The organism is Streptomyces sp. H27-H5 (assembly GCF_026627505.1).
GTDB lineage: Bacteria > Actinomycetota > Actinomycetes > Streptomycetales > Streptomycetaceae > Streptomyces.
In genome coordinates this window covers 1-57671 of record NZ_JAPNLK010000046.1, presented here as the reverse complement: position 1 = coordinate 57671, position 57671 = coordinate 1, and the positions used below count along the sequence as shown (strand labels likewise).

The window sequence follows — 57671 nt, the reverse complement described above, 5'->3', positions numbered from 1 at the left end:
GTCGGGTATGCGGACGCGGGGCTGAACGGCGGGGCGGTGTACAGGGTCCCGGCGTCGTCGAGGCTGTCGACGAAGGCCACCGCGTGCGGGTTGCCCATGTTCACGTTCCGCGCGGGCCACGAACGCTCGCCGACGGAGACGGTGACGTCGCCGACGGGCAGTTCGGCGCGGCCCATGGAGACGGTGACGTCGCCGCTCTTGTCGAGGTGGACGCGCTTGACGCCGCCCCGGGTGGCGACGGCGAGGTCGCCGGGCTCGACGTGGCCGGCGTGCAGGAGGTAGCGGGCGAAGACCCGGACGCCGTTGCCGCACATCTCGGCGATGGACCCGTCGCTGTTGCGGTAGTCCATGAACCACTCGGCCTCGTCGGCCAGGTGCGCCGTGTCGGGGTGGGCGGCGGACCGCACGACGTGCAGCACCCCGTCGGCCCCGATGCCGGCCCGCCGATCGCACAGTGCGGCGACGGCGGTCACAGGCAGGTCGATGGCGTTGTCCGGGTCGGGAACGATCACGAAGTCGTTCTCGGTCCCGTGGCCCTTGAGGAAGGAGAGGGTGCGGTGCGTCACCAGGTCATCGTACCTTCGGGGCCCGTTTGGCCTCCGGGCGCTCGCCCGGTGTCCGCGGTGTGCGGGCACGCCGGGGAGGGCGCGCGGGCCCGCTCAGCGCAGGCGCGCGACCCGGTACACGGCCAGGGACACCAGGGCGAGGGCCATCACCGTGTACAGCGCGGCCATGCGCCAGTCGGGGCGGCGGCCGCTGCCGCGGGGCGGCAGTCCGGGCCAGGAGTGGCCGACGCGGCGCGCGGCCATCATGGCCCACCCGCCGGCGCAGCAGCTGATGAGGAAGCCGAGCATGGCGACCACGGCTCCGCCGTCGCCGAACTCGAAGGCGAGCGGGAAGGCGAACATCAGGGATCCGGCGGCGGCGAGCATCACGATGGGAGCGATCTGCCAGATGCGCAGGCGGCGCTGCGGCCGCAGTTCGACCTCGAACTCGGGGCCCGAGACGTCCAGGGCGGTGATGTCCGGGGCGTCGGGGCCGTCGGGCGTCAGCCGCGCCGGGTCGGCGGGCAGGCCGAGGGCGTCCGGGCCGTCCGACCCGACCGGTTCCGCGATCCCGCTGTGAAGCATCGGGTCCGCTTCCCGTCTGGTGTCGTCCCGCCCGGTGTCACGAGGGCCGGCCTCCATAGCCACGCGCCCTCCCCACTCGGACTTCGTACGCCGCTGTTCAGAAGTTTGATGATGGCACGGCCCCGGCCCCGGTACGGGCGCACGGGGCGTCCCGATGCCATCACGTGATCAGGCTGTGACCGCTCGTTCGACCAACGACTGCGCGAGTCCGGCGAGTTCCCCGCGGTCCGCGAGGGCGCCACTCAGCCAGTGCACGCGCGGGTCGCGCCGGAACCACGAGTCCTGTCGGCGGGCGAAGCGCTTGGTGGCCCGGACGGTCTCGGCCCTCGCCTCGTCCTCGGTGCACGCGCCCGCGAGGGCGGACAACACCTGCTGGTAGCCGAGTGCGCGGGAGGCGGTGATCCCGTCGCGCAGGCCCCGGGCCTCCAGGTCGCGGACCTCGTCGACGAGCCCGGCCTCCCACATCCGGTCGACCCGCAGCGCGATCCGTTCGTCGAGTTCCGGCCGGCCCACGTCGACGCCGATCTGGACGGTCTCGTAGACGGACTCGTGGCCGGGGAGGTTCGCGGTGTACGGGCGCCCGGTGATCTCGATGACCTCCAGGGCGCGGACGATCCGGCGGCCGTTGCTGGGGAGGATCGCCTGGGCGGCGATCGGGTCGGCGGCGGCGAGCCGGGCGTGCAGGGCGCCGGGGCCGCGCAGGGTGGCCTCCTCCTCCAGGCGGGCCCGTACCTCGGGGTCGGTGCCGGGGAACTCCATGGCGTCGAGCGCGCCGCGGACGTACAGCCCGGAGCCGCCGACGAGGACGGGCGTGCGGCCCTGCGCGAGGAGTCGGTCGATCTCGGCGCGGGCGAGGCGCTGGTACTCGGCGACGCTCGCGGTCTCGGTGACGTCCCAGACGTCGAGGAGGTGGTGCGGGACTCCGCCGCGCTCCTCCCGCGTCAGTTTCGCGGTGCCGATGTCCATCCCCCGGTACAGCTGCATGGAGTCGGCGTTGACGACCTCGCCGTCGAAATGGCGGGCCAGGGCGACGCCCAAGTCGGACTTTCCGGCCGCGGTGGGACCGACGACGGCGATGACCCGCAGGGCGGGGGCTGGATTCCTCACCGACACAGTCTCGCAAACCCGGCGGCCGGTACCCGATCGAGGGACGTGACGGGATGTGGTCGGAGTCGTTGCCCTGGCGAGGTTCCGGCCCGGCGCGTACCCGGCGGAGGCCGTTTCGGCCACGGCGGAACTTCATTCGCACGAGTAACGTTACGGGAGTAGACATGGGCGTTTTCAGCCGGTTTTTTGGCCGTAAGGAGCAGGGCTCGACCGAAGAGGTCGCGTCCGCCGACCTGACGGCCCCGTCCGAGGAAGCGACGGGCGAGGCGACTGAGGTGGAGGCTCCGGCGGCGACAGCCGCGGAGATTCCGCAGCAGAAGTCCGCGGAGGCTTCCCTGGACAGCGAGGCCGGCGAGGGCGCCCGTACGTAGCCATCGCCACTGAAGGGTGACCCATGGGCCTGCTGGACAATCTGAAGGCCAAGCTCGCTCCGGCCAAGGACAAGGTCGGCGACCTCGCGCAGCAGCACGAGGGCAAGATTTCCGACGGTCTGGAGAAGGTCGCGAAGGCCGTTGACTCCAAGACCAAGGGCAAGTACAGCGGTCAGATCACGAGCGGGACGGGCAAGGCGAAGGACGCCCTGGGCAAGATCGCGCACAAGGACGCACCCGGCGGGCCGACGCCGCCGGCGACTTCCTGACGTGGTCGCCGGAGAGGGGCGCGCGGGTTCGATGAACCCCGCGCCCCTTTCTCGTGCCCGGACGCGGCGGCCCGGGTGGGTACCGGGCCGGCGTCAGGACCAGGCGGCGACGAAGTAGCCGACCCCGTACGGGGCGTCCTCGTACAGCAGCCGACCGTCGAGGCCCGCGTCTTCGGCGGCGCCCGCGAGGACCTGCCAAGGGGCCCGCCCGGCGGCCTGGAGTTCGTGCGCGAGGTCCGCGTCGAGGGCGGCCAGCGCGGCGGTGTCGGCGGATCCGAGGGCGCGGGCGGCGGCCGCGTCGAAGCCGGCGGCGCGCTCGTCGAGGTAGCCGGGGGCCTTGAGCGTGCGACAGGCGCTGCCGTCGCCCATCACGAGCAGGGCGACGCGGGCGTCGCGGGCGGCGAGGTCCCGACCCGCGCGCAGGCACTGTTCGGCTTCGAGCGGTTCCCCGACCCCGAGGCCTTCCACGGGTGCGGCGCCCCAGCGGGCGCGGCGCAGCAGCCAGGCGCCGACGGCCAGCGAGGTCGGCAGCAGGCGCGGCCCCTCGTCGCCGTCGCCGAGTTGCACGTCGAGCTGCACGCCGTGGCCGCGGAAGGTGCCCCGGGAGCCCTGGGGGTAGGGCCCGCGGTGGTCCTGGTCGGCGGCACCGACGACGACCAGCAGGTCGGGTCGGGAGGCGGCGAGCACGGCGAGCGCGTCGGAGCAGGCGGTGCGGGCGTCGCCCAGTTCGGCGGCGGCTCCCGCGGCGACCTCCGGTACGAGGAGCGGCGGGGCGGGACAGACGGCGGCGGCTACGAGCATGATCCGCAGCCTAGCCGTCGCCGGCCGGGGCCGTGCGGCTCCGCCGGGGTACGGGGTGCACGGTGCGCGGGTCCAACGTGCGCGGGTCCACGGTGCGCGGCCTTCACCGCCGTGCGCGGGTCCACGGTCCGGCCTTTCGGGGCCGGACCGCTGGAGCGTCTCGGTGTCAGGCGGATGCCGGGGCCGCGCAGCCCGAGGTGGCGGCCGGGAGGGGCGCCGGGACGCCGAGGGTGGGGATGCCGAGCATGACGCCCGCCGGCTGCGCCGGGGCCGCGTTGCGCTTCTCCCAGGCGTCGCCCGCGCGGGTCCTGCGCACGGCCTGCGTCGGGCCCTCGGCCAGCAGGTGGTGCGGGGCCGCGTACGTGATGTCCACGGTCACCACGTCACCCGGGCGCACGTCCTCGTCCGGCTTCGTGAAGTGGACGAGACGGTTGTCGGGGGCACGGCCGGAGAGGCGGTGCGTGGCGCCGTCCTTGCGGCCCTCGCCCTCCGCGACCATGACCTCCAGGGTGCGGCCTACCTGCTTCTTGTTCTCCTCCCAGGAGATCTCCTCCTGGAGGGCGACCAGGCGCATGTACCGCTCTTGGACGACTTCCTTGGGGATCTGGCCGTCCATGTCGGCGGCCGGGGTGCCGGGGCGCTTGGAGTACTGGAAGGTGAACGCGTTCGCGAAGCGGGCCTCGCGCACGGCGTGCATCGTCTGCTGGAAGTCCTCCTCGGTCTCGCCGGGGAAGCCCACGATGATGTCGGTGGAGATCGCCGCGTGCGGGATGGCGGCCCGGACCTTCTCGATGATGCCGAGGAAGCGCTCCTGGCGGTACGAGCGGCGCATCGCCTTGAGGATGGTGTCCGACCCGGACTGCATCGGCATGTGCAGCTGCGGCATCACGTTCGGGGTCTCGGCCATGGCCGCGATCACGTCGTCGGTGAAGTCGCGCGGGTGCGGCGAGGTGAAGCGGACCCGCTCCAGGCCCTCGATCTGCCCGCAGGCGCGCAGCAGCTTGCTGAAGGCCTCCCGGTCCCCCAGGTCGGAGCCGTAGGCGTTGACGTTCTGGCCGAGCAGGGTGATCTCGGAGACGCCCTCGGCGACCAGGGCCTCGACCTCGGCGAGGATGTCGCCGGGACGACGGTCCTCCTCCTTGCCGCGCAGGGCCGGGACGATGCAGAAGGTGCAGGTGTTGTTGCAGCCGACGGAGATGGACACCCAGGCGGCGTACGCGGACTCGCGGCGGGTCGGCAGCGTCGAGGGGAAGGCCTCCAGCGACTCGGCGATCTCGACCTGCGCCTCCTCCTGGACGCGGGCGCGCTCCAGGAGGACGGGGAGCTTGCCGATGTTGTGCGTGCCGAAGACGACGTCGACCCAGGGGGCGCGCTTGACGATCGTGTCGCGGTCCTTCTGGGCCAGGCAGCCGCCGACGGCGATCTGCATGCCGGGGCGCTTGGTCTTCATCGGGGCGAGCCGGCCGAGGTTGCCGTACAGCTTGTTGTCGGCGTTCTCGCGGACGGCGCAGGTGTTGAACACGACGACGTCGGCGTCACCGTCGGACCCCTCGGGCGCACGCGTGTAGCCCGCACCCTCCAGCAGACCGGAAAGCCGCTCGGAGTCGTGCACGTTCATCTGGCACCCGTAGGTGCGCACCTCGTAAGTTCCCTTGACGTCCACTGCCGTGCTCCGGTCGCTGCTGCTGGTCATGCGACAAGGGTAGGCGGTACCCGGGAGCCCTCCGCGCCTCCGTGCAGTCGCCCGGCGGGCAGCCGGCGGCCGAACAGCAGGAGCAGCAGTTCCTGCGCGGTGCCGTGGACGGGGCTGCCGGTGCCCCGGGACCAGTCGAGGTCGTCGGCGACGAGTCGGATGCCGGTCAGGTCCACGCCGAAGAACCGCAGGCCGCGCGGGGTGACGGCGTCGAGGAGGAAGCGCAGCCGGTCCTCGGGGACCCGACGGGGGTGGTCGAGGGCGATCGTGATGTCGAGGCCGTGGACCACGTCGTGGGCGAGGGCCCCGGTGGGTCCGGCGGCCGGGGGCTTCCACGGGTGGTGGGCATGGTCACGGAGCAGGGCGGCGAGTTCGGCGGGGGCGAGGGACGCGGCGTCGCGGCGGGCGGCGCGGTCGGTCATCCGGTGCAGGCTGCCGCGCGCCGCGACCAGCTCGACGGCGAACCGGGGCAGCGAGTGGCGGAAGCCCAGCGACATGTGGGCGGCGACCTCGCGGACCCGCCAGCCCGCGCACAGGCTCGGGGCGTCCCACTGGTCGGGGGCGAGGGAGTCGAGTACGTCGGCCATTTCCCGGCGTTCCGCGGCGGTCGCGGCGGCGATGTCGGTCATGGGTCCAGGGTGGGTCGGGGCTCTGCCATAAGTCCAAGCGCGGGTTCTTCTGCTCCCTAGAATGCGCGGTTATGGAACTGGCTCAGCTGCGGTACTTCGTGACGGTCGTGGACGAGGGCGGCTTCACACGGGCGGGCGCCCGGCTGCACGTGTCCCAGCCGGGGGTGAGCGCGCAGGTCCGGCAGTTGGAGCGGGAGCTGGGGGTACGGCTGCTCGACCGTTCCGGACGGCGGGTGACACCCACTGAGGCGGGGACGGCGTTGCTGTCGTACGCGCGGGCCGCGCTGGCGGCGGTGGAGGGGATGCGGCGCACGGCCGACGAGATCTCGGGGCTGCTGCGGGGGCGGGTCGCGGTCGGGTTGATCCCGGGGGCGGCCGGGGCGGTGGTGGCGGGGCTGGACGTGGTGGGGGTGCTCGGTGACTTCCACGAGGCGCACCCCGGGGTGGAGATCGCACTGTCCGAGGACACGTCGGAGCGGATGCTGGCGGCGTTGTCGAGCGGGGAGCTGGATCTGGCGGTGATCGGGCCGGCCGGGGACCCGCCGCGCGGGATCGCGTTCCAGGTGGTGCTCGACCGGCCTCTGGTGGCGGTGGTGCGGGCCGGTGATCCGCTCGTGCGGGACGCCGTGCACGGGCGGATCCCGCTGGCGGCGCTGCGTGCGCGGGCGCTGATCAGTCTGCCGCGCGGGACGGGCCTGCGCGCGGTGTTGGAGCGGGCCTGCGCGGAGGCCGGGTTCGCGGCCCGGGTGGACTTCGAGGCGGCGGCGCCGTCCGTGCTGGCGCGGTTGGCCGCGCGGGGGCTGGGGGCGGCGGTGGTGCCGGCCGGGACGGAGACGGGGGTCGCCGGCGATCTGGTCGCGCTGCGGATCGTCGAACCGGCGCTGAGCGGTCGGGTGGCGCTGGCCTGGCGGACGGGCGTCCCGCCGGGTCCGGCGGCCGCTCACCTCCTGGCCCGGCTGCGGGCAGGCCTGACGGGCCGAGGGGCGTGACGCTCCCGCCCCGGGGCGGAACGGGCCCGGCGGTAGGATCGCGGGCATGCCGCTCCTGCCGTCCCGAGTGCCCCGGATCAGCCGGCGCCGCGCCCTGTGGGGCCTGGCGGCCGTACTGACGGTGTTCGGCGTGCTGGCCTGGTGGCTGAGGCCCTTCGGGGAGCCGGAACTCAAGGGTGACCTCGCGTTCAGCACGGGTGTCCCGACCGGCGTCTACCACCGCTACGGGCAGCTCCTGAAGGAGGACCTCGCCGCGGACATCCCCGGCGTGAAGGTGCGGCTGGACCCCAGTGAGGGTTCGCAGGAGAACCTCCAGCGGGTGGCCGCCGGGCAGGCCGACTTCACGGTGGCGACGGCGGACGCGGTGTCCAAGTACCGGCTCGACGGGAAGTCGGGAGCCGACCGGCTGCGCGGGGTCGCGCGGCTGTACGACGACTACGTTCAGCTGGTGGTGCCCGCCGGGTCCTCGGTGCAGTCGACGCGGGACCTGCGGGGCAAGCGGGTCGCGGTCGGCCAGGACGGCTCCGGCGTCCGACTGATCTCGGAGCGGCTGCTGTCGGCGGCCAAACTGGACCCGCGGAAGGACATCACCCCGGTGTCCATAGGGATCGACACGATGCCGGCCGAACTGGAGGCGGGTCGGCTCGACGCCTTCTTCTGGTCCGGCGGGCTCCCCACGAACGCCGTGCGCGAGCTGTCGGAGCGGTTCGAGATCCGGCTCGTGCCGCTGGGCGACCTGGTGGAGAAGCTCCAGGGCAGCGGCAGCCCCGCCCGCTATTACCGGGCGGCGGTGATGCCGCAGGACGCGTACGCGCGGGCCCGCAACACCGCGGCGGTGGCCACGCTCGCCGTGCCGAACCTGCTCGTGACCCGCGAGGACACGAGCGCGGAGCTGACGGAACAGTTCACCCGGACCGTGATCAACAGCCGCGACCGGATCGGGCACGCGGTGCACGCCGCGCAGCTGGTGGACCTGCGGACGGCGATCTACACGGATCCGTTGGACCTGCACGAAGGCGCCCGGCGGTACTACCGCTCGGTCAAGCCGTAGCGCCCGGAGCCCCCGGTCGAGCCGGGAGGGAGCGCCGGGCCCCGGGCCGGATCTCCGTCGCCGGCTCTCAGGTGGAAGCGCCCTCGGGCAGCAGCATCGCCGCGGCGGCCGCCCCGATGAGACCGGCGTCGGTGCCCAGGCTCGCCGGGACGACCTCGATGTCCCGGACGAACGACAGGGTGGCGTACGAGGCCAGGTGCCGCCGGATCGGTGCGAAGAGGGTGTCGCCCGAGGCGGCGACGCCCCCGCCGATGACCGCGATCCGGGTCTCGACCAGGGTGGCGGTGGCGGCGATGGCGGCGGCCAGGGCGCGGCCCGCCCGGTCGAAGGCGGCCTCGGCGACGGGGTCGCCCGTCTGGGCGGCGGCCGCGACGCCGGCGGCGGTGGCCTCCTGCCCCTCGCCCGGGGTCCAGCCCTGGGCGAGGGCCCAGGCGGCGATGGCGGTGCCGGAGGCGAGGGACTCCACGCAGCCGCGGCCGCCGCAGACGCAGGGTTCCCCGTCGAAGGCCACGCTGATGTGCCCGATGTGGCCCGCGTTGCCGGTGGGACCGGGGTGGAGCCGGTTGTTGAGGACCAGGCCGCCTCCGACACCGGTGGAGACGACCATGCAGAGGGCGTTGGCGTGCCCCTTGGCGGCGCCCAGCCAGTGCTCGGCGGCCGTCATCGCGACCCCGTCGCCCGCCAGGACGGTCGGGATCCGGGCCCCGTGGGCGGCCAGTTCCGCCGCGATCCGGGCCTGTACGGGGAACTCCCGCCAGGCGCCGATGTTCACCGGGCTGACCGTGCCGCGGGAGGTGTCCACCGGACCCGCGCTGCCGACGCCGCAGCGGACCACCGAGGGCCACAGCGGGCTGCGTGCCAGGTCCGCGACGACCTCGGCGACCGCCGCCATCACCGCGTCGGCGCTCGTCGCGCGCGGCGTGGGGCGGCGGGTGCCCGCCGTCATCGTTCCGTCCGGGTGCACCAGAGCGCCGGCGATCTTCGTTCCGCCGATGTCGATCGCCACGGTCGGGCCGGTGCCCGGGGCGGCGGCTCGGGGGGTGGGGAGGGCTGGGGTGGAACTGGTCACGGTGGCGCTCCAGGAAGGGGTCGGAACTCAGTATGCGGTCGGGGGTGGCGCCGTACTCTCGCGGGGCTCCAGTCGCGGCAGCTCGCTCTGCCGGGTGCGGGGCACGCCGCCGGCGAGGACGGCCAGCAGCTCCTCGGCGGCGAGCCGCCCGAACGCGGCCGTGTCACGGACCAGGGCGGTGAGCCGGGGGTGGGTGACCCGGCAGAGCGCGGAGTCGTCCCAGGCGACGATGGAGAGCCGGCCGGGGACCGGGATGCCCAGCTCGGCGGCGACGGCGAGACCGGCCAGCGCCATCACGTCGTTGTCGTAGACCAGGGCGGTGGGTGGCTCCGGCTCGGCGAGGACCCGACGGGTCGCGGCCGCCCCCTCGGCGTCGGAGTAGTCCGTCACCACCGAGCGCGCCCGGTCGGGGCCGAGCCCGCGCCCCTCGGACCAGGTGCGCAGCGAGGCCATCCGGCGGGCGGTGTGGGCGAGGCCGGGGAGACCGGCGACATGGGTGATCCTGCGGTGGCCGAGTCCGTGGAGGTGCTCCAGCACCTGGACCATCGCGCCGGCGTCGTCGGCGCGGATCGTGGACGGCCGACGGGCCTGCGGAACGGCCGGCGCGGCGGCCGGCCGGGATCCTGCGGGATCCGGCCCCGGGTCGCCCGCCCCCGGGGCGTCCGGTCCGCCCACCATGACGGCCGGCAACCCCAACCCGGCGAGGAGTTCCGGTCGCGGGTCGTCGATCCGGGGGTCGACGACGATGACCCCGTCCACCCGCCGCTCGGCCCACCACCGGCGGTAGACGGCACACTCCGCGTCCACGTCCTCCACCACCTGGAAGAGCAGCGCGATCCGCCCCGCCGACAGCACCTCCTGGACACCGGAGACGAGTCGGAGGAAGAACGACTCCACGCCGAGGGTGTGCGCGGGGCGGGCGAGGACCAACCCGACGGCGCCGGAGCGCTCGCCGGACAGCGCGCGGGCGGCGCTGTTGGGCTGCCAGCCCAGTTCTTCGGCGATCCGGCGGACGCGGGCACGGGTGTCCTCGGACACCCCGGGCCGGTCGTTGAGCGCGAAGGAGACGGCGCTCTCGGACACCCCCGACCGGCGGGCGATGTCCTTGATGGTGGGTCTGCGCGCCATGCCTGCCTCATCCTTCGCCGAAGCGGACTCCGATGGCGGGACCGTACGCGATCCGGCCCCCGCAAGGCGGCCATCACGGCCCCCGGGCATCGCCCGAACGTCGGTGCTCGGGGCCCCCCTTGACACTTCCCGGACGCCCTACCGGATTGCGCGCACACCCGTCAACGCCCCCCGTGGTCGACGTTGGCCAAATCCCCCACCCTTTCCCCCTGGTCGTGGCGATCGGGTCGCCACTAAACCGCATTAGCACGGAAGTCTCGATCGTCAACTCCCCTACTGCGGCTTGGACTGAAGCGCATAAGTCGCCAACCGCCCTCCGCACGCGGCATATTCAGGCTCATCGGGTCGAGATCACCCGTGTCGACCCTGTTGACTTTCCCTCGGAACGGGCGGCAGGTTGTGGGCGTCCGGTGAATTCCCCTGAACTCCAGGATCATTCATGCACGACGACACCGCCCCTCCTCCACTCCCCCGCCGGCTGCGGTTCGGCGCCAACTACACGCCGACGCGGGGGTGGTTCCACCACTGGCTCGACTTCGATCTCGACGAGGTCCGCGCCGACCTCGACTCGATCGCCGCGCTCGGGCTGGACCACGTACGGGTCTTCCCGTTGTGGCCGTTGTTCCAGCCGAACCGCACGCTGATCCGCCCGCGCGCCGTCGATCAGCTCATCGCGCTCACCGACGCGGCCGCCGAACGCGGGCTCGACGTCAACGTGGACGGATTGCAGGGGCATCTGTCGAGCTTCGACTTCCTGCCCGCCTGGACCGGGACCTGGCACCGGCGCAACATCTTCACCGACCCCCGTGTGGTGGAGGCGCAGGAGGAGTACCTGCGCACGCTGGCCGCCGCCCTCGCCGACCGGCCGAACTTCCTCGGGATGACCATCGGCAACGAGATCAACCAGTTCTCGGACTCCCCGCACCCCGACCCCGATCGGATCACGCAGGAGCAGGCGCGGCGGTGGCTGGAGCGGATGCTGGCCGCGTGCGAGAAGGGGGCCCCGGGGCGGTTCCACCTGCACGCCGAGTACGACGCGGCCTGGTACCTGGACGGGCACCCCTTCACCGCGGACCAGGCGGCACGGCTGGGCGCGGCCACCGCCGTGCACTCCTGGGTGTTCAACGGGACCGCCCAGCGCCACGGGCGCACCGGGACGGCCACCGAGCACCACGCCGCCTACCTGGTCGAGCTGTCCAAGGCCTGGGCCCTCGATCCGCACCGCCCGGTGTGGCTCCAGGAGGTCGGGGCGCCCGCGCCGCTGGTCCAGCCGGAGCACGCGGCGGAGTTCACCGAGGCGACCGTGGCCAACGTGCTGGACTGCCCGGACGTGTGGGGCGTGACCTGGTGGTGTTCGCACGACGTGTCCCGGGACCTCGCGGACTTCCCCGAGCTGGAGTACGGCCTGGGGTTGTTGACCAACGACCGCCGGCTCAAGCCCCAGGGGGCGGCCATCGCCCGGATCGCCGAGTGGTGGCGGGGCCGGGAGCACCGCCCGCCCGTCCGGTCCACCGCGCTCGTCGTGGACGTCGGCGGGGCGCGCACCGCGCCCGAGCGGTCGGTGTGCGCCCCGGGCGGGACCTTCTTCGAGGCGTGGGCCGCGCTGACGGCCCAGGGGGTGCGCCCCGCGGTGGTCCTGGCGGAACATGCCGATGACCGGGCGCACTTGTCCGCGCGCGGCATCACCGAGGTGCTGCACGTGTCCGAGGTGACCGAGGCCTGAGCAGGTCTGAGCGAGGTGTGAGCGAGGTGTGAGCGAGGTCCGACCGAGCGTCCCTTCACGGAGCCGCCGTCCCTTCCGCAGAGGAGCCCCGCATGTACGAGCCCCAGCCCGAGCCCGATCGCGGTGTCGACCCGCGCACTCCCCCGCCCCCTCGCCGTTCCCCCGCCCGGCCGACCCGGCGGGCGGTGCTCGCCGCCGGGGCCGGGGCCGCCGCCGCGGCGGCGTGGCCCGCGCGGGCGACGGCCGCCGGGGAGGGGACGGTCGGCGGGGAGGGGACGGTCGACGGGGAGGGGACGGTCGACGGGGAGGGGACGGCCGGCGGGCCGACGCCCCCGGCGGACCTCGCCCCGTACGCCTCGTACTGGTTCCCGGACTCGCTCCCGGAGGGGAGCCCCGGCCCCGGGATCACCTGGCGGTCGCTGCGCGAGTGGAGTCCGGCCTCGGATCCCGACCTGGCCCACAACACCTCGACGGTGCCCCTCGCGCGCCGGTTCACGCCCGTGCCGCCGCATCCCGGCGCCCGGGTCGGGCAGGCCCGGATCTCCTCGCTGGTGTCCTTCGGGCCGACCGCGGGGAATCCGTCGCAGGGTTCCGCGACCGCCGACCACTACGCGCTCACGCACTGGGCGTACATCGACGAGCTGGTCTTCTGGGGCGGCTCGTCCGGGGAGGGGATCGTGCTGGCCCCGAACGCCCCCGTGGTCGACGCGGCCCACCGCAACGGGGTCCGGGTGCTGGGCAACGTGTTCCTGCCGCCCGTCGCGTACGGCGGTGACCTGCGATGGACCCGTGACCTGGTGCGGCGGGACGCCTCGGGCCGGTTCCCGATCGCGGAGCAACTCGTCCGGGTGGCGCGGACGTACGGGTTCGACGGCTGGTTCGTCAACGCCGAGACGGACGGCGGCGACAGTGCGCTCGCGAGCCGGACACGGGGTTTCCTGCGCGCCCTGCGGACGGCGGGCGAACGGCACGGGCTGCGTGTCACCTGGTACGACGCGATGAACACCACCGGCCGGGTCGGCTGGCAGGGGGCGCTGAACGCGCTGAACCGGGACTTCTTCGAGGACCGCTTCGGGACGGTCGCGGACACCATGTTCGTGGACTTCCGCTGGACGGCCCGGACCCTGGCGGAATCCGGCGCGCTCGCCGAACGGCTGGGCCGCAGCCGCCACGAGCTGTGGGCCGCGGTGGACACCGAGTCCCGCGGCTGGAACGCGGAGGTCGACTGGGACGCGATCGTCCCGCGCGAGCGGGACCACGTCGTCGGCATCGGGCTCTACCGGCCCGAGTGGACCCGCAACCACCTCACCGACCGGTCCCCGGGCGCCTTCCACCGGGCCGACGACCGGTTCTGGACGGGCGAGTCCCTGGACCCGGCCCGCCCGGCGCCCGAGAGCGGCTGGCGCGCGCCCGCCACGGTCGTCGCCGACCGCTCCACCGTCGCCGCCCTCCCCTTCGGCTGCGCGTTCAACACGGGCCACGGGGAGCGCTGGTACGAGGCCGGCGAGGTCACCTCGCCGGCGCCCTGGAACCAGCTCGGCCTCCAGGACGTGCTGCCCGGGCGGCGCTGGGTGGTCGACACCGACGGCCCGCGCCCCTCGGTCACCCTGGACTTCGACGAGGCGTGGCGCGGCGGCTCCAGCCTCCTGGTCGAGGGCGTCCTCACCTCGCCCGCCGCCGTCGGCCTGCACGCCACCCGGTTGCCCCTGACCCGTACGACGGTCCTGGACCTGGTCCACGCCCGCGCCCCGGGCGGCGTCCCGGTCGCCGTGGAGGTCGGCGTCGCCCTGCGCGAGCCCGCCGCCGCGGGCGAGCCGGTCCCGTACACCTGGTTCGGGGTGGACGACCCCGACTCCGGTACGGGCTGGCGCACCGGCCGGGTCGCTCTCGGGACGCGCGCCGGGAGAACCGCGTACGCGCTGGCCGTACGGATCACGGCCCGCGGGACGGGGCCGGTGCGCTGGCGGCTCGGCGCCCTGTCGGTGCACGACACCGCGGCGCGGCGGAGGCCGGCCGCCCCGGGCGCGCTGAGGGTGAAGGCTTCGGCCCAGCGGGACGGTGTGGCCTCGGTCCGCCTGTCGTGGCGCCGCGCGCCCGGGCCGATCCGCCACCACGAGGTCTACCGCCTGCTGCCGGACGGGGCCCGCCGCTTCCTCGGCGGCACCTGCGGCGCCGCCCTCCACCTGCCGGCCGTCACCCGCGCCGGACGGGAACGCGCGGCGGCCTTCGAGGTACGGGCCGTGGACGAGCTGTACACGCTGTCCGAGCCGGCCCGCACCGCCCTGACCTGGAACGATCCCGACTGAACCGCCGGGAGGGTCCCCCAGTCCGCGTGGGAGTCGGTGTACGGCTAGTCCGCGTGGGGGTCGGTGTGCGGCACGGCCACCGTCACCCGCAGTCCGTGCGGCGGGTTCGTCTCGTACGCGAGGGACCCGCCGCCCGAGGCGAGGAGGGCACGGGAGATGGACAGGCCCAGCCCGGATCCCTTGACGTTCTGGTGGCGTCCGCTGCGCCAGAAGCGGTCGCCGACGCGCAGCAGTTCCTCGGGGGTGAGTCCGGGGCCCCGGTCGGCGACGGTGACGAGCGCGGAGCGCCCCTGGGTGGAGACCTCGACCTCGACGCGTTCCCCGCGGGGGGTGAACTTGAGGGCGTTGTCGATGACGGCGTCGAGGGCGCTGGACAGGGCGATGGGGTCGGCCCAACCGGTGACGGCCTCCGGGCCGGGTTCGGTGAGTTCCACGCCCTTCTCCTCGGCGAAGGGGCGCCAGGCGGTGACCCGCTCGGCGGCCAGCCCGCCGATGTCGATCAGGCAGATCTCGGCGGCGGCGTGCTCGGCCAGGGCCAGGTCGAGGAGGTCGTCGAGGACCTGGGTCAGGCGTTTGCCTTCGGTGCGCACGGAAGCGATCTCCTCGTTTCCCTCGGGCAGTTCGAGGGCAAGGAGTTCGATCCGCAGGAGCAGCGCGGCGAGCGGGTTGCGCAGTTGGTGGGAGGCGTCCGCAACGAACGCCCGCTGCTGCTCCAGCACCTCTTCGACGTTGTCCGCCATCTCGTTGAACGAGTGGGCCAGGCGTCGCAGTTCCGGCGGTCCGCTGTCGGCCGCGACCCGGGAGTTCATCTTGCCGGTGGAGATGCCGTGGGCGGCCGCGTCCAGGGTCTGGACGGGCTTGAGCACCCAGCTGGTGAGTCGCAGCGCGGCTCCGAACGCGACCAGCATGGCGGCGGCGAGGCCGCCCGCGATGAGGAGCCAGCCCTCCAGGATCCGGCCCCGCATCAGGTCGGTGGGCGATTCGGTGGCGACGACGGCGACGACGTCGCCGTCGAGGACGACCGGGGAGACGACGAGGAGCTTGCCGTGGGTCTGCCAGGGCCACACCTGGCCCGGGTCGTGGCTGCGTCGACCGGCGAGGGCCTCTTCGAAGGCGCGGCGCCCTTCGCCGGACTCGGGGAGCTGCCACCAGCCGGGGGCGCGGGCCATCGCGTTGTCGTCGCGGTAGAAGATGCCGACGCGGATGCCGTACAGCTCCTGGTAGCGGGCGAGTTCCAGTTGGAGGGTGTCGCGGCGTTCGTCGGCGCCGGTGGAGCCGGAGCCCTCGGCGTCGATGACGAACTGGGCGAGGGCGGCGAAGCGGGCGCTGTCGTCGATCCGGTCGACCACGACCCGCTGCTGTTGTCCGGCGGCGAGGCTGACGGCGAGCGGGAAGCCGAGCGCGAGCAGGACGCCCGCCATCAGGACGACGAGGAGCGGAAGCAGTCGGGCGCGCACGACGGGACCCCGCTAGGGGGCGGCCGGGGTGACGAGCCGGTAGCCCACCCCGCGGACGGTTTCGATGAGTGCGGGCATGCTCAGCTTGGAGCGCAGCGAGGCGACGTGGACCTCCAGGGTCCGGCCGGTGCCTTCCCAGCTGGTGCGCCACACCTCGCTGATGATCTGTTCGCGACGGAAGACGACGCCGGGTCGCTGCGCGAGCAGGGCCAGCAGGTCGAATTCCTTGCGGGTGAGCGGTACGTCGGCGCCGTCGACGGTGACCCGGCGGGTGGGCAGCTCGATGCTGACCGGGCCGAGTCGGACGATGGCGGGGGCTCCGGTGCCGGTGGCGGCGGCCTCCTCGGAGGCTCCGGTGCGCCGGGCGACGGCGTGGATCCGGGCGAGGAGCTCGCCGGTGTCGTAGGGCTTGACCACGTAGTCGTCGGCGCCCATGTTCAGGCCGTGGATGCGGGAGCGCACGTCACCGCGGGCGGTCACCATGATCACGGGGGTGGCGGTGCGCTTGCGGATCTTGCCGCACACCTCGTAGCCGTCCTGGTCGGGCAGGCCGAGGTCGAGCAGGACCACTCCGAAGGGCGGGGCGTCGGCCGGCAGGAGTGCCTGGAGTGCCTCCTCGCCGTTGCGGGCGTGGGTCACCCGGAAGCCGTGCCGGGCGAGGATCGCGGACAGCGCGGCGGCGACGTGGTCGTCGTCCTCGACGAGCAGCAGTCTCACTGCGTCACCCTTCCCTCGTCCGTCCCGTCCGGTCGGCGGGTGGCGCCGTTGTGGCGGTTTTCTTGCGGCGTCATGTCGGTTTCATGGCCACCATGCATCCACGCTGATGCAGAGTCCCACGTCAAGGGACTTCCGCGCCCGCGAGTCTTCCGTTATGCACCCGGTACGAGTACAGGGGTGCCGTCGCGGGCGTCGCGCACGGAGCGTATCCGGGCGAGGCCGGATCGTTATGCTCAATTCTCCCTCAGATGTGATGACGGTGTGCGCACCTCGTCACTACTGTCCTCCCAACCGACGGAGGACGGAGCAAGAAGCCGATGAGCGGAGTATCAGTGACCAAGGACGTGCAGGACGCGGCCGCTGCCGCGGACAGCCTGGTCGTACTGAGCAACGTCAACAAGCACTTCGGCGCGCTGCACGTGCTTCAGGACATCGATCTGAGCATTGCCCGCGGTGAGGTCGTCGTGGTGATCGGCCCCTCGGGATCGGGCAAGTCCACGCTGTGCCGGACGATCAACAGGCTGGAGACCATCGACTCGGGAACCATCACGGTCGACGGCAAGGAACTGCCCTCCGAGGGCAAGGAATTGGCGCGACTGCGAGCCGATGTCGGCATGGTCTTCCAGTCGTTCAACCTGTTCGCGCACAAGACGGTCCTGCAGAACGTCATGTTGGGCCAGCTGAAGGTCCGCAAGACGAACGCGGCGGAGGCGACGGAGAAGGCGAAGGCGCTGCTCGACCGCGTCGGCGTCGGTTCCCAGGCGGACAAGTACCCGGCGCAGCTCTCCGGTGGTCAGCAGCAGCGCGTGGCGATCGCCCGCGCGCTGGCGATGGACCCGAAGGTGATGCTGTTCGACGAGCCGACGTCGGCTCTCGACCCGGAGATGATCAACGAGGTGCTGGAGGTCATGCAGCAGCTCGCCCGGGAGGGGATGACCATGGTGGTCGTCACGCACGAGATGGGCTTCGCCCGCTCCGCTGCCAACCGGGTCGTCTTCATGGCCGACGGGAAGATCGTCGAAGAGGCGGTGCCCGAGCAGTTCTTCAGCAACCCCCGCAGCGACCGCGCGAAGGACTTCCTGTCGAAGATCCTGCATCACTGACGCTCGCGTCTGGTAGTGATCCGGTGTCAGAACCCTGACACGACCGGGCCCGCCGACGCGGCACGTCTCGCTCGGCGTTCAACCACGTCTCACCCGAGGGAAGTTCACCATGAAGCTTTACAAGGCCGGTGCGGCCGTCGCCGCGGCCGTGGCTCTCGCCCTGACCGCGACCGCCTGTGGCGGCAGCGGGGACAAGGCGACCGGCGACGCCGGTTCGAGCGGTGGCGGCAAGAAGGACAAGGTCGTCATCGGCATCAAGTTCGACCAGCCCGGTGTCGGCCTGAAGACCCCGGACGGCAAGTACACCGGTTTCGACGTCGACGTGGCGACCTACGTGGCCAAGGAACTCGGTTACCAGCCCGACCAGATCGAGTTCAAGCAGGCCATCAGCGCCGAGCGCGAGAACCTGATCTCCAACGGTGACGTGAAGTTCGTCGTCGCGAGCTACTCGATCAACGAGAAGCGCAAGGCGAAGGTCGACTTCGCCGGCCCGTACCTCCTCGCGCACCAGGACCTGCTGGTCCGCGCCGACGACACGTCGATCACCAAGCCCGAGGACCTGAACAAGAAGAAGCTCTGCTCGGTCACCGGCTCCACCTCGGCGCAGAACGTCAAGGAGAAGCTGGCCCCGGAGGCCGACCTCAAGCAGAACGCCGGTTACTCCGAGTGCCTGACCGCCCTGGAGAGCAAGGCTGTCGACGCCCTGACCACGGACAACTCGATCCTGGCCGGCTACGCCGCCCAGGAGAAGAACAAGGGCAAGTTCAAGCTGGTCGGGCTGAGCCTGAGCAACGAGAACTACGGCATCGGTCTGAAGAAGGGCGACAAGGAGCTCCAGACCAAGATCAACGCCGCGCTCAAGAAGATGGTCTCGGACGGCGCCTGGGAGGCGGCCGTGAAGAAGAACTTCGGCCCCGCCGGCTACAAGAACGAGCCTGCCCCGCAGATCACCGAAGGCAGCTGATTCCTCGGTGAGGAGCGTCGCCGCCCGCCTGCCGCGGGCGGCGGCGCCCCCCACCGGCCATCCTGGGGAGAGCGCAGGGCAACGTGTTCGACTTTCTTGATTCCGGGCAGTACGACGTGCTCGGAGCCTTCTGGGTGACGGTTCAGCTCACCCTCTACTCGGCGATCGGGTCCCTCATATGGGGCACCGCCCTGGCGGGGATGCGGGTCAGCCCGGTCCCGCTGATGCGCGGTTTCGGCACCACGTACGTCAACGTGGTGCGCAACACCCCGCTGACCTTGGTGATCATCGGCTGCTCGCTGGGCCTCAGCGAGACCCTCGGCATCACCCTGGGCGGCACCACGTTCAAGGAGACCGGTTTCCGACTGGCGGTCCTCGGACTGACGGCCTACACCGGCACCTTCGTCTGTGAGGCGCTGCGCTCGGGCATCAACACGGTGCCCGTGGGGCAGGCCGAGGCGGCGCGCGCGCTGGGCCTGAGCTTCTTCCAGGTGCTCCGGCTGATCGTGCTCCCCCAGGCCTTCCGGGCGGTCATCGCGCCGCTCACCAACGTACTGATCGCACTCACCAAGAACACCACGGTGGCTGCGGCCATCGGCGTGGCCGAAGCGGCGCTACTGATGAAGGAAATGATCGAGAACGAGGCCGACGCGCTCTTCGCCGTCTTCGGGGTCTTCGCCCTGGGCTTCGTCCTGCTGACCCTGCCCACCGGCCTGCTGCTGGGCTGGGTGGCCAAGCGAGCGGCGGTGAAACGATGACGTCCGTGCTGTACGACGCACCGGGTCCGAAGGCGAAGGCCCGGAACTGGATCTACTCCGGCGTCTTCGTCGTGCTCCTCGGCCTCGCCTTGTGGTGGGCGCTCGGCCTCATGGCCGACAAGAACCAGCTCGACGCCGAGAAGTGGAGCCCCTTCGTCACCGACAGCCAGGTCTGGACGACGTTCCTGATCCCCGGCCTGCTGGAGACCCTCAAGGCCGGCGTGATCGCCATGGTGATCGCCCTGCCGCTGGGCGCCCTGCTGGGCATCGGCCGGCTGTCCGACCACGCCTGGGTCCGGGTCCCCGTCGGCGCGTTCGTCGAGTTCTTCCGCGCCATCCCGGTGCTGATGCTGATGCTGTTCGGCTACGCGCTGTACGTCCAGTACACGGGCGTGTCCTCCGACTTCCGCCCGCTGTACGCGGTGGTCACGGGCCTGGTGCTGTACAACGCCTCGGTCATCGCCGAGATCGTCCGGGCGGGCGTGCTGTCCCTCCCGAACGGGCAGACCGACGCCGCCAAGGCGATCGGCATGCGCAAGGGCCAGACCATGGTCCACGTGCTGATCCCGCAGGCCGTCACCGCGATGCTGCCGGCCCTGGTCAGCCAGCTGGTCGTGATCCTCAAGGACACCGCGCTCGGCGGCACGGTGCTCGGCCTCGGCGAGCTGATGTCGATGTCCCGGCAGATCTCGGCGAACTACAGCAACACGATCGCGACCTTCGTGGTGATCGCGCTGGTCTACGTCGCGGTCAACTTCGCCCTCACCAGCTTCGCGTCCTGGCTGGAGAGCCGGCAGCGCAAGTCGAAGCGGGGCACCGGCGCCGTGGTCCCGGCGCAGGTCGACGACATGGCCACCGGCGCGAACAGTGGTGGCGCCTGACCGACGGGTCGACTGACACCAAGTCAGTCCTGGTGCGTAGCCTGTGTGGTGCGGCGGAGACCTTCCGCCGCACCACACCGCGTTGCCCCGACGAGTGTCACTTGACGCAGGCACTTCCAGTCGGTTGCATACGTTGTGTGATCACATACCGGACATCGGGAGCCGCGTCATGGACCCGGTGATCGTCGTCGGTGCGGGCCCCGTCGGGCTCGCGCTGTCCCTCGCGCTGGCCGGCGCAGGCGTACCCACCGTCGTACTCGACGAGGGCCCGGGCAAGGACGACCCCCGCCCGGCCCGCTCCGTCGTCCTGCACGCCGACACCGCCGCGATGGCACACCGCCTCGGCTGTACGACGCTGCGCGACGAGGGCGCCTACTTCGCCGCGTGGCGCACCATGCGACGCGGCCGGGACTCGGGCCGGATCACCTTCGAGGACCACCCGGCCCCGCTGCACCTGCCCCAGCACGCCCTGACGCGCGGACTGCGCGACGCCGCCGGCGCGCACCCGCTGGTCCGGCTGGTGACCGACTGCCGACTGGACGCGCTGGAACAGGACGAGCGCGGCATCACGGCGCACACCCGGGGCGGCGAGACGACCTGGTGGCGCGGCAGCCACCTCGTGGGCTGCGACGGGGCCCGTTCCACCGTCCGCAAGCTGCTCGGGATCCGCTTCCCCGGCCGGACCGCCGTGGAACGGCACGCGGTGGCCGCGCTGCGTACCGAACTCCACTGGCCCGGCGAGGCGTTGCTGCACCGCGGCGCGGACCACGAGGTCACCGCCCGCCCGCTGCCCGACGGGGTCTGGCGGCTGGACTGGCTGCTCCCCTCGCGCGGCGAACTCGTCACCCCGGACGCCCTGGTGACCCTCATCCGGGACACCCTCGCGGCCTGGTGCGGCGGCACGACTCCCCCGTACGACCTGATCGACACCGGGGTGCACACCCTGCACCACCGGCTCGCCCGGCGCTGGCGCGACGGCCGTGCCTACCTCGCCGGGGACGCGGCGCACCTGCTGGGCGCGCTCGGCACCCAGGGCGTCGAGGAGGGGCTGCGGGACGCCGAGAACCTGGCCTGGAGGCTGGCGGTGGCCTGGCACCAGGGGGCCTCCGAGGCGCTGCTCGACGGGTACGAGGACGAACGGCGCAGGGCGGTCGCCGCCCGGCTGCGGGCCGCCGACCAGGCCATGCCGGCGCTGCGCGGCGGGGGCGGCCTGCGCACCTACCTCCCCGGTGCGGCCCGTTCCGCCGAGGGCCTGCTCACCGACGGCCACCTCGGCCGGGGACCCCTGGGCGCGGAGCCCGCGTACGCCCCCCCGGTGGCGGTACGGGAGGTCCCGACGGCCACGGAACCGGGCGGCCCGGTGGCCGACGTCCCGGTGACCGCCCCCGACGGCACCACCGTGCCGTTGCGCGACCTGCTCGGGCGGGGCCGGCTGCTGGTGCTCCTCGTCGCCCCGGGCACCGGGGTGTGGGACCGCCGGCACTGGCTCGGCGCCGGCCTGATGCCCCGGCTCGCGGCCGCGGTCGGCGCGCTCCCGACCCGCGCGGACCTGCTGGTCGCGGACAGTTATCCGGGGGCTCCGGCACACACCGTGCTGCTGGTACGGCCCGACGGGCACCTGGCGGCGACCTTCGCGGGGGTCCGGCCGGCGGAACTGTACGAGGCGGCGGACGCCGTCCGCGGCGGGGCGCCCGAACCGGCGCGCGCGCCCTCGATCACCCCGGCCGTGACCACACCCACCTCCGTGATCGATTGACCGGTCTCCCGTCCACGTGCTTCACTCGCGGACATGACCGGCAACGACGTACGCCTGTGGCGGAGGGTTCACATGGACCTGCTCCGCTACGCGGGCTGCGTGTGTCGCCCTTCCTGTTGATTCGCCCTTTCCCCCGCGCGCCCCGTGCCCTTTCGGGCCCGCGCGCATCTTCGCGAACCTCCAGGACGGTCATTCCATGTCTTCCCCCACCCTGATCTCGGCCGGTCCGACGACCGCCGAGCTTCTCGACTTCGCGCTGCGCACCGCGGCGGACCCCGAGATCGTGGGCTCGCTCCCGCTCGACCCCGAAGGCCGTACGTGGGTACGGCTGGACGGGCCCGGCGGCAGCGAGGCCTGGCTGATCGGTTGGCCTCCGGGCACCGGCACCGGCTGGCACGACCACGCCGAGTCGCGGGGCGCGTTCGCCACCGCGCGCGGCCAGCTCACCGAGCACTCCCTGGCCGTCCGCCTTCCCTCCGAGGGCTGGAAGTCCCTCGAACTGGCGCCGGACGTGGACCGCAGGCGCGATCTGACGGAGGGCACGGGTCGCGGCTTCGGCCCGCACCACGTGCACGAGGTGCTCAACGAGTCCCCGGCCGAGCACGCCGTCTCCGTCCACGCGTACTACCCGCCGCTCCCGTTGATCCGCCGCTACAGCCGCAGCGGGCAGATCCTGCGGCTGGAGCACGTCGAGCGTCCGGCGGACTGGCAGTGAGCGCCGCACCGGAGGGCATCGACGCCCTCGTCGACCGCCTCAGGACCACCTACGCCCGGGTCTCGCCGGAACGGGCGTACGTCGCCTCCCGCGAGGGCTCGCTCCTCGTGGACATCCGGTACCAGGCGCTACGCGAGCGTGACGGGCTGATCCCGGGCGTGCTGGTCGTCGAGCGCAACGAACTGGAGTGGCGCCTCGACCCCCAGGGGTCGCACCGGCTCCCCGAGGCGACGGGACATGACATCGAGGTCGTCGTCATCTGCAACGAGGGCTACGCCTCCACCCTGGCCGCGGTCTCCCTCCACGCCCTGGGGCTCCACCGGGCGACGGACCTGACGGGCGGCTTCCAGGCCTGGAAGTCGGCCGGCCTCCCCACCACTGCCGTCTGACGCACCCTCGCACGCGCCGGCCCGGGCGTCACGGCCCGCCGATGTAGGCCGCCGGCCCGCTCCCGGAGGCCGTGCCGGCCCGCCGCCCGTCCCCCCGCAGGCCGGGCCGGGGGCCGGTTCAGCTGCCGGGGTACCCCGGGGCGTCGGCGTCGTCGACGTCCTCCGTCTCCAACGCGCGGCGGACCACCCGCAGGGCCATGCCCTCCGGGTACCCCTTGCGGGCCAGCATCCCGGCGAGGCGCCGGATCCGCTTGTCCCGCTCCAGGCCCCGGGTCGAGCGGAGCTTGCGCTCCACGAGCTCCCGGGCCGTCTCCTCCTCCTGCTCGGAGTCCAGTTGTTCCAGCGCCTCCTGCACGAGGGTGGCGTGTACTCCCTTGGTCCGCAGCTCCTGCGCGAGCGCCCGTCGCGCCAGACCGCGGCCCCGGTGGCGGGACTCCACCCAGGCGCCGGCGAAGGCGGCGTCGTCGATCAGGCCCACCTCCTCGTACCGGGAGAGGACCTCCTGCGACACCTCCTCGGGGATGCCCCGCTTCTCCAGGGCGTCCGCGAGCTGCCGCCGGGTTCGCGGCATCCCGGTGAGCAGGCGCAGACAGATCGCCCGCGCCTGCTCCTCGGGGCTCTGGGGCGGCAGCGCGCCGCGGGCTTCACGACCGCCCTCCCGGCGGCCCTCCCGACCGGCTCCGCCGCCCCTTTCCTGCTCCCGCACGGGTCAGCTCTTGGCTACGGCGGCCTTGGCCGTCGTCTTCGCCTTCGATGCCGTCGGCGCGGGCACGGCCGCGGCATCGGCGGGGGCGTCCGCGCCGGCCTCGGCGGGGGCCGCCTCGGCGTCCTTGCGCACGCCCACGCCCAGCTTCTCCTTGATCTTCCGCTCGATCTCGTCGGCGAGAGCCGGGTTGTCCTTCAGGAAGTTGCGGGCGTTCTCCTTGCCCTGGCCGAGCTGGTCACCCTCGTACGTGTACCAGGCGCCGGCCTTGCGCACGAAGCCGTGCTCCACGCCCATGTCGATCAGGCCGCCCTCGCGGCTGATGCCGTGGCCGTAGAGGATGTCGAACTCGGCCTGCTTGAACGGCGGCGCGACCTTGTTCTTGACGACCTTGACGCGGGTGCGGTTGCCGACCGCGTCCGTGCCGTCCTTCAGGGTCTCGATACGGCGGATGTCGAGACGCACCGAGGCGTAGAACTTCAGCGCGCGACCACCGGTGGTGGTCTCCGGCGAGCCGAACATCACGCCGATCTTCTCGCGGAGCTGGTTGATGAAGATCGCGGTGGTCTTGGACTGGTTGAGGGCACCGGTGATCTTCCGGAGCGCCTGGCTCATCAGTCGGGCCTGGAGACCCACGTGGGAGTCACCCATCTCGCCCTCGATCTCCGCGCGCGGCACGAGCGCCGCGACGGAGTCGATGACGATGAGGTCGAGGGCACCGGAGCGGACCAGCATGTCCACGATCTCCAGCGCCTGCTCGCCGGTGTCCGGCTGGGACAGGATGAGGTTGTCGGTGTCGACGCCGAGGGCCTTGGCGTACTCGGGGTCCAGCGCGTGCTCGGCGTCCACGAAGGCGACGGTGCCGCCGGCCTTCTGGGCGTTGGCCACGGCGTGCAGGGTCAGGGTGGTCTTACCGGAGGACTCCGGTCCGTACACCTCGATCACACGGCCGCGGGGGAGCCCGCCGACGCCCAGGGCGATGTCCAGCGCGGTCGATCCGGTGGGGATGACCTCGATGGGGTCGTTCGGCTTGTCGCCGAGGCGCATGACCGCACCCTTGCCGAATTGCCGTTCAATCTGTGCGAGAGCGGCGTCAAGAGCCTTCTCGCGGTCGGTGCCTGCCATGGGTTCCACCCGATTTGCTTGAGTCGATCGCTTCACGCCATTGACGCTAACGCCTGCCACTGACAATGCGCTCCCACGCACTGCTCAGCTGTGGATAACTCATGAGAATGGATGTTCGATTTCCCTGTCAAGCGCACCACGCCCACCCCGTCCCCCTCCCCTCCGACCTGCCGTGACGGCCGGCGCGGACGCGAGGAGGGCACGCCGACCCGCCCCTCGGGTGGGTCGGCGAACAAGGATCCGGAACGATCGACTCCGCCGTTCCCGGCATGCACGGCGGGCCGGGTCGGGAGACGGCCGCTCCGGCGGACGAACCCGAAGCGGCCGGCATCGGGCGGGCGAGCGGCCCGGGGGCCTCCCGGCCGGGTCGGGTCATTAGGCTCGCGGCATGGCCAACGATCTCGGATTCACGTGTTCACGCTGCGGCGAGCACCACGCGGAGCTCCCCCTGAGCTACTCGACACCGGCGCCCGAGGCCTGGAATCCCGCCTTCGAGGCGGATCCGGACAGCACGCTGTCGTCCGAGCAGTGCGTCATCCAGGGGCGGCACTTCTTCATCAGGGGTCTGATCGAGATACCCGTGGTCGACAGCGGCGCCGTCTTCTCGTGGGGCGTCTGGATCTCGCTCAGCCAGGAGAACTTCGGCCGCGCCCTCGACCTGTGGCACACGGAGGGCCGCGAGGCCGAGAAGCCGTACTTCGGTTGGCTCAGCACGGAACTCGCGCTCTACTCCCCCGGCACCGTCAACCTGAGGACGACCTGCCACACGCGCCCGGTGGGGCAGCGCCCCTTCATCGAGCTGGAGCCCACCGCGCACCCCCTCGCGGTCGAGCAGCGCACCGGGATCACCCTCGACCGGGTCCGCGAGATCGCCGCGGCCGTGCTGCACCCGGCCTGACCGGCCCGGCGGCGAGGCGGCGGCGCCCGGGCGGCGGCGTAAACGTACGACCGCCCGCCCCCGCGCGCACCGGCGGACGGCGGACGCGGCGACGGGCGGTCGCGGGAGCGCTACGGCTTGGGCAGCGCGCAGCCCGGCCGGTTCAGGTCGATCACGTTGCCTGCGCCTATGCAGGGGACGATCGTGTACGTCTCCTGGGCGTAGTTGATGCCCCGACGGACCGTCACGTTGCCGTCCTGGTCCACCTCACAGGGGTTGTTGTCGGTGCACCGGCCGCCGTCCTCGTTGCCGGTGTTGTTGACGGCGACGACCTTGCCCGTCGTCGTGTCGATCACCGGCGAGCCCGAGGTGCCGCCGATGGTGTTGCAGGCCGAGGTGTAGCGGACCGAGTCCTTCCAGGTCCACTCGCCCTCCTTGAGGCGGTAGGCGAACCCGTCGACGTTGCAGGTGTAGGTGCGCTTCCAGTACCCCGACACCACCTTGATCGCCGACCCCTGTACCGGGCGGACGTCGTTGAGGGTGAGCGCGCCGATGCCGTACTGGCTCTGTATCTGCGCGTACGTCTTGGTGAGCTGGTAGAGCGAGACGTCCGTGTCGGTCATCGTGGCGTACGCGATCTTGCTCGCCCTGAGGGTCGCCACCTTGGAGCCCGAGGCGTTGAGAAGCGAGAAGGAGCGGCTGGACGCCTGGTCCTTGACGACCTCGCCGGCCGCCGGGAAGCCGGTCTCCAGGCAGTGCCCGTTGGAGAGGACCAGGGCGGGGTCGTTCGGTTGGGAGGCGGGGGCGCGGACGACGGAGCCGGAACAGTTGCTGAGCGCGACCGTTCCCGCGAAGGTGACCGCGACGGCCGGGGCCGCCTTCTCCTCCAGGGGTACGGAGGCCACGGCCGGGGCCGCCGCCGCTCCGATCAGGAGCACGGAGAGCAGGGCGCCGGCGAGAGGCTTGTTCACGTGGGGGGTTCCCCTCTCGAATCGAGGGCTGGGTTCGCCCGTGACAATGCGACCGAAGATCCTTCGGTTGTCATGCGCATTGTTAAGAGGTCACGGCCAACCCACAAGAGGGCGTGGCGAGTCGACGAAAGGCGTTATCACCGAAGGCGTGGCCGGATCCGAACCCCGCATCCCCCGCCCGATCCCCCGCGCCGACGCGACGCGACCGGACGCGAAAGACCGGTCGATCCACCCCTCGGGCGGATCGACCGGTCACCGGGCGGACGTCGCCGCCGCCCGCCCTACCTCCGGGACTTGGGGGCGGTGAGCCTGGCGCCGGCCCAGCGCTTGGTCACACTGACCGGCCGGGCCTGCGAGAGACCGGCCGTCGTCACGGCCTCGGCGATGTCACTGGGCTCGACGTGTCCGTCCAGTCCGACCTTCGGGGTGAGGAGCCAGATCACGCCACCGTCCTCCAGCAGCGCGATGCAGTCGACGAGCCCGTCGGTGAGGTCGCCGTCCTCCTCCCGGAACCACAGGAGGACGACGTCCACGACGTCGCCGTAGTCCTCGCCGACCAGTTCCTGACCGATGACCCGCGCGATGCCCGCGCGCAGTTCCTCGTCGACGTCGTCGCCCAGGCCGATCTCCTGGACGACCTGGCCGGGCTCGAATCCGAGCCGGGCCTCGGGGCCGCCCGTCCGCTCGTCTTCCGATGTCGTCACTGCGGTCTCCTCCACTCCGGGCGCGCCCATCGCGCACGTGCGTAACGTAGCCGATCCGATACGGAACGTGGTGCGCGGAGCGTGGCAGTCGGCCCTGCGGACGCGCCGAACCTCCCCCGATCCGGCCGCGCCGCCCCCGGAGCCGGAGCGGTCGACGAGCATGCAGGTGACAACCCAGGGTTGACAGTCGCTCGACTGTCAACCTACGGTTGCCTACATGACGAACCCTCCCGTGGAACCCGTTCGCATGACCAATCCGGTACGCCTCGACGACCTCATCGAGGCCATCAAGAAGGTCCACTCCGACACCCTGGAGCAGCTCAGCGGCGCCGTCGTCGCCGCCGAGGCGCTCGGGGACGTCGCCGATCACCTCATCGGCCACTTCGTCGACCAGGCCCGCCGCTCCGGCGCCTCCTGGACCGACATCGGCCGCAGCATGGGCGTCACCCGCCAGGCCGCGCAGAAGCGCTTCGTCCCCAAGAGCGACAAGGGCGACGGCGCCGACGGCGACCTCGACTCCGCGCAGGGCTTCGCCCGCTTCACCCCCCGCGCCCGCAACGTCGTGATGACCGCGCAGAACGAGGCCCGCGCCGCCGGCAACACCGAGATCCGCACCGAGCACCTGGTCCTCGGTCTGCTCGCCGACCCCGAGTCGCTCGCCGGTCAGGCGCTGCGGGCCCAGCACGTCGCGACGGACGACGTCCGCGCCGCCGCCGGCGCCGCGCTGCCGGCGGCCGTCGCGGAGGTACCCGACCTGGTCCCCTTCGACGTCGGCGCCAAGAAGGCCCTGGAGCTCACCCTCCGCGAGGCCCTGCGGCTGGGCCACAACTTCGTCGGCACCGAGCACCTCCTGCTCGCCCTGCTGGAGTTGGAGAACGGCGAGGGCGTGCTGAGCGGGCTGGGCGTGGACAAGGCCGCCGTCGAGGCGACCGTCACCGAAGCCCTGGCAGCCGTACTCGCCGACGCGGACGGGAAGAAGTAGAGGCGTCCGCGCCCTCCGTCAGCTCGTACCGCTTCACGTACGCGCCGAGGAAGGCCTGGAGCGTGGCGACGGCCGGGATCGCGATGAGCGCCCCGACCGCGCCGAGCAGGGCGGTGCCCGCGATGACCGAGCCGAAGGCGACCGCCGGGTGGATGTCCACGGTCCGCGACGTCAGCTTGGGCTGGAGCACGTAGTTCTCGAACTGCTGGTAGACCACGACGAACCCGAGGACGTACAGCGCGTACCAGGGGTCGATCGTGAAGGCGATCAGCATCGGCAGCGCGCCCGCCAGGTAGGTGCCGATGGTGGGGATGAACTGGGACACCAGCCCCACCCACACCGCGAGGGCGGGCGCGTAGGGCACACCGAGGATCGCGAACAGGATGTAGTGCGCGATCCCGGAGATCAGCGCCATCAGCCCGCGCGAGTAGAGGTACCCGCCCGTCTTGGCGACGGCGATCTCCCAGGCGCGCAGCACCTCCGACTGCTTGCCGGGCGGCAGCACGGAGCACAACGCGCGCCGCAGTCGCGGACCGTCCGCGGCGAAGTAGAAGGAGAACAGCCCGATCGTCAGCAGCCGGAAGAGTCCGCCGAGGACGGTGGCCGACACGTCGAGCACGCCGGTCGCGCTGTTCTGCACGTACTTCTGCAGCCAGTCCGAGTGCAGCAGGCTGTCCTGGATCGACAGCCGGGACAGTTCGGTGTGGAAGGTGTCGTTGATCGATCCGATCACCGAGTCCAGGTACCTCGGGAAGCCCTCCACCATGTCCACGATCTGCCCGGCGAGCATCGAGCCGAGCAGCGCGACGAACCCCGCGGTCGCCACGAGGACGCCCAGGTAGACCAGGAAGGTGGCGAACCCGCGGCGCATGCCGCGGGCCGCCATCCGCGCCACCGCGGGCTCTATCGCGAGGGCGAGGAAGAAGGCGATCAGGATGTTGACGAGCAGCCCGATGAGCTGGTGGAAGGCCCAGCTGCCGAGTTGGAAGCAGGCGACCAGGGCCAGTACGAGGATCACCGCGCGCGGCAGCCACCGCGGCATCCGCGCCTCGGCCGGGGGGCCCGCGGGCGACGGCACCCGGTCCGGGCCGCCGTCACGCGGCCGCTCTCCGGGATCGGTGGGGGCCGGCGCGGGCTGTTCGGTCGTCTCTTCTGTCGCTGCCACGCCGCCCAGTGTGTCCCACCTGCGGCGCTTGTGAGGAAACGGGCGTCCGGCTCAGCGCAGCGAGGCCGGCACGTCCATCGCGGCGCACACCGCGCGCCACACGTCCTTGGCCTCCCAGCCGGCGTCGAGGGCCTGGTGGACGGTGCGTCCGCCGAGTTCCGTCATGACGTGGTCCCGCGCGAAGGAGTCCGCGTAGCCCGCGCCGAAGTGCTCGGCCATCCGTTCCCAGAAAATCGTCAACCGCATGCCACCAGTATCGCGCCCCGGAGAGTGCACCCACCGCGTTCGGGCCCCGCCGCCGCATCCGTGCGCCCTACGGTTTCACGCATGCCTGGAGACGAAGCGTCCTCGCCGGCCCCGGCGGCCTCACTGGGCCCGACCGCCCCGCTGGCCCGTGCCGAGCAGTTCATCTGGCTCACCGCCCGGGTCCTGGAGCAGCGCCGGTTCGCGTTCCACTTCCTCGGCGGGGACGCCGACGCGGTGGACGCCGCCCTCGGCGCGTACCTGGGCGCGGACGGAGGCTACGGTCACGCGCTGGACCCGGACCTGCGCGGCCCGCTGAGCCAGCCCCTGCACACCGCGCACGCCCTGCGCGTCCTCGACGCCCTGGGCCGCTGCACGGGCCGGCGCATCGAGCGGCTCTGCCGCCACCTGACCCTGGTCTCCACCCCGGAGGGCGCTCTCCCCCTGGTCTTCCCGGCGCCGCGCGACTACCCGGCGGCCCCCTACCACCCGGTGCGCGACGATCCCCCGAGCGAGCTGCTGACCACGGGGCCGATCGTCGGGCTGCTCCACCGCAACCGGGTCTGGCACGCGTGGCTGTTCCGGGCCACGGACTTCTGCTGGGACCGGGTCGAGACCCTGCGCCACTCGCATCCGTACGAGATCCAGAGCGCGGTCGCCTTCCTGGACGGGGCGCCCGACCGGGGGCGCGCGGCGGCGGCCGCGGACCGGTTGGGGCGGCTGGTGCGGGAGCGGGGGCTCGTCGTGCTGGATCCGGAGCGTCGCGAGGAGCAGCCTCCGGCCTCGGGCTACGCGCCGGGCGAGCGGCTGTTCCCGTACGACTTCGCGCGCCGTCCGGAGTCGCTGGCGCGGGGATGGTTCACCGACGCGGAGATGGAGCGCGCCCTGGACTTCCTCGCGGCCGAGCAGCAGCAGGACGGCGGCTGGCCGGTGCGTCGCCGGGCCTGGGCGCCGGGCAGTTCGCTGGAGCGGCGGCCGATCGCCACGGTGGAGGCGCTGCTGACGCTGCGGGCGTACGGTCGCCCGCTCGCCCCCGTCACCCGGTCAGGGCCCGCAGTCCCACGGTGACGGCGACCGCGGCCCCGACCACCACCAGGAACGGGGCGCGCAGCAGCAGGGCGATCCCGGCGGCGGCCAGCCCGGCGGCCCGGGCGTCGAGCACCAGTTCCTGCCCGGTGCTGAAGGTCTGCTGGGCGGTGAGCGCGGCGAGCAGGGCGACGGGCAGCAGCGCGGCGAGTTGGCGTACCGAGGGCCGTTCCAGGGCCTCGGCGGGGACGAGGAGTCCGGCGAGCTTGACGGCGTAGCAGCCGACGACGGTCACCGCGATGGCGATCCAGACGTTCACGAGCAGCGTCCCTTCATCCACAGCACGATCGGCGCGGCCAGCGCCGCGACCAGCACGGGCACCCCGGAGGGCAGCACGGGCAGCAGGCCCAGCCCGAGCACCAGGGCGAGGGCGGCCACGGCCCGCTCGATGGAGGTCTTCAGCATCGGTGCGAGCAGGGCGAGGAACACGGCGGGCCCGGCGGCGTCCAGCCCCCACACGCGGGTGTCCCCGATGGCCTCGGCGCCGAGGGCGCCCAGCAGCGTGGTCAGGTTCCACAAGGCGTAGAGGGTGAGCCCGGTCACGGTGAAGCCGAGCCGCGCCGACTTCCGGTCGGGCTGGGCCAGGGCCACGGCGGTGGTCTCGTCGATCACCCAGTGCGCGGCGAAGGGCCGTACCGCCTTGGGGAGGGCCAGCAACTGGGACAGCCGCAGCCCGTAGAAGGCGTTGCGGGTGCCGAGGAAGAAGGCCCCGGCGGCGGCGGTGAACGGGTTCCCGCCCGCCGCCAGTGCCCCGACCAGCGCGAACTGCGAGGCCCCGGTGAACACCAGCAGGCTCAGCACACAGGCCTGGAGCACGCTGACGCCCGCCCCGGCCGCGGTCACGCCGAACGCGAACCCGGACAGCCCCACGGCCACGCCGACACCGAGCGCGTCGCGGATGACGGCGGCCCGCGGCTTGTCGGCGACCCCTTCGTCGGGGGCCTCTCGTATCACCATCTGATGTTCTCCCACCCCGCGAACCTAAGCGGGGTGGGGCGGTGCGGTCTTGTACGTTCTTGCGGCCCGGGTCCCCGCCCGGTCTCGGACTTCGGGCGCGGACCGGCGCCTACGCGACGGGGCCCCCGGCGGCCCGTCCCCGCCGGTAGGCGCCCGGGGGCACGCCCACGATCCGGGTGAAGTGGCGGTTCAGGTGCGGCTGGTCGGTGAAGCCGACGACGACCGCCGCCTCGGCGGGCGGGGTGCCCGCGTCCAGGAGCCGGCGGGCCCGGCGGACCCGGGCGTCGGTGAGCCAGGTGTGCGGGGGCATCCCGTACCGCTCCCGGAACGCCCGCAGCAGGGCGAACGGGCTCGTGCCCAGTTCCGTCGCGAGCTGCTCCAGCGAGGGCGGCTCGGCCATCCGGTCCTCCAGGACGATCCGGGCCCGTTCGGCGTCCGAGGCGCCCGCCCGGCGCGACTCGCGGGCGGGCAGCGGTCCGGCGTGCCGGGTCAGCATCCGCGCGACCGCGCCCCGCAACAGGGTGTCGGCGGCCAGCGCGTTGCCGGCCTCGGCGGCCCGGTGCACCTCGGTGATCACCCGGGAGGTGTGCGGATCGGTGACCATGTCGACCGTGAAGCCCGGGGTTCCCCGCTGGGTGCCGATCTCCGCGGCGACCTCGGTGATCAGCTCCCGGGACGGGTAGAGGGTGGCGTACGCCCAGCCCTCGGGGACGCCGGCGCGGGCCGTGTGCGGGACCTCGGGGTTGATCAGGACCACGCTGCCCGGGCCGGCGCGCAGGGTGGTGCCGGGCAGGCCGATCTCCTCGATGCCGCCGGTGACGGCCGCGATGACGTAGCCGTCGTGGGCGTGGCGCGGGAAGGTGTGCCGTACGTAGTGGGCGCGCAGCAGGTCCAGGCCCGGCAGCTCCGCGTGCTGCCAGTGCCGTGCCCATTCCCGGCGGCCCTCGTCCGTGCCCATCCCCCCATTCTGCGCCCCGGCAGCGCGGCGCGTTTGCGCAGGTCCGGCCGGTTGTCAGTGGCCGGGTGCACGATGGGGGCATGTCCGGTAGCGCGCTCGACTCGTTCTCCCCCGCGACCCGCTCGTGGTTCACGGGGGCCTTCGACACGCCCACGGCCGCGCAGGAGGGTGCCTGGCGGGCCATCGGGGCCGGGTCGGACGTGCTCGTCGTGGCGCCCACTGGCTCCGGCAAGACCCTGGCGGCCTTCCTGGCCGCCCTCGACCGGCTGGCGTCCGTCCCGCCGCCCGCCGAGCCGAAGAAGCGCTGCCGGGTGTTGTACGTGTCGCCGCTGAAGGCGCTGGCCGTCGACGTGGAGCGCAATCTCCGCAGCCCGCTGACCGGCATCCGGCAGGAGTCCGTTCGGTTGGGATCGCCGGAGCCGGACATCCGGGTCGGAATCCGCTCCGGGGACACCCCGCCCGCCGAGCGCCGGTCCCTGGTGGCCCGACCGCCGGACATCCTGATCACCACCCCCGAGTCGCTGTTCCTGATGCTGACCTCGGCCGCCCGGGACGCCCTGGCGGGCGTCGAGACGGTGATCCTGGACGAGGTGCACGCGGTCGCGGGGACCAAGCGCGGCGCCCACCTCGCCCTGTCCTTGGAGCGGTTGGACGAACTGCTGCCGCGTCCGGCGCGCCGGATCGGCCTGTCGGCGACGGTCCGTCCGGTGGACGAGGTGGCCCGGTACCTGGCGCCGCGCGGCAAGGTGGAGATCGTCCAGCCGCCCTCGACGAAGGAGTTCGACCTGTCGGTGGTCGTCCCCGTCCAGGACATGGGCGAGTTGGGGGGCTCCCCCGCGTCCGAGGGCAAGGACGGCGGCGACAAGCCGTCCATCTGGCCGCATGTGGAGGAGCGGATCGCGGACCTCGTCCAGGCGCACCGCTCGACGATCGTGTTCGCCAACTCCCGCCGGCTCGCCGAGCGACTCTGCAACCGGCTCAACGAGATCGCGTACGAGCGCGCCACGGGCGAGAAGCTGCCCGAGGACGCCCCGCCGGCCGAGATCATGGCCCAGTCGGGGGCCGCGCGGGGCGCCCCGCCGGTGCTGGCCCGCGCGCACCACGGCTCGGTGTCGAAGGAACAGCGGGCGCTGGTCGAGGAGGACCTCAAGGCGGGCCGGCTGCCGGCCGTGGTCGCCACGTCCAGCCTGGAACTGGGCATCGACATGGGCGCGGTGGACCTGGTGGTGCAGGTCGAGTCCCCGCCGTCGGTGGCGTCCGGGCTCCAGCGCGTGGGCCGCGCCGGACACCAGGTGGGCGCCGTCTCCACCGGTGTGGTCTTCCCCAAGTACCGGGGGGACCTGGTGCAGGCGGCGGTGGTCACCGAGCGGATGCGCACCGGTGCGATCGAGGCGCTGCGCGTCCCGTCCAATCCGCTCGACGTCCTGGCCCAGCAGCTGGTGGCGATGACGGCCATGGACACCTGGCAACTGGACGACCTGCTGGCCCTGGTGCGGCGGGCCGCGCCGTTCGCGGCGCTGCCCGACTCGGCGTTCACGTCGGTCCTGGACATGCTGGCGGGCCGCTACCCGTCGGACGCGTTCGCCGAACTGCGACCGCGCGTGGTGTGGGACCGGGTCGCCGGGACGATCACCGGCCGGCCGGGCGCCCAGCGGCTGGCGGTCACCTCCGGCGGCACGATCCCGGACCGGGGCCTGTTCGGCGTCTTCCTCGCGGGCGCGGACCCGAAGAAGGGCGGCGGCCGGGTCGGTGAGCTCGACGAGGAGATGGTCTACGAGTCGCGCGTCGGGGACGTCTTCACCCTGGGCACCAGTTCCTGGCGGATCGAGGACATCACCCGGGACCGGGTCCTGGTGTCGCCCGCCCCGGGGGTTCCCGGCCGGCTGCCCTTCTGGAAGGGCGACCAACTGGGCCGCCCCCTCGAACTGGGCCGCGCCGTCGGCGCGTTCCTGCGCGAGCTGGGGGCCCTGAGCGACGAGGACGCCCGGCTGCGCCTCCTGGCCGCCGGCCTGGACGTCTGGGCCTCGGACAACGTCCTCGCGTACCTCTCCGAGCAGCGCGAGGCCTGTGGCCACGTGCCCGACGACCGCACCATCGTGGTGGAGCGGTTCCGGGACGAGCTCGGGGACTGGCGGATCGTGGTCCACTCCCCCTTCGGTGCGCAGGTGCACGCCCCGTGGGCGCTCGCCCTCGGCGCCCGCCTCGCCGAGCGGTACGGGATGGACGCGCAGGTCATGCACGCCGACGACGGGATCGTGCTGCGCCTGCCGGACGCCGAGCTGCTGAGCATGGACCTGCTGGACCACGACCCCGCGCAGGCCGACCGGTCCTTCGAGTTCGACGACGAGAAGGCGCCGCTGGGCGCCGCCGACGTCGCCTTCGACCACGGCGACATCAACCAGATCGTCACCGACCAGGTGGGCGGCTCGGCCCTGTTCGCCTCCCGGTTCCGCGAGTGCGCCGCCCGCGCCCTGCTGTTGCCGCGCCGCAATCCGGGCAAGCGCACCCCGCTGTGGCAGCAGCGTCAGCGCGCCTCGCAACTCCTCCAGGTGGCTTCGGAGTTCGGATCCTTCCCGATCGTGCTGGAAGCGGTACGGGAATGCCTCCAGGACGTCTTCGACGTGCCCGGTCTGACGGAGCTGATGGGGGACATCGAGGCGCGCCGGGTCCGTCTGGTCGAGGTGACCACGGCCGAGCCCTCGCCGTTCGCCCGTTCCCTCCTCTTCGGCTACGTCGCCCAGTTCCTGTATGAGGGCGACTCCCCGCTGGCCGAGCGCAGGGCCGCCGCGCTCTCGCTGGACTCCCGGCTGCTCGCCGAACTCCTCGGCCAGGCGGAGCTGCGCGAGTTGCTCGACGCCTCGGTGCTGGAGGAGTTGGAGCGGGAGCTCCAGTGGCTCACCGAGGACCGCCGGGCCAAGGACGTCGAGTCGGTGGCCGACCTGCTGCGCATGCTGGGCCCGCTGACCGACGCCGAACTGGTCGAGCGCGGCGCCGAGTCGTCCTGGGGAGGTGAACTCGCCGCCGCCCGCCGGGCCATCCGGGTACGGATCGGCGGAGCCGAGCACTGGGCCGCGATCGAGGACGCCGGCCGGCTCCGCGACGCCCTGGGCACCGCGCTCCCGGTCGGGGTCCCCGAGGCGTTCACCGAACCGGTCAAGGACCCGCTCGGTGATCTCCTGGCCCGGTACGCCCGCACCCACGGACCGTTCACCACGGCCGCGGCCGCCGCCCGCCTCGGCCTGGGCGGGGCCGTCACCGACGGCGCCCTGCACCGGCTCGCCGCGTCGGGCCGGGTGGTCCAGGGCGAGTTCCATCCGGCCGGGATCGGTCAGGAGTGGTGCGACGCGGCCGTGCTGCGCCGGCTGCGACGCCGCTCGCTGGCCGCGCTCCGGCAGGAACTGGAACCCGTGCCGCCGACGGCGCTGGCCACGTTCCTGCCGCAGTGGCAGCACGTGGGCGGGACCCTGCGCGGGATCGACGGCCTGGCCCGGGCGGTGGAGCAGCTCCAGGGGGCCCCGGTGCCGGCCTCCGCGCTGGAGCGCCTGATCCTGCCCTCCCGGGTCGCGGGATACTCCCCGACCCTGCTGGACGAACTGACCACCACCGGCGAGGTGATCTGGGCCGGCGCCGGGGCGCTGCCCGGCAAGGACGGCTGGGTGTCCCTCTACCTCGCCGAGACGGCGCCGCTGCTGCTCCCGCCGGCCCATCCGCTGGAGACGACCCCGATCCACCAGGCCGTCCTGGACGCCCTCTCGGGCGGGTACGGCCTGTTCTTCCGCCAGCTCACCGAGGCCGTGCGCGCCGGGCACCCCGCGGTCTCCGACGCCGAACTGTCCTCCGCCGTCTGGGATCTGGCCTGGTCGGGCCGGCTGACCAACGACACCCTGGCCCCGCTGCGGTCCCTGTTGGGTTCGGGCCGCACGGCGGGCGCCACCGCCCATCGCGCCCGGCGCACCGTCCCGCGCGGCCGCTACGGCACCCTCGGCGCCACCGTGTCCCGTACGGGCCCGCCCACCGTCTCGGGCCGCTGGTCCCTCCTGCCGACGCACGCCCCGGACCCCACCCACCGGGCCCACGCCCTGGCCCGCACCCTGCTGGACCGGCACGGGGTCGTCACCCGGGGCGCGGTCGCGGCGGAGGGGGTGCAGGGCGGCTTCAGCGCGGTCTACCGGGTCCTGTCGGCCTTCGAGGACAGCGGTCAGGCCCGCCGGGGCTACGTGGTCGAGGGGCTGGGCGCGGCCCAGTTCGCGATGGACGGCGCGGTGGACCGGCTGCGGGCGGCCGAGCGCACCCCGCCTCCCCTGGCGGCGGTGGTCCTGGCCGCGGCCGACCCGGCGAACGCGTACGGCGCGGCCCTGCCCTGGCCGGAGCCCCCGGCCGACGCCACCCACAAGCCGGGCCGCAAGGCGGGTTCCCTCGTGGTGCTGGTCGACGGCGAACTCACCCTGTATCTGGAGCGGGGCGGCAAGACCCTGCTGGCCTGGCCGCCGGCGGAGGATCCGCGCCTCGCGGCGGCGACGGCCGCGCTCGTCGCGGCCTCGCGCGCGAGTACCGTCCCCGACCTGACGGTGGAGCGGATCAACGCCGCCCCGGCCCTGACCTCGCCCCTGGGGCCGGCCCTGGAGGCGGCCGGCTTCCACGCGACCCCGCGGGGCCTGCGGCTGCGCAACTGATCTCCACGGAACGGACCCAAGTGTGCCGCTTTTGTATTGAACACGTCACGAGACCCCGTTCGACCTGGTGATCGCGGCCTTTCGTGCGTTATCAAGATCGCATAAGGCATCGCGTTCGACGCGACGCCCGACGCACATCCAGATGCCCGACGCACATTCATGGGGGACGAGAACAGTGAGCACCATAGGCACGCGCGGAACCGCCGTCGGCTTCATCGGCCTGGCGGTCGTCGGCCTGGCCCTGACCGCCTGCAAGAGCGGCAACGAGGAGCAGGCCCCGGCACCGGCCTCCCCGTCCGCCGCGCAGCCCTCCAAGCCCGCACAGCCCGACACGAGCGCCACCCCGCCGGCCGGCGGCGGCGACGTACCGGCCCCCGGGACCGCGGGCACCGCCAAGTCCGGTCAGAGCTTCAAGATCGGCGAGGCGGCCACCGTGCCGTTCAAGTACGGCACGGACAAGGCCGGCACCATCGCCCTCACCGTGACCGGCATCGAGCAGGGACAGGCCGCCGACCTCGCCGCGCTCAAGCTCGGCGACAAGGTCAAGGGGATGGTTCCGTATTACATCCGCTACTCGGTCAAGAACGTCGGCACCACCGACCTGTCGCACACCTCCGTGGGCCACATCAAGGGCCTCCTCCCGGACGGCAGCGAGGCCCAGGGCCTCTCGATCATCGGCACGTTCGAGAAGTGCGACGACGACTCGCTGCCGCGCGACTTCACCAACGGCAAGTCGCAGACCAACTGCGCGGTCGCCCTGGCCCCCTCGGCCCAGACCAAGGTGGTCGGCGCCGAGTACTGGGGCGACCCCTACAACTCCCTGAAGGACGGCAAGAGCCTCACCTGGAAGTAGGCCCCACCCCGCCCGGGCCCCCGCGACGAACGGCCGCGGGGGCCCGCCGCACGCCGGGGCGCGCAGGAGAATCCCCGCCCGGGGGCCGACAATGAGCCCATGCCCGAAGGAGACAGCGTCTGGCGCGCGGCGGCCCGCCTCCACGCGGCCCTGGCCGGGAAGCGGCTCACCCGCTCCGACCTCCGCGTCCCCCGCTTCGCCACCGCCGACCTCACGGGCCGCACCACCCTCGACGTCATCCCCCGCGGCAAGCACCTCCTGGCCCGCTTCGAGGCGGGCGACGGGGACGACGGCCTCACCCTCCACACCCACCTCCGCATGGACGGCGCCTGGCACGTCTTCCCCGCGGCCGCGAAGTGGCACGGGGGCCCCGTCCACGAGATCCGCGTCGTCCTCGGCACCGCCGACTCCACCGCCGTCGGCTACCGCCTCCCCGTCGTGGAACTGATCCGTACCGCCGACGAGGACCGCGCGGTCGGTCACCTCGGCCCCGACCTCCTCGGCCCGGACTGGGACCCCGACCGGGCCGCCGCGAACCTCCTCGCCGCCCCCGACCGCCCCCTCGGCGAGGCCCTCCTCGACCAACGCAACCTGGCCGGCATCGGCAACATCTACAAGTCCGAGCTCTGCTTCCTGGCCCAGGTCACCCCCTGGACACCGGTGGGCGCCCTCCCCGACCCCGAGGTCACGGCCGTCCGCCTCGCCGGGGCAGCGCACCGGCTCCTGCGCGCCAACGTCGGCGAGCGCGGCGGCCGCGACGGCCACCGCAACACCACCGGCAGCCGCCGCCCCGGCCAGGACCTGTTCGTCTACGGCCGCCTCCGCCGGCCCTGCCTGCGCTGCGGCACCCCGGTCCGCGAGGCCCGGCAGGACGACCGGCCCACCTACTGGTGCCCGAGCTGCCAATCCGGCCCGACCCCCTAGTTGACGGTCCGTCAGGTTCGGTCGTACGGTCCCGACATGCCCACAGCCTCGTACGACCTCACCGGCCGCACCGCGCTGATCACCGGCGCCGCGAGCGGCATCGGCCGCGCCACCGCCGTGCTCCTCGCCGAGGCCGGCGCGGCCGTGCACTGCGCGGACCGGGACGCGGACGGCCTCCGGGAGACCGCCGACCTGGTCGCCAAGGCGGGCGGTCGGGCCACCGTCCACGCCCTCGACGTCACGGACCGCGCCGCGCTCCGGGCGGCCGTCGCGGCGGCGGGCCCCCTCGACATCACGGCCGCCATCGCCGGGATCATGCACACCAGCAGCGTCCTGGAGACCACCGACGAGGACCTCGACCGGGTCCTGGACATCAACTTCAAGGGTGTCCTGCGCACCTGCCAGGAATCCGCCCGCGCCATGATCGCCGCCGGCCGCCCCGGCTCGATCGTCACCATGGCCTCCGGCGCCGTGGACGCCGCCCAGCCCGGTCTGCTCTGCTACAGCGCCGCCAAGGCCGCCGTCGTCCAGCTGACCAAGACCCTGGCCACCGAGACGGGCCCGCACGGCATCCGCGTCAACGCCGTCGCGCCGGGGTGGATCCGCACGCCCATGACCGGTCGCCACGGGGCGCGGGCGCAGGAGCAGACCGAGGCGATGATGGTCCGGATGTCCCCACTCGGCCGGGTCGGCGAGCCCGAGGACATCGCGCAGGCCGTGCTCTACCTCGCCTCGGACGCCTCGTCCTTCATGACGGGCCAGATTCTTCGCCCGAACGGTGGAGTGTCGATGCCCTGGTAGACGCCGGACCGGCGGGCACGGCCGTTGCCGGCACGCCCGGTACGACGGTTCCCCCGTCCCCCGGTCCCCCCTTGCGGCGCCCCCGCTCGGGCCTCGGGACGCAGTGCACCGGCAGGAGCCCGAGCCCCCAGCCGCCGACGGCCACCGCGCCCTCCACGGGTCCGGACTCCGCGGGTGCCAGGGCCAGCCGCAGCACGGCCCACCACCACAGCACGCCCACGGTCAGCGCAAGGGGTATCAGTAGCCGCCGCACGGCTGCCTCCCGGGAGGCGGGGATCCGGACGCGCCCATCCTCCCGCACCCCCCTGCCCCCCGCACCCAGAACGGCCTGCGGGCCACCCGTGCGGCACGGTGCACGACACACGACGACGGGCACAGGGCGCGTCGACGGGCACACAGCAAGGAACCCCACCCGATGCATCTCGCACCGACCGGGGCTCCAGCCACACTCACACGCTTGGACTCACGCGGCTACGACGTTCACCGCTTCCACGGGGGCCTTGATGGTCACCCGTTCCGTGGTGCCCGCGACCGAGGTCACGGAGACCGAATTGAGCATCGGGCGCACCGGTGCCGGCACCGGTTCGCTTGCCGCGGCCGACTGCGCAAGCTCTGCCAACGACAGTTCGTCGCTGACTTCCCGCATCAGCTCGGACATCCGTACGTCAAGCGCGTCGCAGATCGCGGAGAGCAGCTCGGAAGATGCCTCCTTCTGCCCCCGCTCCACCTCGGAGAGATAGCCGAGCGAAACTCGGGCGGACGAGGAGACCTCGCGCAGAGTACGGCCCTGGCGCTGGCGCTGCCGACGCAGCACGTCACCCAGCAGGCGACGGAGCAGAATCATCGGTGGCTCCCTCCTCTGACCGTGTAGCCGTAACCTTCACGCCCCACCGTACCGCCTCGCGCCGCGGCCGTGCGGGGAGCTATGTCGTGTTCACTCAGGGCTGCAAACATCAAATCCCCCCGTTCTGTTCCGTATCCTGCCCCCGCAGATTCTCGCGGAGTTCGCTCGAGAGAAGTTCGAGCACTGTCCGTGCACTCTCCCTACGGATTTCCGTACGGGAGCCGTTCAACCACAGCCGGGCCGTTTTCCTGCCCCCGGGACCCACCACGGCGATGAAAACCGTTCCCACCGGCTGCCCGTCCTGCGGGTCCGGGCCGGCCACTCCGGTCGTCGCGATCCCCCACGACGCCCCCATGATCCGTCGGACGCCGGCGGCCATCTCCTGTGCCACCTGGGCGTTCACCGCGCCCTCGGCGGCCAGCAGATCGGCGTCCACCCCGAGGACCCGGTGCTTGAGTTCGGTCGCGTACGCCGTGACCGAGCCGCGGAACGACTTCGAGGCTCCGGGCACGGAAGTGATTCCCGCGGCGACCATGCCGCCGGTGAGCGACTCGGCGACGGCGACGGTCTGGTCACTCTCCGCGAGCAGTCGCAGTACGTCTCCGGCCACCTCGACGACCCCGGCGCCGGCTTCCGCCGCACCGCCGGTCACCGAAAAATTACCCGCGCCGTCCGTCACCTCGCGGCCCGCTCCACGGCCAGCTCCGCGGCGAGGCCCTTGCGGCGCAGGACGACCGCCTGCCGGATGTAGTCCAGACCGGTGACGACGGTCAGCACGACGGCGACCGCCATGACCCAGAAGCGGAGCGTGGCCAGCGGTCCGGTCAGCGCGAGGACGTACATGCCCACGGCCGTCCCCTGCGCCAAGGTCTTCATCTTGCCGCCCCGGCTCGCCGGGATGACCCCGTAGCGGATCACCCAGAAGCGCATCAGCGTGATCCCGAGCTCCCGCCCGAGGATGACCCCGGTGACCCACCAGGGCAGGTCACCGAGCCAGGAAAGACAGATCAGCGCCGACCCCATGATCGCCTTGTCGGCGATGGGGTCGGCGATCTTGCCGAAATCCGTGACCAGGTCGTACGTCCGGGCGAGGTGCCCGTCGAAGATGTCCGTGATCATGGCGACGGCGAACGCCGCCCACGCCCACGCCCGCCAGACGGGGTCGTATCCCCCGTCTGCGAGCAGCAGCAGGACGAATCCCGGCACCAGCACGAGCCGGATCATCGTCAGGATGTTGGCGATGTTCCACAGGCCCGCCTCATGGACGGCCGTAGCCCCGACCTTCGCGCCGGGTGCCGGCCGGCGGCCGGTCCCGCCCGCCGCAGATGCCGGGACTCCGGTCATCCGGCCGCCTCCTCAAGATCCAGGCCCAGGGGCTCCGCGACCAGGTCGACACCGAGGGTGCCGACCACCTTTGCCGTGACGATACGCCCGGGGACCAGACCCGTGCCGTCCGTGAAGACGACCTGGCCGTCCGTTTCGGGAGCCTGGTGGGCGGCGCGCCCGTAGGCGCCCTCGCCGTCCTCGTCCACGGACTCGACGGACTCCACGAGGACCTCCAGGGTCTCGCCGATCCGCTCCTCCGCGCGCTGCGAGGTGAGCTCCTCGGCCAGCCGCTGCATGTGTGCGAGCCGCTCCGCGATGGTGTCCGCGTCCAGCTTGCCGTCGTAGGTGACGGCTTCGGTGCCGTCCTCGTCCGAGTAGCCGAAGACGCCGATGGCGTCGAGCCTCGCGTGGGTGAGGAAACGCTCCAGTTCCTTGAAGTCCGACTCCTTCTCGCCGGGGAACCCGACGATGAAGTTGGACCGGACGCCGGCCTGCGGGGCCTTGGAGCGGATGGTGTCGAGCAGTTCCAGGAACCGGTCGGTGTCGCCGAAGCGGCGCATGGAGCGCAGCACGTCGGGGGCCGAGTGCTGGAAGGACAGGTCGAAGTACGGGACGACCTTGGGGGTCGAGGTCAGCACGTCGATCAGCCCGGGCCGCATCTCGGCGGGCTGGAGGTAGCTGACGCGGACGCGCTCGATGCCGTCCACCTCGGCCAGCTCCGGCAGCAGGGTCTCCAGCAGGCGGATGTCGCCCAGGTCCTTGCCGTACGAGGTGTTGTTCTCGGAGACCAGCATGATCTCCTTGACGCCCTGCTCCGCGAGCCAGCGGGTCTCGCCCAGCACGTCGCTGGGACGGCGCGAGATGAAGGAGCCGCGGAAGGACGGGATGGCGCAGAAGGAGCAGCGCCGGTCGCAGCCGGAGGCCAGCTTGACCGAGGCGACGGGGCTCTTGTCCAGGCGGCGGCGCAGCGGTGCGCGCGGCCCGGAGGCGGGCGCGAGCCCGTCGGGCAGGTCGGCCGGCGCCTCGGCGACCGGCTCCTGCGCGTGGCCGGGCAGGGCCACCTCCGCGTCCTGGCGGGCCGCCGGGCTGATCGGCAGCAGCTTGCGCCGGTCGCGGGGGGTGTGGGAGGCGTGGATGCCGCCGTTGAGGATGGTCTGGAGGCGGTCGGAGATGTCGGCGTAGTCGTCGAATCCGAGCACGCCGTCGGCCTCGGGGAGCGCTTCGGCGAGTTCCTTGCCGTAGCGCTCGGCCATACAGCCGACGGCGACGACGGCCTGGGTCTTGCCGTGATCCTTGAGATCGTTGGCTTCCAGCAGGGCGTCTACGGAGTCCTTTTTGGCGGCTTCGACGAAGCCGCAGGTGTTGACGACGGCCACGTCCGCGTCGGCGGCGTCCTCGACGAGCTCCCAGCCATCCGCCGCCAAGCGGCCTGCGAGCTCCTCCGAGTCCACCTCGTTACGGGCGCAGCCAAGAGTGACAAGGGCGACGGTACGGCGTTCGGGCATGGACTCAAGACTACTTCGTCCCGACGGCGGCCCCCGCCCCACGTCCCGCCACGACAGGATCCCCGGGACGCGGCGCGGCGTCCCGGGGATCCGGAATTGCTTATTCCGTACAGGTCAGCCCGCCTGGGCCTGCCCCTGGCGCGGGTCGTCCTTGGTGTACGTGAGACGTTCCACTTGACCCGCCTGGAAGGTGTCCTTGATCTCCTTGCCGTTCACGAAGAGGTTCACGGCCCCGGCGTCGCCGAGTACGAGATCGATGGACTCCTTGTCCGTGAAGGTCTTCGACTCACCCTGCGCGAGGGTGCCGTCGAACAGGAGCCGCCCGTTGTGGTCCTTCGCCGAGATCCAGCTCTCGCCGGCGTCGGCCGTCAGGACCACCGTGACGAGGTCCTTGGGCGCAGCCGCGATGGCGCTGTCCGAGGGCTCCGGCTTGGGGGTCTTCGGGCTCTGCGACGGCGAGGCGGCAGGCTTCCCGGCCTGCTTGGGGGCGGGCTTCGGGGAGGCGGTGCCCTCCGCGACGGGACGCTTGCCCTTCTCGTCGCCACCGCTGAAGGCGGTGAAGCCCACGAAGCCGATCACGGCGACGATGGCGGCGACCATGGCGGCGGTCCAGTTGGGCCGCTGCCGTTCGGGACGGATCCGCTCCGCTTCGAACATCGGCGCGGCGGGCGTGGGTGCCGGCCGGCCGCCGTGAGCCGCGTCGTACTCCTCGACCAGAGGTTCCGGATCGAGGCCCACGGCGCGGGCGAGGGTACGGATGTGACCGCGTGCGTAGACGTCGCCGCCGCACCGCGTGAAATCGTCTTCTTCGATCGCGTGCACGATCGGGATGCGCACGCGGGTGGTGGAACTGACCTCGTCGACAGTGAGCCCGGCGACGATCCGGGCCTTCTTGAGGGCCGTCCCGATGGACGGTCCTTCGACGGGACGTTCGACGATGCGGTCCTCGGACCGGTCGTCGGTCGAAGGCCGCTCTTCTTCGGGGGAGTTGGCGTTGCCGATGGACACGAGGGCGCCTTTCGAGCGTGTAGCCACCTGCTGGATTACCAGTCTAGGGGGGTGACGAAAGGGTGGAGCAACCGGAGGGTGGACTCCCTACGCCATCCGAATGGCGTGGGGCGCCCGCAGCGGTGCGCGACGGGTGAAACGGGTGAAACGGGTGGGACGACCCCGCGCCGAGGGCGCGGGGCCTGCGTCTCCCTCAACTTGACGCGCGCCGGGGGGAAACGGTTGCCCGCCCGTTTGTTACGGGTGGGACTCGCCTCGGATGACGGCCAGGACCTCGTCCAGCTCGTCCGGTTTCACCATCACGTCGCGGGCCTTCGACCCCTCGCTGGGGCCGACGATCCCGCGCGATTCCATCAGGTCCATGAGCCGTCCGGCCTTGGCGAAACCGACCCGCAGCTTGCGCTGGAGCATCGAGGTGGAGCCGAACTGGGTGGAGACGACCAGCTCCGCCGCCTGGCACAACAGGTCCAGGTCGTCGCCGATCTCCTCGTCGATCTCCTTCTTCTGCTTCTGCCCGACCGTGACGTCGTCGCGGAAGACCGGGGTCATCTGCTCCTTGCAGTGCTGGACCACCCCCGAGATCTCGTCCTCGGTGACGAAGGCCCCCTGGAGACGGATCGGCTTGTTCGCGCCCATCGGCAGGAACAGTCCGTCACCCTTGCCGATCAGCTTCTCGGCGCCGGGCTGGTCCAGGATGACCCGGCTGTCCGCGAGCGAGGAGGTGGCGAAGGCGAGCCGCGACGGCACGTTCGCCTTGATCAGACCGGTGACCACATCCACCGAGGGCCGCTGGGTAGCGAGCACCAGATGGATGCCGGCCGCTCGGGCCAACTGGGTGATGCGGACGATCGAGTCCTCGACGTCGCGCGGCGCGACCATCATCAGGTCGGCGAGCTCGTCCACGATCACCAGCAGGTACGGGTAGGGGGTGAGCTCCCGCTCGCTGCCCGGCGGCAGTTTGATCTTGCCGTCGCGGATGGCCTGGTTGAAGTCGTCGATGTGCCGGTACCCGAAGGCCGCGAGGTCGTCGTAGCGCAGGTCCATCTCGCGTACGACCCACTGCAGGGCCTCGGCGGCCCGCTTGGGATTGGTGATGATCGGCGTGATCAGGTGCGGGATGCCCTCGTACGCGGTCAGCTCCACCCGCTTGGGGTCGACCAGCACCATCTTCACCTCCTCCGGGGTGGCCCGGATCATCACCGAGGTGATCAGGCAGTTGATGCAGGAGGACTTGCCGGAGCCGGTGGCGCCGGCGACCAGCACGTGCGGCATCTTGGCGAGGTTGGCCATGACGTAGCCGCCCTCGACGTCCTTGCCCAGCGCCACCAGCATCGGGTGGTCGTCCTCGGCGGCGTCCGCGAGGCGCAGCACGTCGCCCAGGTTGACCATCTCGCGGTCGGTGTTCGGGATCTCGATGCCGACCGCCGACTTGCCCGGGATGGGGCTGATGATCCGTACGTCCGGCGAGGCGACGGCGTAGGCGATGTTCTTGGCCAGCGCCGTGATCCGCTCGACCTTCACGGCCGCGCCCAGCGTCACCTCGTAGCGGGTGACCGTCGGGCCCCGGGTGAAACCGGTGACGGACGCGTCGACCTTGAACTCCATGAAGACGTTGGTCAGCGAGGCGACGACCGCGTCGTTGGCGGCGCTGCGGGTCTTGCCGGGGCCACCGCGCTCCAGCAGGTCCAGCCGGGGTTTGACGTACGTGATGTCCCCGCGCAGCTGGAGCTGCTCGGAGCGCGGCGGCAACGCCTTCGGTTCGGGCGACGCCTTCGTCAGGTCCGGCACCGACAGGGTCCCGGAGGCCGCTGCCGTGGTGTCGTGCGGACGCTCGGCGGACGCGGACGCGGACACGGGCGCCGCCGCGGCGGGCGGGGTGGGCTCGGCGGCCGCGGGCTTCGGGGCGGGGGCGGGGTCCGGGAGGGCGGCGGGCCGCTCGGCGCGCGCGGGCGGCACGGGAGTGGTGAGTTCCGCGCCCTCGGGGTCCGGGGAGATCCCCTGGGTGAGGTCCGCCACCAGCGGGGAGGGCGGCATTCCGCCGTAGACCACCCCGTCCAGCGCGGCGGCCGCCGCGGCCGCCACGTCGACGGCGTCCATGCCGGTCCTGGGCGCGGAGCGCCTCGGCCGACGGCGCCGGGCCAGCGCCGCCTCCTCGGCGGCGTCGGTGGGATCGGACGGCCCGACGGGCTCGTCGGCCCCGGCACGGGCCCGCCAGCGCTCGGCGTCGTGCCGGTCGGCGGGCTGCTCCGCGTCCCCGTAGCCCTCGTCGTACTCGTTCGGCGCGATGATCCCCAGCCGGATCCCGAGCCGCCGCAGCCGCTGGGGGATCGCGTTGACCGGCGTGGCCGTGACCACGAGCAGGCCGAAGACGGTGAGCAGCACCAGCATGGGCACGGCCAGCGGCGCGCCCATGGTGAAGATCAGCGGCTTGGAGGCGGCCCATCCGATGAGCCCGCCCGCGTTCTGCATCGCGGTGGTGCCCTCGTCGCGGCCGGGTGCCCCGCAGGCGATGTGGACCAGGCCCAGGACGCCGATCACGAGCGCGGACAGGCCGATGCCGATCCGGCCGTTGGCGTCGGTCTGCTCGGGGTGCCGGATGAACCGCACGGCCATCACGCCGAGCAGGATCGGTACGAGCAGATCCAGTCGTCCGAAGGCACCGGTGACCAGCATCGTGACCAGATCACCGACGGGACCGCTCAGGTTCGACCAGGTTCCGGCGGCGACGATCAGCGCGAGGGCGAGGAGCAGCAGCGCGAGGCCGTCCTTGCGGTGCGCGGGGTCGAGGTTCCTCGCTCCCTGGCCGACACCGCGGAAGACGGCGCCGACCCCGTGGGCGAGACCGAGCCAACAGGCGCGCACCAACCGCACCACGCCCCCGGTCGGGGACGGCGCGGGCTTGGCCGGCACCTTCTTGACCGGGGCGCGCCTCGCCGCCGCGACCTTCTTCGCGGGAGGCTTGCGCGCGGGAGCGGTCTTCTTCGCCGGGGCCGCCGTACGGCCGGTGCGGCCCTTCGCGGTGCCCGCGGCGCGCTGGGAACCCTTGCCGGACGTACTTGAGGCCATGGGGGCGAGGTTACCGGTGCGCACGCCGGTGGACGCGCGTGCCCACCCCTTCACCCGTTCGTGTCGCCGCCGCCGGCAGTGCTTTGACGCACCACCAGACCTGACGCGCACCCAGGCGGGCCCGCACCGGGGCCCGCGGGGCCGGCGCCGTCAGCCCTGGGCGGGCAGTACCGCCGCTCCCCCGCCGGTCCCCGGTTCGAGCGCGTCCAGCGCTCTGCGCAGTCCGGTCAGCTTGCGTTCCAGGTGCGCCGCGGTCGCCACCACGGCGGCGTCGGCGGATTCCTCGCCGAGTTGCTTCGTCAGCGCCTCGGCCTGCTCCTCGACCGCCGCGAGCCGCGCGGAGAGCTCGGCCAGCAGTCCGGCCGTCTCCTTGCTGCCGTCGCCGTTGGTCCCGCCGCCCTCCAGCTGGAGTCGCAGCAGCGCCGCCTGCTCCCGCAGCTGGCAGTTCTTCGTGTACAGCTCCACGAAGACCGACACCTTGGCGCGCAGCACCCACGGGTCGAACGGTTTCGAGATGTAGTCGACCGCGCCCGCCGCGTAACCGCGGAAGGTGTGGTGCGGACCGTGATTGATCGCGGTGAGGAAGATGATCGGGATGTCCCGGGTCCGTTCCCGCCGCTTGATGTGCGCGGCCGTCTCGAAACCGTCCATTCCCGGCATCTGCACATCCAGCAGGATGACCGCGAAATCGTCCGTCAACAGCGCCTTGAGCGCTTCCTCCCCGGACGACGCCCGGACCAGTGTCTGATCGAGCGCGGAGAGGATGGCCTCCAGCGCCAGCAGATTCTCCGGCCGGTCGTCGACCAGGAGGATCTTGGCCTTCTGCACCATGCCCTGTCCTCCTCGCCCCGGCATGGGGCCTCCCCGGCTCCGGGCACCGGTCTGTGCGCCGGGCCCCGCCCCAGAGGACGGCATCCTTGCGCCGTCCGTCCTTGTGCCGGTCATCGTAGCCCCAGTCCCGAGATCGCCACACCCTGTCACCAAGATGTCACTGTGCACGAAGCAGAAACGGTGTGGGAGAGCAGAAGGTTCCCCACATCCCGTCCTCCCACACCGTTACGGCCACACTGAGTCAACAATTCATATCAGGGTTGTCGCCCAATGATCACTTTCCACGCATCCACTGCTCCATCACCGACAGCAGGTAATCGGGTTCAACCGGCTTGGTGACGTAGTCGGAAGCGCCGGAATCGATCGCCTTCTCCCGGTCGCCCTGCATCGCCTTCGCCGTCAGCGCGATGATCGGCAGACCCGCGAACTGCGGCATCCGCCGGATCGCCGAGGTCGTGGCGTACCCGTCCATCTCCGGCATCATGATGTCCATCAGCACGACCGTGACGTCGTCGTGCTGCTCCAGGACCTCGATGCCCTCCCGCCCGTTCTCCGCGTACAGCACCGACAACCCGTGCTGTTCCAGGACGCTGGTCAACGCGAAGACGTTGCGCACGTCGTCGTCGACGATGAGCACCTTCTCGCCATGGAAGTCGTACTTCCGCGGCACCACCGGGAGCTCGTCCTCGGCGCCGCCCCAGCCGTCGTCGGCGCCCTGGGTGTCGGACTGCCCGGGAACCTTCGTACGCGGCTCCAGGTCGCTCAGCGACTTGCGGCGCCGTCGGAACAGCGAGGCCGGGCCGCTCTGCTGCCCGCCCCCGCCCACCTCGGCCGCCGGCAGCGCCGACCGGTCCTGGGCCTGCGGTGCGGGCGCGGGCGCCGCCGGCAGCGCCGGAGCGGGCCGCGCCTCCTCGACCGGCCTGCGGTACTCCCCGCGCGCGCCACCGGGCGCCGGCGGGGCGTACCCCTGCGGCGGCAGTTCGCTCGGGTGCAGCGGCAGGTACAGGGTGAAGGTCGACCCGCGGCCGGGCTCACTGGCCGCGTGGATCTCACCGCCCAGCAGACGGGCGATCTCCCGGCTGATGGACAGCCCGAGCCCCGTGCCTCCGTACTTCCTGCTGGTGGTGCCGTCCGCCTGCTTGAACGCCTCGAAGATCACCAGCATCTTGCTCGCCGCGATCCCGATCCCGGTGTCGGTCACCGAGAACGCGATCAGGTCCGCGTCCGCCTCGCGCAGCGACCCCGCCTCCAGCAACTGCTCCCGGATCGCCGTCGGCACGTCCGCGCCGGCGGGCCGGATCACCAGTTCCACCGCCCCGCCGTCGGTGAACTTCACCGCGTTGGACAGCAGGTTGCGCAACACCTGGAGCAGCCGCTGCTCGTCGGTGTGCAGGGTCGCCGGGAGCTCCGGGGAGACCCGTACCGAGAAGTCCAGGCCCTTCTCCGCGGTCAGCGGCCGGAAGGTGGCCTCCACGTAGTCCACGAGCTGGACCAACGCGATCCGGGTCGGCGAGACGTCCATCTTCCCGGCCTCGACCTTCGACAGGTCGAGGATGTCGTTGATCAGTTGCAGCAGGTCGGAACCCGCGCCGTGGATGGTCTCCGCGAACTCCACCTGCTTCGGCGACAGGTTCTCGTCCGCGTTGTCCGCCAGCAGCTTCGCCAGGATCAACAGCGAGTTGAGCGGGGTCCGCAGCTCGTGCGACATGTTCGCCAGGAACTCGGACTTGTACCGCATCGACACCGCGAGCTGCTCGGCGCGCTCCTCCAGGACCTGCCGGGCCTCCTCGATCTCGGTGTTCTTCACCTCGATGTCGCGGTTCTGCTGGGCCAGCAGCTCCGCCTTCTCCTCCAACTCGGCGTTCGCCGCCTGGAGCGCCTTCTGCCGGTTCTCCAACTCGTCGGAGCGCTCTCGCAGTTGCTCGGTCATCTCCTGCGACTGCTTCAGCAGCATCTCCGTCTTGGAGTTGACGCTGATGGTGTTGACGCTCGTGCCGATCATCTCGGCGATCTGGCTCAGGAAGTCCTTCTGGATCTGCGTGAACGGGGTGAAGGAGGCCAGCTCGATCACACCGAGCACCTTCCCCTCGAACAGCACCGGCAGCACGATCACGTGCGCCGGCGGCGCCTCGCCCAGACCCGAGGAGATCTTCAGGTAGCCGGGCGGGGTGTTCTCGACGAGGATCGTCCGCTTCTCCTCCGCGACCGTCCCGATCAACCCCTCCCCCGGCCGGAAGGAGATCGGCATCAGGCCGCCCGCGTACGCGTAACTCCCGCGCATCCGCAGCTCGTACGAGCCGTCCGCGCCGCCCTCCGTCCCGATCTCGGTGGTCCCCCCGGCCGGCAGCGCCAGGAAGAAGGCGCCGTGCTGCGCGGAGACCACCGGGGTCAGTTCGCTCATGATCAGCGAAGCCACGTCGTCCAGCTCCCGGCGACCCTGCATCAGCGCCGAGATCCGGGCCAGGTTGCCCTTGAGCCAGTCCTGCTCCTTGTTGGCCAAGGTGGTGTCGCGCAGGTTCACGATCATCGTGTTGATGTTGTCCTGGAGGACCTGGATCTCACCGGCCGCGTCCACGTCGACCTTCAGGCTCAGGTCCCCGCGGGTCACCGCGGTGGCCACGGCCGCGATCGCCCGAACCTGCCGGGTCAGATTCCCGGCCATCTCGTTCACGGACTCGGTCAGGTCCCGCCAGGTGCCGTCCACGTCGCGCACGCGCGCCTGGCCGCCGAGGATGCCCTCGGTGCCCACCTCGCGGGCCACCCGGGTCACCTGGTCGGCGAAGGAGGACAGCTGGTCGACCATCGTGTTGATGGTCGTCTTGAGCTCCAGGATCTCGCCCCGGGCATCGATGTCGATCTTCTTGGTCATGTCGCCCTTGGCGATGGCGGTCGTGACCATGGCGATCTGCCGCACCTGACCGGTGAGGTTGGACGCCATGAAGTTCACCGAGTCGGTGAGGTCCTTCCACGTCCCCGATACGCCGGGCACGTGCGCCTGGCCGCCCAGCCGCCCCTCGGTGCCCACCTCGCGGGCCACCCGCGTCACCTCGTCGGCGAACGAGGACAGCGTCTTGACCATCGTGTTCACGGTGTCCGCGAGCTGCGCGACCTCGCCGCGCGCCTCGACCGTGACCTTCTTCGTCAGATCGCCGTTGGCGACCGCCGCCGAGACCTGCGCGATCCCGCGCACCTGCGCCGTCAGGTTCCCGGCCATGGTGTTGACGTTGTCGCTGAGGTCCTTCCAGATGCCGGTGACGCCCCGCACCCGGGCCTGGCCGCCGAGGATGCCCTCGGTGCCCACCTCGCGCGCCACCCGCGTCACCTGCTCCGCGAAGGAGGACAGCTGGTCCACCATCGTGTTCACGGTGGTGACGAGCTCCAGGATCTCGCCCTTGGCATCGACCGTGATCTTCTTCGACAGGTCGCCCATGGCGACCGCCGTGGTCACCTCGGCGATGTTGCGCACCTGCGAGGTCAGGTTGTTCGCCATGAAGTTGACGGACTGCGTGAGGTCCTTCCAGGTGCCCGAGACACCCTTCACCTCCGCCTGGCCGCCGAGGATGCCCTCCGTGCCCACCTCGCGGGCGACGCGGGTCACCTGCTCCGCGAAGTTGGAGAGCTGGTCGACCATCGTGTTGAGAGTGTTCTTCAGCTCCAGGATCTCGCCCCGGGCGTCCACGTCGATCTTCTGCGACAGATCACCACGCGCCACCGCCGTCGCGACCTGCGCGATGTTGCGCACCTGCGAGGTCAGGTTCCCGGCCATGCCGTTCACCGAGTCGGTCAGGTCGCGCCATACGCCGGCCACGCCGGGCACCTGCGCCTGACCGCCGAGCCGGCCCTCGGTGCCCACGTCCCGGGCCACCCGGGTCACCTGCTCCGCGAACGCCGAGAGCTGGTCGACCATCGTGTTGATGGTGTTCTTCAGCTCCAGGATCTCGCCCCGGGCGTCCACGTCGATCTTCTGCGACAGATCACCGCGCGCCACCGCCGTGGTCACCTGGGCGATCTGCCGCACCTGGGACGTGAGGTTGCCGGCCATGAAGTTGACCGAGTCGGTGAGTTCCTTCCAGGTGCCGGACACCCCCTCGACCCGCGCCTGACCGCCGAGCCGGCCCTCCGTGCCCACGTCCCGCGCCATCCGCGTGACCTGGTCCGCGAACGAGGACAGCTGGTCCACCATCGTGTTCACGGTGTTCTTCAGCTGGAGCATCTCGCCGGAGACGTCCACGGTGACCTTCTGCGACAGGTCGCCGTTGGCCACCGCCGTCGTCACCTGGGCGATGTTGCGGACCTGCCCGGTGAGGTTGCGGAAGGCGGTGTTCACGGAGTCGGTGAGGTCCTTCCACGTACCCGCGGCACCCGGCACCTGCGCCTGACCGCCCAGCTCGCCCTCCACGCCGACCTCACGGGCCACACGCGTCACTTCCGCGCCGAAGGACTGGAGCTGGTCCACCATCGTGTTGACGGTGTTCTTCAACTCCAGCATCTCGCCGGCCACGTCGACCGTGACCTTCTGCGACAGATCGCCGTTGGCCACCGCCGTCGTCACCGTCGCGATGTCCCGCACCTGTGTGGTGAGGTTGCGGAAGACCGTGTTCACCGAGTCGGTGAGGTCCTTCCACGTACCCGCGGCACCCGGCACCTGCGCCTGACCGCCGAGCGTTCCCTTGGCCCCGACCTCGCTGGCCACGCGCGTGACCTCGTCGGCGAAGGTCCGCAGCGTCTCGGTCATCTGGTTGATCGTTTCGGCCAGCTGCGCCACCTCGCCGCGCGCGCTGACCCGCACCTTCTGCGACAGGTCGCCGTTCGCGACCGCCGTCGTCACCTGGGCGATCCCCCGCACCTGGGCGGTCAGGTTCCCCGCCATCGTGTTGACGGAGTCGGTCAGGTCCTTCCACACGCCCGCGACCCCGGGCACCTTCGCCTGGCCGCCGAGCTCGCCCTCCGTGCCCACCTCCCGGGCGACGCGGGTCACCTCGGAGGAGAACGACGACAGCTGGTCCACCATCGTGTTCACGGTGTTCTTCAGCTGGAGCATCTCGCCGGCCACGTGCACGGTGACCTTGCGCGACAGGTCGCCCTTCGCGACCGCCGTCGTGACGAGAGCAATGTCACGCACCTGGGCGGTGAGCCGGTACGCCATCGTGTTGACGGAATCGGTCAGGTCCTTCCAGGACCCGGACATCCCGCGCACCTGGGCCTGACCACCGAGCTTGCCCTCGGTGCCCACCTCCAGCGCCACACGCGTCACCTCGTCGGTGAACGCGGACAGCTGGTCGACCAGGTTGTTGACCGTGCGCCCGACCTTGAGGAACTCCCCGCGCAGCGGATGCCCGGCCCCGTCGGCCGTCTGCGTCCGCAACTCCATCCGCTGGTCCAGGTCGCCCTCGGCCACCGCCGAGAGCACCCGACCCACCTCGGACACCGGCCGGGCCAGGTCGTCGACCAACTGGTTCGAGGCGTCGATCGCGGCCGCCCAGGAGCCCTCACAGGCGCCTGTTTCCAGCCGTTCGCTGAGCTTCCCCTCGCGGCCCACCATGCGCCGGACCCGGGACAGCTCCCCGGTCAGGTGCAGATTCCGGTCGGCGACCTCGTTGTAGACGGCGGCGATCTCCGCCATCACGCCCTCGCCGGACACCGTCAGCCGCTTGCGGAAGTTCCCGTCCCGCATCGACACCAGGGCCGTGAGCAGCCTGTTCAGAGCGGCGGTATCGACTTCCGTCGTACCGCTGCGCCGGGAGCGTCCCCCCTTGGGGCGCGTTCCCGTACGCCGCACCGCTGCGCCAGACTCCACCGTGTCCCTCCCGAAAGGGTCGACCACTGTTCCACCGGATTTCCGAACAACCACAACCCGGCTCTTCTATCCACAACCCGGTTGTTCAAGCCTGCCCAGTGTTTCACCCTGTCCGAACCAGGCCATAACACTTCGGCACCATCGCACACCGGCCGTACCCTGCGAGTGGAATCCAGGACGACGGCACCATGGGAACCGCGAAGGTAAGTAACCTGGCACCCGATGTCCAACCGCGTCGAAGGAGTCTTGTGATCACGGCACGGGCGGCTGCCAGTTTCGATCCTCTAGGGCGTTCGGTCGCCGCTGCCCGCGCGTTCGTCCGCGACACCCTCCACGGCTGGGGCTTCGCGGACATCGTCGACGACGCTGTGGTGCTCACCAGCGAACTCGTGACCAACGCCGTGGTCCACGCCGGGACCCGGGCCGAGGTCCTGTGCCTGCGCGCCGAGGACGGCGTGCGCGTCGAGGTCGCCGACAGATACCCGGAGCGTGAACTCCCGCTCCAGCACCCCGGGGAGCGCCCGTACGCCGATCCCGACCGCGAGAACGGCCGCGGCCTCATGTTGTGCGCCGCCCTCGCCACCCGTTGGGGAGTCGAGTACACGGCCACGCACAAGCACGTGTGGTTCCGGCTGGACCTTCCGGACCGTCCGGTCGGTACCCGATCCGCAGGGCCCGTCGTCCCTGATCAGCTGCTGCCGCTCGCGGACAGCCGGGTCCGTGTCGCCGTCCTCCAGATCGACGCCGCCGACACCGTCTCCGCGTGGAACGAGGACGCCGAGCACATCTTCGGTCATCCCTCCGAGAAGGCCGTCGGGCGCCCGCTCGCCGAGCTCGCGGCCTGGCCGCAGACTCCCGGCACGGGTACCGGTATCGCCGAGGCCCTGCGGCTGTCCCGCTGGGAGGGCAGTTACGGCATCCGCGGCGCCGACGGTCGCGTCATCCCCGTCTACGCCTCGCACTTGCGGGTCCGTGACGCCCACGGCGAACCGTCCATCGTCTGTCTGCTCGTGCACGACGACGAACGCGCCCTGCTCCAGAGCCCCTTGCGCGTCCCTTCGGACGGCGCCCAGCTCAACGAGCCGCGACTGCCGGACCCCTTCGAGATCTTCATCGGTTCGCCGGCCCCCGACGACCTCGACGGACTGCTCCAACGCACTGTCGAACGCGCCCGCGACATGCTCGACGCGGATTCGGCGTTCCTGCTGCTCGCGACCGACGACGAAACGGAGTTGGAGGTCCGTGCCACCACCGGACTCCCCTCGACGCGTCAGCGGTTCGCCCGTGTTCCGGTCGAGGCCGGCACCAACCGGTACGGATCGGCCCGCATGCCCGCCGTCCACGACGACCTTTCCGCGGTCCCGGGCGCCGTCCCGCTGCTGGAGGCCACCGGCATGCGGTCGGTGGTCACCGTCCCGCTCAAGGTCGAAGGACGGCTGACCGGTTCGCTGGGCGTGGCCACCGAGTACCCGGGCCGCTATTCCAACGAGGACGCCCTGCGGCTGCAGTTCGCCGCGGACCGGATCGCCCTCGCCGTGGAATCGGCCCGCCTGGGCGAACTCGAGCGTCTGCGTCGCGGTTCCCTCTCCTTCCTCGTCGAGGCTTCCGACCTGCTGGCCGGCACCCTGGACCGGGACCAGACCCTGGCGCTCATGGCCCAGATGACGGTTCCGACCCTGGCGACGTGGTGCGCCGTCTACACGATCGCCGACCAGACCTCCGATCCGTACCTCTCGTACGTGCTCCACGAGGACGAGGAACGCATCGACGGGCTCAAGGACCTGCTCTCGCAGGTCAGTCCGCCCGAGCCGGTCCGTGAGGCGGGTGCCCGGCCGTGGCCCGACGCGTCCTTGACGGTGGGCGGCGAAACGGTCGTCCTGCCCCTGCTGGCCCGCAACCGTGTCATCGGGATGCTCACGCTCGGCCGGCCGAGCGAGGAACACTTCCGTCAGGAGATCCTCGAACTCGCCGACGACCTGTCCCGCAGGGCGGCTCTCGCCCTGGACAACGCGCGCCTGTATTCCGAGCGCACCGCCATCAGCCGTTCCCTCCAGCGCAGTCTCCTGCCGCCCGGCTCCCCTGCGATCCCCGGCATGGAGGTCGAGGTCATCTACCGTGCGGCGGGCGAGGGCAACGAGGTCGGCGGTGATTTCTACGACGTCTTCCCGATCCGCCCCGGCGTGTACGGCTTCGCCATCGGCGACGTCTGCGGTACCGGCCCGGAGGCGGCCGCGGTCACGGGTCTCGCCCGGCACGCCCTGCGCCTTCTGGCCCGCGAGGGCCTGGGCGGCCCGGCCGTCCTGGAGCGCCTGAACGCGGCCATCCTCGACGAGGGTGCCCGCAGCCGCTTCCTCACCCTGCTGTACGGGGAACTCCATCCCCAGCCCAATGGCGGCGCCTTGATGAAGGTGGTCTGCGCGGGTCATCCGCTGCCGCTGCGCCTGCGCCCGAACGGCGAGGTCACCCCCGCCGCGGACCCGCAGCCGCTGCTGGGTGTCATGGACGACCTGGAGCTCTACGAGCAGACCCTCATGCTGGATCCGGGGGATGTCCTCCTCTGTGTCACGGACGGCATCACCGAGCGCCGCGAAGGCACGCGCATGCTCGGCGACGACGGCCTCACCGAGGTCCTCACCACGTGTACGGGTCTCACCGCGGGCGCGGTGGCCTCACGTGTCCTGCGTGCCGTGGAACGCTTCGCCGCCGAGCCCGCCTCGGACGACATGGCCATCCTCACCTTCCGGGTACCGCAGCAGCGCGAAGGCGAGTGACGTTCTTTCCCCCTGTCAGGGCCGGCCCGTTCCACGGCGCCGGCCCTGTTTGCGTCCGACACCCGGAGTACGGCACCCGGCGAAAGGCCTCGGGAACGCAAAAAGGCCCCCGCCATGAGGCGGGGGCCTTTTTGATTGAGCCCTTTAACGGAATCGAACCGTTGACCTTCTCCTTACCATGGAGACGCTCTACCGACTGAGCTAAAAGGGCGGGTTGTTCGGCGGCGTCCTACTCTCCCACAGGGTCCCCCCTGCAGTACCATCGGCGCTGAAAGGCTTAGCTTCCGGGTTCGGAATGTAAACCGGGCGTTTCCCTAACGCTATGACCACCGAAACACTATGAAGTTAACCAACCGGATATGAACACAGTTCGTTACTTCAGAACTAACACAGTGGACGCGAGCAACTGAGGACAAGCCCTCGGCCTATTAGTACCAGTCAGCTCCACCCGTTACCGGGCTTCCACATCTGGCCTATCAACCCAGTCGTCTACTG

The 57671-nt window shown here is 72.0% G+C and carries 49 protein-coding genes, 1 tRNA gene and 2 rRNA genes (1 of these 52 running past the window's edge); 22 read left to right on the top strand and 30 right to left on the bottom strand.

Annotated elements, in window-relative coordinates; genetic code table 11:
- From dapF to miaA, 3 genes are all read right to left on the bottom strand, one after another.
- Window positions 1-566, bottom strand: partial view of a diaminopimelate epimerase gene (gene dapF / locus OTB19_RS23005; protein ID WP_267800243.1) — the 5' portion only. The gene continues 310 nt to the left of window position 1, outside the view; only the first 566 of its 876 coding nucleotides appear in the window; its start codon is at window positions 564-566; the stop codon falls past the left edge of the window.
- A gap of 93 nt (window positions 567-659) precedes the next feature.
- On the bottom strand, window positions 660-1187 hold the full coding sequence (locus OTB19_RS23000) for a hypothetical protein (RefSeq protein WP_267800253.1): 528 nt from the start codon (window positions 1185-1187) through the stop codon (window positions 660-662).
- Window positions 1188-1298: 111 nt separating this feature from the next.
- On the bottom strand, window positions 1299-2237 hold the full coding sequence (miaA, locus tag OTB19_RS22995; RefSeq protein WP_267800242.1) for a tRNA (adenosine(37)-N6)-dimethylallyltransferase MiaA: 939 nt from the start codon (window positions 2235-2237) through the stop codon (window positions 1299-1301).
- A 164-nt stretch (window positions 2238-2401) separates the two neighbouring features.
- On the opposite strand from miaA, the gene OTB19_RS22990 reads away from it, so the two are divergent.
- Both OTB19_RS22990 and OTB19_RS22985 read left to right on the top strand, forming a co-directional pair.
- A complete protein-coding gene (locus OTB19_RS22990; RefSeq protein ID WP_267800241.1) occupies window positions 2402-2608 on the top strand; it encodes a gliding motility protein in 207 nt (68 codons plus the stop codon).
- 23 nt (window positions 2609-2631) lie between these two features.
- Window positions 2632-2877: an antitoxin gene (locus tag OTB19_RS22985; RefSeq protein ID WP_267800240.1), complete on the top strand. Its 246-nt coding sequence runs from the start codon at window positions 2632-2634 to the stop codon at window positions 2875-2877.
- Window positions 2878-2970: 93 nt separating this feature from the next.
- Here the strand turns inward: OTB19_RS22985 and OTB19_RS22980 are convergent, their stop codons facing one another.
- The 3 genes from OTB19_RS22980 to OTB19_RS22970 all read right to left on the bottom strand — a co-directional run bounded on the left by OTB19_RS22980 (window position 2971) and on the right by OTB19_RS22970 (window position 6000).
- Window positions 2971-3678: a class III extradiol dioxygenase subunit B-like domain-containing protein gene (locus OTB19_RS22980; protein ID WP_267800239.1), complete on the bottom strand. Its 708-nt coding sequence runs from the start codon at window positions 3676-3678 to the stop codon at window positions 2971-2973.
- 166 nt (window positions 3679-3844) lie between these two features.
- Entirely contained in the window at window positions 3845-5371 is a 1527-nt protein-coding gene (gene miaB / locus OTB19_RS22975; RefSeq protein ID WP_267800238.1) for a tRNA (N6-isopentenyl adenosine(37)-C2)-methylthiotransferase MiaB, read from the bottom strand.
- On the bottom strand, window positions 5368-6000 hold the full coding sequence (locus OTB19_RS22970) for a maleylpyruvate isomerase family mycothiol-dependent enzyme (RefSeq protein WP_267800237.1): 633 nt from the start codon (window positions 5998-6000) through the stop codon (window positions 5368-5370). The genes miaB and OTB19_RS22970 overlap by 4 nt, the downstream gene beginning before the upstream one ends.
- Window positions 6001-6071: 71 nt before the next feature.
- Between OTB19_RS22970 and OTB19_RS22965 the strand changes: the two genes are divergently transcribed.
- Entirely contained in the window at window positions 6072-6989 is a 918-nt protein-coding gene (locus tag OTB19_RS22965; protein ID WP_267800236.1) for a LysR family transcriptional regulator, read from the top strand.
- Window positions 6990-7035: 46 nt separating this feature from the next.
- Window positions 7036-8040: a TAXI family TRAP transporter solute-binding subunit gene (locus OTB19_RS22960; RefSeq protein ID WP_267800235.1), complete on the top strand. Its 1005-nt coding sequence runs from the start codon at window positions 7036-7038 to the stop codon at window positions 8038-8040.
- A 67-nt stretch (window positions 8041-8107) separates the two neighbouring features.
- On the opposite strand, the gene OTB19_RS22955 is transcribed toward OTB19_RS22960, so the two are convergent.
- Window positions 8108-9109 carry an ROK family protein gene (locus OTB19_RS22955; RefSeq protein WP_420716890.1) on the bottom strand — a complete coding sequence of 334 codons (1002 nt, stop codon included), beginning with the start codon at window positions 9107-9109 and terminating at the stop codon, window positions 8108-8110.
- A 27-nt stretch (window positions 9110-9136) separates the two neighbouring features.
- Entirely contained in the window at window positions 9137-10237 is a 1101-nt protein-coding gene (locus OTB19_RS22950; RefSeq protein ID WP_267800234.1) for a LacI family DNA-binding transcriptional regulator, read from the bottom strand.
- Between the two features lie 439 nt (window positions 10238-10676).
- Between OTB19_RS22950 and OTB19_RS22945 the strand changes: the two genes are divergently transcribed.
- On the top strand, window positions 10677-11960 hold the full coding sequence (locus tag OTB19_RS22945) for a glycoside hydrolase 5 family protein (RefSeq protein ID WP_267800233.1): 1284 nt from the start codon (window positions 10677-10679) through the stop codon (window positions 11958-11960).
- A gap of 92 nt (window positions 11961-12052) precedes the next feature.
- Window positions 12053-14266: an endo-beta-N-acetylglucosaminidase gene (locus tag OTB19_RS22940; protein WP_267800232.1), complete on the top strand. Its 2214-nt coding sequence runs from the start codon at window positions 12053-12055 to the stop codon at window positions 14264-14266.
- Window positions 14267-14310: 44 nt separating this feature from the next.
- Here the strand turns inward: OTB19_RS22940 and OTB19_RS22935 are convergent, their stop codons facing one another.
- Window positions 14311-15723 (bottom strand): sensor histidine kinase, encoded by a 1413-nt coding sequence (locus tag OTB19_RS22935; RefSeq protein WP_267800231.1) that lies wholly within the window; start codon window positions 15721-15723, stop codon window positions 14311-14313.
- Window positions 15724-15735: 12 nt separating this feature from the next.
- Window positions 15736-16440 (bottom strand): response regulator transcription factor, encoded by a 705-nt coding sequence (locus OTB19_RS22930; protein WP_267800230.1) that lies wholly within the window; start codon window positions 16438-16440, stop codon window positions 15736-15738.
- A 317-nt stretch (window positions 16441-16757) separates the two neighbouring features.
- On the opposite strand from OTB19_RS22930, the gene OTB19_RS22925 reads away from it, so the two are divergent.
- The 8 genes from OTB19_RS22925 to OTB19_RS22895 all read left to right on the top strand — a co-directional run bounded on the left by OTB19_RS22925 (window position 16758) and on the right by OTB19_RS22895 (window position 23006).
- Window positions 16758-17543 (top strand): amino acid ABC transporter ATP-binding protein, encoded by a 786-nt coding sequence (locus tag OTB19_RS22925; protein WP_053682266.1) that lies wholly within the window; start codon window positions 16758-16760, stop codon window positions 17541-17543.
- Window positions 17544-17652: 109 nt separating this feature from the next.
- Window positions 17653-18507, top strand: coding sequence for a glutamate ABC transporter substrate-binding protein (locus tag OTB19_RS22920; RefSeq protein ID WP_267800229.1), 855 nt, complete (start codon window positions 17653-17655; stop codon window positions 18505-18507).
- 83 nt (window positions 18508-18590) lie between these two features.
- On the top strand, window positions 18591-19265 hold the full coding sequence (locus OTB19_RS22915) for an amino acid ABC transporter permease (protein ID WP_053682264.1): 675 nt from the start codon (window positions 18591-18593) through the stop codon (window positions 19263-19265).
- Window positions 19262-20146, top strand: coding sequence for an amino acid ABC transporter permease (locus OTB19_RS22910; RefSeq protein WP_267800228.1), 885 nt, complete (start codon window positions 19262-19264; stop codon window positions 20144-20146). The genes OTB19_RS22915 and OTB19_RS22910 overlap by 4 nt, the downstream gene beginning before the upstream one ends.
- 169 nt (window positions 20147-20315) lie before the next feature.
- Entirely contained in the window at window positions 20316-21902 is a 1587-nt protein-coding gene (locus tag OTB19_RS22905; RefSeq protein ID WP_267800227.1) for an FAD-dependent monooxygenase, read from the top strand.
- Between the two features lie 33 nt (window positions 21903-21935).
- On the top strand, window positions 21936-22022 hold the full coding sequence (locus OTB19_RS43690; protein WP_311318651.1) for a putative leader peptide: 87 nt from the start codon (window positions 21936-21938) through the stop codon (window positions 22020-22022).
- Window positions 22023-22098: 76 nt separating this feature from the next.
- A complete protein-coding gene (locus OTB19_RS22900; protein ID WP_267800226.1) occupies window positions 22099-22617 on the top strand; it encodes a cysteine dioxygenase in 519 nt (172 codons plus the stop codon).
- Window positions 22614-23006: a rhodanese-like domain-containing protein gene (locus OTB19_RS22895; RefSeq protein ID WP_267800225.1), complete on the top strand. Its 393-nt coding sequence runs from the start codon at window positions 22614-22616 to the stop codon at window positions 23004-23006. Before OTB19_RS22900 ends, OTB19_RS22895 begins: the two co-directional genes overlap by 4 nt.
- Window positions 23007-23124: 118 nt before the next feature.
- Here OTB19_RS22895 and recX read toward each other — a convergent pair whose 3' ends face one another.
- Window positions 23125-23712, bottom strand: a complete 588-nt coding sequence (recX, locus tag OTB19_RS22890; RefSeq protein ID WP_267800224.1) for a recombination regulator RecX — start codon at window positions 23710-23712, stop codon at window positions 23125-23127.
- A gap of 3 nt (window positions 23713-23715) precedes the next feature.
- Window positions 23716-24834 (bottom strand): recombinase RecA, encoded by a 1119-nt coding sequence (gene recA, locus OTB19_RS22885; protein ID WP_267800223.1) that lies wholly within the window; start codon window positions 24832-24834, stop codon window positions 23716-23718.
- Between the two features lie 388 nt (window positions 24835-25222).
- Between recA and OTB19_RS22880 the strand changes: the two genes are divergently transcribed.
- Window positions 25223-25732 (top strand): DUF2199 domain-containing protein, encoded by a 510-nt coding sequence (locus tag OTB19_RS22880; RefSeq protein WP_267800222.1) that lies wholly within the window; start codon window positions 25223-25225, stop codon window positions 25730-25732.
- Between the two features lie 110 nt (window positions 25733-25842).
- Here OTB19_RS22880 and OTB19_RS22875 read toward each other — a convergent pair whose 3' ends face one another.
- Together OTB19_RS22875 and OTB19_RS22870 are read right to left on the bottom strand one after the other, a co-directional pair.
- Entirely contained in the window at window positions 25843-26682 is an 840-nt protein-coding gene (locus OTB19_RS22875) for a S1 family peptidase (RefSeq protein ID WP_267800221.1), read from the bottom strand.
- Window positions 26683-26963: 281 nt separating this feature from the next.
- On the bottom strand, window positions 26964-27386 hold the full coding sequence (locus OTB19_RS22870; RefSeq protein WP_267800220.1) for a DUF3052 domain-containing protein: 423 nt from the start codon (window positions 27384-27386) through the stop codon (window positions 26964-26966).
- A 217-nt stretch (window positions 27387-27603) separates the two neighbouring features.
- Between OTB19_RS22870 and OTB19_RS22865 the strand changes: the two genes are divergently transcribed.
- Window positions 27604-28368 carry a Clp protease N-terminal domain-containing protein gene (locus OTB19_RS22865; protein ID WP_267800219.1) on the top strand — a complete coding sequence of 255 codons (765 nt, stop codon included), beginning with the start codon at window positions 27604-27606 and terminating at the stop codon, window positions 28366-28368.
- On the opposite strand, the gene OTB19_RS22860 is transcribed toward OTB19_RS22865, so the two are convergent.
- Complete coding sequence (locus tag OTB19_RS22860; protein ID WP_324289572.1) at window positions 28319-29410, bottom strand: AI-2E family transporter; 1092 nt, start codon at window positions 29408-29410, stop codon at window positions 28319-28321. The two genes, OTB19_RS22865 and OTB19_RS22860, sit on opposite strands and share 50 nt — an antisense overlap.
- 174 nt (window positions 29411-29584) lie before the next feature.
- Window positions 29585-29779, bottom strand: coding sequence for a DUF3046 domain-containing protein (locus OTB19_RS22855; protein WP_053682254.1), 195 nt, complete (start codon window positions 29777-29779; stop codon window positions 29585-29587).
- Window positions 29780-29860: 81 nt separating this feature from the next.
- Here OTB19_RS22855 and OTB19_RS22850 point away from each other — a divergent pair, with 81 nt between their 5' ends.
- Complete coding sequence (locus tag OTB19_RS22850; protein ID WP_267800218.1) at window positions 29861-30844, top strand: hypothetical protein; 984 nt, start codon at window positions 29861-29863, stop codon at window positions 30842-30844.
- Here the strand turns inward: OTB19_RS22850 and OTB19_RS22845 are convergent.
- The 3 genes from OTB19_RS22845 to OTB19_RS22835 all read right to left on the bottom strand — a co-directional run bounded on the left by OTB19_RS22845 (window position 30813) and on the right by OTB19_RS22835 (window position 32777).
- Window positions 30813-31121, bottom strand: a complete 309-nt coding sequence (locus OTB19_RS22845) for an AzlD domain-containing protein (protein ID WP_267800217.1) — start codon at window positions 31119-31121, stop codon at window positions 30813-30815. The two genes, OTB19_RS22850 and OTB19_RS22845, sit on opposite strands and share 32 nt — an antisense overlap.
- Window positions 31118-31819 (bottom strand): AzlC family ABC transporter permease, encoded by a 702-nt coding sequence (locus OTB19_RS22840; protein ID WP_267800216.1) that lies wholly within the window; start codon window positions 31817-31819, stop codon window positions 31118-31120. The genes OTB19_RS22845 and OTB19_RS22840 overlap by 4 nt, the downstream gene beginning before the upstream one ends.
- Window positions 31820-31928: 109 nt before the next feature.
- Window positions 31929-32777, bottom strand: coding sequence for an AraC family transcriptional regulator (locus OTB19_RS22835; protein WP_267800215.1), 849 nt, complete (start codon window positions 32775-32777; stop codon window positions 31929-31931).
- Window positions 32778-32857: 80 nt separating this feature from the next.
- Here OTB19_RS22835 and OTB19_RS22830 point away from each other — a divergent pair, with 80 nt between their 5' ends.
- The 4 genes from OTB19_RS22830 (at window position 32858) to OTB19_RS22815 (ending at window position 40028) form a co-directional block, all read left to right on the top strand.
- Entirely contained in the window at window positions 32858-37450 is a 4593-nt protein-coding gene (locus OTB19_RS22830) for an ATP-dependent helicase (RefSeq protein ID WP_267800214.1), read from the top strand.
- Window positions 37451-37625: 175 nt separating this feature from the next.
- Complete coding sequence (locus OTB19_RS22825) at window positions 37626-38303, top strand: hypothetical protein (RefSeq protein ID WP_267800213.1); 678 nt, start codon at window positions 37626-37628, stop codon at window positions 38301-38303.
- Window positions 38304-38402: 99 nt separating this feature from the next.
- A complete protein-coding gene (locus tag OTB19_RS22820; protein WP_267800212.1) occupies window positions 38403-39227 on the top strand; it encodes an Fpg/Nei family DNA glycosylase in 825 nt (274 codons plus the stop codon).
- 36 nt (window positions 39228-39263) lie between these two features.
- A complete protein-coding gene (locus OTB19_RS22815; protein WP_267800211.1) occupies window positions 39264-40028 on the top strand; it encodes an SDR family NAD(P)-dependent oxidoreductase in 765 nt (254 codons plus the stop codon).
- Window positions 40029-40491: 463 nt separating this feature from the next.
- On the opposite strand, the gene OTB19_RS22805 is transcribed toward OTB19_RS22815, so the two are convergent.
- From OTB19_RS22805 to OTB19_RS22770, 8 genes are all read right to left on the bottom strand, one after another.
- Window positions 40492-40872, bottom strand: coding sequence for a helix-turn-helix domain-containing protein (locus tag OTB19_RS22805; RefSeq protein WP_053682245.1), 381 nt, complete (start codon window positions 40870-40872; stop codon window positions 40492-40494).
- Between the two features lie 109 nt (window positions 40873-40981).
- The gene (locus OTB19_RS22800) at window positions 40982-41524 is read right to left on the bottom strand and encodes a CinA family protein (protein ID WP_267800209.1); all 543 of its coding nucleotides are present in this window, start codon (window positions 41522-41524) and stop codon (window positions 40982-40984) included.
- A gap of 23 nt (window positions 41525-41547) precedes the next feature.
- Window positions 41548-42216: a CDP-diacylglycerol--glycerol-3-phosphate 3-phosphatidyltransferase gene (pgsA, locus tag OTB19_RS22795; protein ID WP_267800208.1), complete on the bottom strand. Its 669-nt coding sequence runs from the start codon at window positions 42214-42216 to the stop codon at window positions 41548-41550.
- Entirely contained in the window at window positions 42213-43703 is a 1491-nt protein-coding gene (rimO, locus tag OTB19_RS22790; RefSeq protein WP_267800207.1) for a 30S ribosomal protein S12 methylthiotransferase RimO, read from the bottom strand. Before rimO ends, pgsA begins: the two co-directional genes overlap by 4 nt.
- A gap of 114 nt (window positions 43704-43817) precedes the next feature.
- Entirely contained in the window at window positions 43818-44711 is an 894-nt protein-coding gene (locus tag OTB19_RS22785) for a helix-turn-helix domain-containing protein (RefSeq protein WP_267800206.1), read from the bottom strand.
- Between the two features lie 237 nt (window positions 44712-44948).
- The gene (locus OTB19_RS22780) at window positions 44949-47777 is read right to left on the bottom strand and encodes an FtsK/SpoIIIE family DNA translocase (RefSeq protein ID WP_267800205.1); all 2829 of its coding nucleotides are present in this window, start codon (window positions 47775-47777) and stop codon (window positions 44949-44951) included.
- Window positions 47778-47927: 150 nt separating this feature from the next.
- Entirely contained in the window at window positions 47928-48608 is a 681-nt protein-coding gene (locus OTB19_RS22775) for a response regulator (RefSeq protein WP_053682241.1), read from the bottom strand.
- A 274-nt stretch (window positions 48609-48882) separates the two neighbouring features.
- Window positions 48883-54405: a HAMP domain-containing protein gene (locus OTB19_RS22770; protein ID WP_267800204.1), complete on the bottom strand. Its 5523-nt coding sequence runs from the start codon at window positions 54403-54405 to the stop codon at window positions 48883-48885.
- 188 nt (window positions 54406-54593) lie between these two features.
- Between OTB19_RS22770 and OTB19_RS22765 the strand changes: the two genes are divergently transcribed.
- Window positions 54594-57176: a SpoIIE family protein phosphatase gene (locus OTB19_RS22765; RefSeq protein WP_267800203.1), complete on the top strand. Its 2583-nt coding sequence runs from the start codon at window positions 54594-54596 to the stop codon at window positions 57174-57176.
- A gap of 138 nt (window positions 57177-57314) precedes the next feature.
- On the opposite strand, the gene OTB19_RS22760 is transcribed toward OTB19_RS22765, so the two are convergent.
- The 3 genes from OTB19_RS22760 to OTB19_RS22750 form a co-directional block, all read right to left on the bottom strand.
- A tRNA-Thr gene (locus OTB19_RS22760) sits at window positions 57315-57387 on the bottom strand.
- Window positions 57388-57392: 5 nt separating this feature from the next.
- Window positions 57393-57510, bottom strand: a 5S ribosomal RNA gene (rrf, locus tag OTB19_RS22755).
- Between the two features lie 74 nt (window positions 57511-57584).
- Window positions 57585-57671 (bottom strand): 23S ribosomal RNA (locus tag OTB19_RS22750); the annotation flags it as partial.

Coding starts and splice junctions, on each gene's coding strand:
- OTB19_RS22940 (WP_267800232.1), top strand. CDS start 12,053: ATGTACGAGCCCCAGCCCGAGCCCGATCGCGGTGTCGACCCGCGCACT.
- OTB19_RS22925 (WP_053682266.1), top strand. CDS start 16,758: ATGAGCGGAGTATCAGTGACCAAGGACGTGCAGGACGCGGCCGCTGCC.
- OTB19_RS22905 (WP_267800227.1), top strand. CDS start 20,316: ATGGACCCGGTGATCGTCGTCGGTGCGGGCCCCGTCGGGCTCGCGCTG.
- OTB19_RS22815 (WP_267800211.1), top strand. CDS start 39,264: ATGCCCACAGCCTCGTACGACCTCACCGGCCGCACCGCGCTGATCACC.
- OTB19_RS22945 (WP_267800233.1), top strand. CDS start 10,677: ATGCACGACGACACCGCCCCTCCTCCACTCCCCCGCCGGCTGCGGTTC.
- miaB (WP_267800238.1), bottom strand. CDS start 5,371: ATGACCAGCAGCAGCGACCGGAGCACGGCAGTGGACGTCAAGGGAACT.
- pgsA (WP_267800208.1), bottom strand. CDS start 42,216: ATGACCGGAGTCCCGGCATCTGCGGCGGGCGGGACCGGCCGCCGGCCG.
- OTB19_RS22980 (WP_267800239.1), bottom strand. CDS start 3,678: ATGCTCGTAGCCGCCGCCGTCTGTCCCGCCCCGCCGCTCCTCGTACCG.
- OTB19_RS22820 (WP_267800212.1), top strand. CDS start 38,403: ATGCCCGAAGGAGACAGCGTCTGGCGCGCGGCGGCCCGCCTCCACGCG.
- OTB19_RS22990 (WP_267800241.1), top strand. CDS start 2,402: ATGGGCGTTTTCAGCCGGTTTTTTGGCCGTAAGGAGCAGGGCTCGACC.
- OTB19_RS22840 (WP_267800216.1), bottom strand. CDS start 31,819: ATGGTGATACGAGAGGCCCCCGACGAAGGGGTCGCCGACAAGCCGCGG.
- OTB19_RS22865 (WP_267800219.1), top strand. CDS start 27,604: ATGACGAACCCTCCCGTGGAACCCGTTCGCATGACCAATCCGGTACGC.
- OTB19_RS22775 (WP_053682241.1), bottom strand. CDS start 48,608: ATGGTGCAGAAGGCCAAGATCCTCCTGGTCGACGACCGGCCGGAGAAT.
- recA (WP_267800223.1), bottom strand. CDS start 24,834: ATGGCAGGCACCGACCGCGAGAAGGCTCTTGACGCCGCTCTCGCACAG.
- OTB19_RS22830 (WP_267800214.1), top strand. CDS start 32,858: ATGTCCGGTAGCGCGCTCGACTCGTTCTCCCCCGCGACCCGCTCGTGG.
- OTB19_RS22960 (WP_267800235.1), top strand. CDS start 7,036: ATGCCGCTCCTGCCGTCCCGAGTGCCCCGGATCAGCCGGCGCCGCGCC.
- OTB19_RS22910 (WP_267800228.1), top strand. CDS start 19,262: ATGACGTCCGTGCTGTACGACGCACCGGGTCCGAAGGCGAAGGCCCGG.
- OTB19_RS22850 (WP_267800218.1), top strand. CDS start 29,861: ATGCCTGGAGACGAAGCGTCCTCGCCGGCCCCGGCGGCCTCACTGGGC.
- OTB19_RS22970 (WP_267800237.1), bottom strand. CDS start 6,000: ATGACCGACATCGCCGCCGCGACCGCCGCGGAACGCCGGGAAATGGCC.
- OTB19_RS22805 (WP_053682245.1), bottom strand. CDS start 40,872: ATGATTCTGCTCCGTCGCCTGCTGGGTGACGTGCTGCGTCGGCAGCGC.
- OTB19_RS22780 (WP_267800205.1), bottom strand. CDS start 47,777: ATGGCCTCAAGTACGTCCGGCAAGGGTTCCCAGCGCGCCGCGGGCACC.
- OTB19_RS22985 (WP_267800240.1), top strand. CDS start 2,632: ATGGGCCTGCTGGACAATCTGAAGGCCAAGCTCGCTCCGGCCAAGGAC.
- OTB19_RS22880 (WP_267800222.1), top strand. CDS start 25,223: ATGGCCAACGATCTCGGATTCACGTGTTCACGCTGCGGCGAGCACCAC.
- OTB19_RS22950 (WP_267800234.1), bottom strand. CDS start 10,237: ATGGCGCGCAGACCCACCATCAAGGACATCGCCCGCCGGTCGGGGGTG.
- rimO (WP_267800207.1), bottom strand. CDS start 43,703: ATGCCCGAACGCCGTACCGTCGCCCTTGTCACTCTTGGCTGCGCCCGT.
- OTB19_RS22855 (WP_053682254.1), bottom strand. CDS start 29,779: ATGCGGTTGACGATTTTCTGGGAACGGATGGCCGAGCACTTCGGCGCG.
- OTB19_RS22835 (WP_267800215.1), bottom strand. CDS start 32,777: ATGGGCACGGACGAGGGCCGCCGGGAATGGGCACGGCACTGGCAGCAC.
- OTB19_RS22765 (WP_267800203.1), top strand. CDS start 54,594: ATGGGAACCGCGAAGGTAAGTAACCTGGCACCCGATGTCCAACCGCGT.
- OTB19_RS22965 (WP_267800236.1), top strand. CDS start 6,072: ATGGAACTGGCTCAGCTGCGGTACTTCGTGACGGTCGTGGACGAGGGC.
- OTB19_RS22900 (WP_267800226.1), top strand. CDS start 22,099: ATGTCTTCCCCCACCCTGATCTCGGCCGGTCCGACGACCGCCGAGCTT.
- OTB19_RS22920 (WP_267800229.1), top strand. CDS start 17,653: ATGAAGCTTTACAAGGCCGGTGCGGCCGTCGCCGCGGCCGTGGCTCTC.
- OTB19_RS22860 (WP_324289572.1), bottom strand. CDS start 29,410: ATGCCGCGGTGGCTGCCGCGCGCGGTGATCCTCGTACTGGCCCTGGTC.
- OTB19_RS43690 (WP_311318651.1), top strand. CDS start 21,936: ATGACCGGCAACGACGTACGCCTGTGGCGGAGGGTTCACATGGACCTG.
- OTB19_RS23000 (WP_267800253.1), bottom strand. CDS start 1,187: ATGGAGGCCGGCCCTCGTGACACCGGGCGGGACGACACCAGACGGGAA.